At 70.2% G+C, this 56,526-nt stretch carries 54 protein-coding genes (2 of these 54 cut by a window edge); 35 read left to right on the forward strand and 19 right to left on the reverse strand.

The features are described from left to right. The 6 genes in view from ACIBVQ_RS26170 to ACIBVQ_RS26195 are tightly spaced (at most 10 nt apart) and all read left to right on the forward strand, a layout consistent with a single transcriptional unit that may run on beyond the window. Positions 1-413, forward strand: the 3' portion of a protein-coding gene (locus ACIBVQ_RS26170) for an ABC transporter substrate-binding protein (RefSeq protein WP_399180604.1). It extends 1,282 nt beyond the left edge of the window; the window shows 413 of its 1,695 coding nt (coding positions 1,283-1,695); the start codon falls outside the window, past its left edge; its stop codon occupies positions 411-413. Continuing rightward, positions 400-1,329 (forward strand): ABC transporter permease, encoded by a 930-nt coding sequence (locus ACIBVQ_RS26175; RefSeq protein WP_399180606.1) that lies wholly within the window; start codon positions 400-402, stop codon positions 1,327-1,329. The genes ACIBVQ_RS26170 and ACIBVQ_RS26175 overlap by 14 nt, the downstream gene beginning before the upstream one ends. Then, complete coding sequence (locus tag ACIBVQ_RS26180) at positions 1,326-2,312, forward strand: ABC transporter permease (RefSeq protein WP_362917408.1); 987 nt, start codon at positions 1,326-1,328, stop codon at positions 2,310-2,312. The genes ACIBVQ_RS26175 and ACIBVQ_RS26180 overlap by 4 nt, the downstream gene beginning before the upstream one ends. Next, complete coding sequence (locus ACIBVQ_RS26185; RefSeq protein WP_362917410.1) at positions 2,305-3,339, forward strand: ABC transporter ATP-binding protein; 1,035 nt, start codon at positions 2,305-2,307, stop codon at positions 3,337-3,339. Before ACIBVQ_RS26180 ends, ACIBVQ_RS26185 begins: the two co-directional genes overlap by 8 nt. Beyond that, complete coding sequence (locus tag ACIBVQ_RS26190) at positions 3,336-4,235, forward strand: ATP-binding cassette domain-containing protein (RefSeq protein ID WP_399180609.1); 900 nt, start codon at positions 3,336-3,338, stop codon at positions 4,233-4,235. Before ACIBVQ_RS26185 ends, ACIBVQ_RS26190 begins: the two co-directional genes overlap by 4 nt. Before the next feature lie 10 nt (positions 4,236-4,245). Then, entirely contained in the window at positions 4,246-5,094 is an 849-nt protein-coding gene (locus ACIBVQ_RS26195; protein ID WP_352012888.1) for an alpha/beta fold hydrolase, read from the forward strand. Here ACIBVQ_RS26195 and ACIBVQ_RS26200 read toward each other — a convergent pair. Together ACIBVQ_RS26200 and ACIBVQ_RS26205 are read right to left on the reverse strand one after the other, a co-directional pair. Further along, a complete protein-coding gene (locus tag ACIBVQ_RS26200; RefSeq protein WP_362782421.1) occupies positions 5,081-6,043 on the reverse strand; it encodes a LysR substrate-binding domain-containing protein in 963 nt (320 codons plus the stop codon). The genes ACIBVQ_RS26195 and ACIBVQ_RS26200 overlap by 14 nt on opposite strands. Positions 6,044-6,290: 247 nt before the next feature. Further along, positions 6,291-7,025, reverse strand: a complete 735-nt coding sequence (locus ACIBVQ_RS26205; protein WP_399180611.1) for a LysR family substrate-binding domain-containing protein — start codon at positions 7,023-7,025, stop codon at positions 6,291-6,293. Positions 7,026-7,080: 55 nt separating this feature from the next. Between ACIBVQ_RS26205 and ACIBVQ_RS26210 the strand changes: the two genes are divergently transcribed. Further along, positions 7,081-7,455 (forward strand): DUF5997 family protein, encoded by a 375-nt coding sequence (locus ACIBVQ_RS26210; protein ID WP_352012891.1) that lies wholly within the window; start codon positions 7,081-7,083, stop codon positions 7,453-7,455. Between the two features lie 21 nt (positions 7,456-7,476). On the opposite strand, the gene ACIBVQ_RS26215 is transcribed toward ACIBVQ_RS26210, so the two are convergent. The 3 genes from ACIBVQ_RS26215 to ACIBVQ_RS26225 all read right to left on the reverse strand — a co-directional run bounded on the left by ACIBVQ_RS26215 (position 7,477) and on the right by ACIBVQ_RS26225 (position 9,974). Next, complete coding sequence (locus ACIBVQ_RS26215; RefSeq protein WP_399180613.1) at positions 7,477-7,932, reverse strand: hypothetical protein; 456 nt, start codon at positions 7,930-7,932, stop codon at positions 7,477-7,479. A gap of 219 nt (positions 7,933-8,151) precedes the next feature. Continuing rightward, entirely contained in the window at positions 8,152-9,228 is a 1,077-nt protein-coding gene (locus tag ACIBVQ_RS26220; RefSeq protein WP_352012893.1) for a ParB/Srx family N-terminal domain-containing protein, read from the reverse strand. A 182-nt stretch (positions 9,229-9,410) separates the two neighbouring features. Further along, positions 9,411-9,974: a hypothetical protein gene (locus ACIBVQ_RS26225; protein ID WP_362917417.1), complete on the reverse strand. Its 564-nt coding sequence runs from the start codon at positions 9,972-9,974 to the stop codon at positions 9,411-9,413. A gap of 223 nt (positions 9,975-10,197) precedes the next feature. On the opposite strand from ACIBVQ_RS26225, the gene ACIBVQ_RS26230 reads away from it, so the two are divergent. Further along, positions 10,198-10,890 (forward strand): DUF6461 domain-containing protein, encoded by a 693-nt coding sequence (locus ACIBVQ_RS26230; protein WP_399180615.1) that lies wholly within the window; start codon positions 10,198-10,200, stop codon positions 10,888-10,890. 312 nt (positions 10,891-11,202) lie between these two features. Continuing rightward, on the forward strand, positions 11,203-12,819 hold the full coding sequence (locus ACIBVQ_RS26235; RefSeq protein ID WP_352012896.1) for an RICIN domain-containing protein: 1,617 nt from the start codon (positions 11,203-11,205) through the stop codon (positions 12,817-12,819). Positions 12,820-12,966: 147 nt separating this feature from the next. Here the strand turns inward: ACIBVQ_RS26235 and ACIBVQ_RS26240 are convergent, their stop codons facing one another. The 5 genes from ACIBVQ_RS26240 to lgt form a co-directional block, all read right to left on the reverse strand. Next, the gene (locus ACIBVQ_RS26240) at positions 12,967-13,404 is read right to left on the reverse strand and encodes a nuclear transport factor 2 family protein (RefSeq protein WP_399180617.1); all 438 of its coding nucleotides are present in this window, start codon (positions 13,402-13,404) and stop codon (positions 12,967-12,969) included. 307 nt (positions 13,405-13,711) lie between these two features. Then, positions 13,712-14,440: a dienelactone hydrolase family protein gene (locus ACIBVQ_RS26245; RefSeq protein WP_399180619.1), complete on the reverse strand. Its 729-nt coding sequence runs from the start codon at positions 14,438-14,440 to the stop codon at positions 13,712-13,714. A gap of 145 nt (positions 14,441-14,585) precedes the next feature. Then, positions 14,586-17,435, reverse strand: a complete 2,850-nt coding sequence (locus ACIBVQ_RS26250) for an ABC transporter permease (protein WP_399180621.1) — start codon at positions 17,433-17,435, stop codon at positions 14,586-14,588. Then, complete coding sequence (locus tag ACIBVQ_RS26255; protein WP_399180623.1) at positions 17,432-18,193, reverse strand: ABC transporter ATP-binding protein; 762 nt, start codon at positions 18,191-18,193, stop codon at positions 17,432-17,434. The genes ACIBVQ_RS26250 and ACIBVQ_RS26255 overlap by 4 nt, the downstream gene beginning before the upstream one ends. 545 nt (positions 18,194-18,738) lie before the next feature. Then, on the reverse strand, positions 18,739-19,740 hold the full coding sequence (gene lgt / locus ACIBVQ_RS26260; RefSeq protein WP_399180625.1) for a prolipoprotein diacylglyceryl transferase: 1,002 nt from the start codon (positions 19,738-19,740) through the stop codon (positions 18,739-18,741). Between the two features lie 228 nt (positions 19,741-19,968). Here lgt and ACIBVQ_RS26265 point away from each other — a divergent pair, with 228 nt between their 5' ends. From ACIBVQ_RS26265 to ACIBVQ_RS26275, 3 genes are all read left to right on the forward strand, one after another. Continuing rightward, positions 19,969-21,318 (forward strand): hypothetical protein, encoded by a 1,350-nt coding sequence (locus ACIBVQ_RS26265; protein ID WP_399180627.1) that lies wholly within the window; start codon positions 19,969-19,971, stop codon positions 21,316-21,318. 62 nt (positions 21,319-21,380) lie between these two features. Further along, positions 21,381-22,619, forward strand: coding sequence for an AAA family ATPase (locus ACIBVQ_RS26270; RefSeq protein WP_399180629.1), 1,239 nt, complete (start codon positions 21,381-21,383; stop codon positions 22,617-22,619). After that, on the forward strand, positions 22,616-23,857 hold the full coding sequence (locus ACIBVQ_RS26275; protein WP_399180631.1) for a VWA-like domain-containing protein: 1,242 nt from the start codon (positions 22,616-22,618) through the stop codon (positions 23,855-23,857). Before ACIBVQ_RS26270 ends, ACIBVQ_RS26275 begins: the two co-directional genes overlap by 4 nt. An 88-nt stretch (positions 23,858-23,945) precedes the next feature. On the opposite strand, the gene ACIBVQ_RS26280 is transcribed toward ACIBVQ_RS26275, so the two are convergent. The 3 genes from ACIBVQ_RS26280 to ACIBVQ_RS26290 form a co-directional block, all read right to left on the reverse strand. Further along, on the reverse strand, positions 23,946-25,175 hold the full coding sequence (locus tag ACIBVQ_RS26280; protein WP_399180633.1) for a cytochrome P450: 1,230 nt from the start codon (positions 25,173-25,175) through the stop codon (positions 23,946-23,948). Positions 25,176-25,358: 183 nt separating this feature from the next. Continuing rightward, entirely contained in the window at positions 25,359-25,940 is a 582-nt protein-coding gene (locus ACIBVQ_RS26285) for a signal protein (RefSeq protein ID WP_362917440.1), read from the reverse strand. A 130-nt stretch (positions 25,941-26,070) separates the two neighbouring features. After that, positions 26,071-26,835 carry an IclR family transcriptional regulator gene (locus tag ACIBVQ_RS26290; protein WP_352012907.1) on the reverse strand — a complete coding sequence of 255 codons (765 nt, stop codon included), beginning with the start codon at positions 26,833-26,835 and terminating at the stop codon, positions 26,071-26,073. A gap of 280 nt (positions 26,836-27,115) precedes the next feature. On the opposite strand from ACIBVQ_RS26290, the gene ACIBVQ_RS26295 reads away from it, so the two are divergent. The 13 genes from ACIBVQ_RS26295 to ACIBVQ_RS26355 all read left to right on the forward strand — a co-directional run bounded on the left by ACIBVQ_RS26295 (position 27,116) and on the right by ACIBVQ_RS26355 (position 43,343). Continuing rightward, positions 27,116-28,267 (forward strand): ABC transporter ATP-binding protein, encoded by a 1,152-nt coding sequence (locus ACIBVQ_RS26295; RefSeq protein ID WP_399180636.1) that lies wholly within the window; start codon positions 27,116-27,118, stop codon positions 28,265-28,267. 50 nt (positions 28,268-28,317) lie between these two features. Further along, positions 28,318-29,427 (forward strand): extracellular solute-binding protein, encoded by a 1,110-nt coding sequence (locus tag ACIBVQ_RS26300; RefSeq protein ID WP_352012909.1) that lies wholly within the window; start codon positions 28,318-28,320, stop codon positions 29,425-29,427. Between the two features lie 45 nt (positions 29,428-29,472). Continuing rightward, positions 29,473-31,266 carry an ABC transporter permease subunit gene (locus tag ACIBVQ_RS26305; RefSeq protein WP_352012910.1) on the forward strand — a complete coding sequence of 598 codons (1,794 nt, stop codon included), beginning with the start codon at positions 29,473-29,475 and terminating at the stop codon, positions 31,264-31,266. After that, complete coding sequence (locus ACIBVQ_RS26310) at positions 31,263-32,279, forward strand: hypothetical protein (protein WP_352012911.1); 1,017 nt, start codon at positions 31,263-31,265, stop codon at positions 32,277-32,279. The genes ACIBVQ_RS26305 and ACIBVQ_RS26310 overlap by 4 nt, the downstream gene beginning before the upstream one ends. Then, positions 32,276-33,349, forward strand: coding sequence for an alcohol dehydrogenase catalytic domain-containing protein (locus ACIBVQ_RS26315; protein ID WP_399180638.1), 1,074 nt, complete (start codon positions 32,276-32,278; stop codon positions 33,347-33,349). The genes ACIBVQ_RS26310 and ACIBVQ_RS26315 overlap by 4 nt, the downstream gene beginning before the upstream one ends. Beyond that, positions 33,346-34,224, forward strand: a complete 879-nt coding sequence (locus ACIBVQ_RS26320) for a sugar phosphate isomerase/epimerase family protein (protein ID WP_352012913.1) — start codon at positions 33,346-33,348, stop codon at positions 34,222-34,224. The genes ACIBVQ_RS26315 and ACIBVQ_RS26320 overlap by 4 nt, the downstream gene beginning before the upstream one ends. Then, positions 34,221-35,243 carry a Gfo/Idh/MocA family oxidoreductase gene (locus ACIBVQ_RS26325; protein WP_362782472.1) on the forward strand — a complete coding sequence of 341 codons (1,023 nt, stop codon included), beginning with the start codon at positions 34,221-34,223 and terminating at the stop codon, positions 35,241-35,243. Before ACIBVQ_RS26320 ends, ACIBVQ_RS26325 begins: the two co-directional genes overlap by 4 nt. A gap of 39 nt (positions 35,244-35,282) precedes the next feature. Next, entirely contained in the window at positions 35,283-36,161 is an 879-nt protein-coding gene (locus ACIBVQ_RS26330) for a 3-keto-5-aminohexanoate cleavage protein (protein WP_399180641.1), read from the forward strand. A gap of 8 nt (positions 36,162-36,169) precedes the next feature. Continuing rightward, on the forward strand, positions 36,170-37,126 hold the full coding sequence (locus tag ACIBVQ_RS26335) for a fumarylacetoacetate hydrolase family protein (protein ID WP_399180643.1): 957 nt from the start codon (positions 36,170-36,172) through the stop codon (positions 37,124-37,126). Positions 37,127-37,424: 298 nt separating this feature from the next. Continuing rightward, entirely contained in the window at positions 37,425-38,696 is a 1,272-nt protein-coding gene (locus ACIBVQ_RS26340) for a glycerate kinase (protein ID WP_399180645.1), read from the forward strand. A gap of 670 nt (positions 38,697-39,366) precedes the next feature. After that, positions 39,367-40,824, forward strand: a complete 1,458-nt coding sequence (locus ACIBVQ_RS26345) for an MDR family MFS transporter (protein WP_352012918.1) — start codon at positions 39,367-39,369, stop codon at positions 40,822-40,824. A 350-nt stretch (positions 40,825-41,174) separates the two neighbouring features. Beyond that, positions 41,175-41,366, forward strand: coding sequence for a hypothetical protein (locus ACIBVQ_RS26350; RefSeq protein ID WP_399180647.1), 192 nt, complete (start codon positions 41,175-41,177; stop codon positions 41,364-41,366). Positions 41,367-41,639: 273 nt separating this feature from the next. Further along, positions 41,640-43,343, forward strand: a complete 1,704-nt coding sequence (locus ACIBVQ_RS26355; protein WP_399180649.1) for a tetratricopeptide repeat protein — start codon at positions 41,640-41,642, stop codon at positions 43,341-43,343. A gap of 247 nt (positions 43,344-43,590) precedes the next feature. On the opposite strand, the gene ACIBVQ_RS26360 is transcribed toward ACIBVQ_RS26355, so the two are convergent. The 3 genes from ACIBVQ_RS26360 to ACIBVQ_RS26370 form a co-directional block, all read right to left on the reverse strand. Continuing rightward, positions 43,591-44,940: a hypothetical protein gene (locus ACIBVQ_RS26360; RefSeq protein ID WP_399180651.1), complete on the reverse strand. Its 1,350-nt coding sequence runs from the start codon at positions 44,938-44,940 to the stop codon at positions 43,591-43,593. A gap of 58 nt (positions 44,941-44,998) precedes the next feature. Continuing rightward, entirely contained in the window at positions 44,999-46,396 is a 1,398-nt protein-coding gene (locus tag ACIBVQ_RS26365; protein WP_399180653.1) for an RNA-guided endonuclease InsQ/TnpB family protein, read from the reverse strand. A 212-nt stretch (positions 46,397-46,608) separates the two neighbouring features. Then, positions 46,609-46,800 (reverse strand): hypothetical protein, encoded by a 192-nt coding sequence (locus ACIBVQ_RS26370; RefSeq protein ID WP_399180655.1) that lies wholly within the window; start codon positions 46,798-46,800, stop codon positions 46,609-46,611. A gap of 84 nt (positions 46,801-46,884) precedes the next feature. Between ACIBVQ_RS26370 and ACIBVQ_RS26375 the strand changes: the two genes are divergently transcribed. Beyond that, a complete protein-coding gene (locus ACIBVQ_RS26375; RefSeq protein WP_399180657.1) occupies positions 46,885-47,319 on the forward strand; it encodes a hypothetical protein in 435 nt (144 codons plus the stop codon). A gap of 190 nt (positions 47,320-47,509) precedes the next feature. Here the strand turns inward: ACIBVQ_RS26375 and ACIBVQ_RS26380 are convergent, their stop codons facing one another. Further along, entirely contained in the window at positions 47,510-47,905 is a 396-nt protein-coding gene (locus ACIBVQ_RS26380; protein WP_352012927.1) for a ChaB family protein, read from the reverse strand. A gap of 136 nt (positions 47,906-48,041) precedes the next feature. Between ACIBVQ_RS26380 and ACIBVQ_RS26385 the strand changes: the two genes are divergently transcribed. Further along, a complete protein-coding gene (locus ACIBVQ_RS26385) occupies positions 48,042-48,905 on the forward strand; it encodes an SDR family oxidoreductase (RefSeq protein ID WP_399180659.1) in 864 nt (287 codons plus the stop codon). A gap of 10 nt (positions 48,906-48,915) precedes the next feature. Here the strand turns inward: ACIBVQ_RS26385 and ACIBVQ_RS26390 are convergent, their stop codons facing one another. Then, positions 48,916-49,824, reverse strand: a complete 909-nt coding sequence (locus tag ACIBVQ_RS26390) for a hypothetical protein (protein WP_399180661.1) — start codon at positions 49,822-49,824, stop codon at positions 48,916-48,918. An 82-nt stretch (positions 49,825-49,906) separates the two neighbouring features. Here ACIBVQ_RS26390 and ACIBVQ_RS26395 point away from each other — a divergent pair, with 82 nt between their 5' ends. From ACIBVQ_RS26395 to ACIBVQ_RS26415, 5 genes are all read left to right on the forward strand, one after another. Next, positions 49,907-51,388: a sensor histidine kinase gene (locus tag ACIBVQ_RS26395; protein WP_399180663.1), complete on the forward strand. Its 1,482-nt coding sequence runs from the start codon at positions 49,907-49,909 to the stop codon at positions 51,386-51,388. Next, positions 51,378-52,040, forward strand: coding sequence for a response regulator transcription factor (locus ACIBVQ_RS26400; protein WP_352012931.1), 663 nt, complete (start codon positions 51,378-51,380; stop codon positions 52,038-52,040). Before ACIBVQ_RS26395 ends, ACIBVQ_RS26400 begins: the two co-directional genes overlap by 11 nt. A 121-nt stretch (positions 52,041-52,161) precedes the next feature. Further along, positions 52,162-52,869 carry an ABC transporter ATP-binding protein gene (locus ACIBVQ_RS26405; protein WP_399180665.1) on the forward strand — a complete coding sequence of 236 codons (708 nt, stop codon included), beginning with the start codon at positions 52,162-52,164 and terminating at the stop codon, positions 52,867-52,869. Then, a complete protein-coding gene (locus ACIBVQ_RS26410; RefSeq protein ID WP_352012933.1) occupies positions 52,866-53,666 on the forward strand; it encodes an ABC transporter permease in 801 nt (266 codons plus the stop codon). The genes ACIBVQ_RS26405 and ACIBVQ_RS26410 overlap by 4 nt, the downstream gene beginning before the upstream one ends. A gap of 139 nt (positions 53,667-53,805) precedes the next feature. Further along, on the forward strand, positions 53,806-54,531 hold the full coding sequence (locus tag ACIBVQ_RS26415) for an ABC transporter permease (RefSeq protein ID WP_399180668.1): 726 nt from the start codon (positions 53,806-53,808) through the stop codon (positions 54,529-54,531). A 6-nt stretch (positions 54,532-54,537) separates the two neighbouring features. Here ACIBVQ_RS26415 and ACIBVQ_RS26420 read toward each other — a convergent pair whose 3' ends face one another. After that, positions 54,538-55,215 (reverse strand): hypothetical protein, encoded by a 678-nt coding sequence (locus ACIBVQ_RS26420; protein ID WP_352012935.1) that lies wholly within the window; start codon positions 55,213-55,215, stop codon positions 54,538-54,540. Positions 55,216-55,244: 29 nt separating this feature from the next. On the opposite strand from ACIBVQ_RS26420, the gene ACIBVQ_RS26425 reads away from it, so the two are divergent. From ACIBVQ_RS26425 to ACIBVQ_RS26435, 3 genes are all read left to right on the forward strand, one after another. Continuing rightward, positions 55,245-55,394 carry a hypothetical protein gene (locus ACIBVQ_RS26425; RefSeq protein ID WP_386191038.1) on the forward strand — a complete coding sequence of 50 codons (150 nt, stop codon included), beginning with the start codon at positions 55,245-55,247 and terminating at the stop codon, positions 55,392-55,394. 445 nt (positions 55,395-55,839) lie between these two features. Then, the gene (locus ACIBVQ_RS26430) at positions 55,840-55,971 is read left to right on the forward strand and encodes a lasso RiPP family leader peptide-containing protein (RefSeq protein WP_352012936.1); all 132 of its coding nucleotides are present in this window, start codon (positions 55,840-55,842) and stop codon (positions 55,969-55,971) included. Between the two features lie 160 nt (positions 55,972-56,131). Continuing rightward, positions 56,132-56,526, forward strand: the 5' portion of a protein-coding gene (locus ACIBVQ_RS26435) for an asparagine synthase-related protein (protein WP_399180671.1). 1,369 nt of this gene lie beyond the right edge of the window; only the first 395 of its 1,764 coding nucleotides appear in the window; its start codon is at positions 56,132-56,134; the stop codon falls past the right edge of the window.

Raw genomic sequence — 56,526 nt, forward strand, 5'->3', positions numbered from 1 at the left:
GCGTCAAGGTCGAGCTCAAGGGCCTCGACGGAGACACCTGGTTCGAGCTCATCTCTTCCGACGACGGCGACTACGACATGACGACGAACGGCTGGGGAGCGGACTTCCCGAGCGGCATGAGCACCATCCAGCCGCTGTTCGCGTCGAGTGAGATCGGCGACGGCGGCGGCAACGCCTCCAAGTACTCCAACCCCAAGGTGGACGCCGCGATCGACGCCGCCGTCGCGGAGCCGGACCTCGGCAAGGCCGCCACGATGTGGGCCGCGATCGACAAGCAGATCATGGAGGACGCCCCGATCGTGCCGATCCTCGTGCAGCGCACGCAGGCCCTGGCCGGTTCGAAGATCATGAACTACTTCATCCCCGCCTACCCACCGTTCGCGAACGAGTTGGTCGTCGGTGTCGGTGGCTGAGATCCGGCAGGCGGAGGGCCGGGGCACGCCGGCCCTCCGCCGCTTCCTCAGGAAGCGGTCCGGCGTCGCCGGCCTGGTCATGCTGGTCGTGCCGCTCGTCGCGGGACTCTGCGCCCCGCTGCTCGTGTGGATCGAGGGACAGGACCCGAGCACCCTGCACACCGACCTGCTCGACCCGGACGGCGGCCGTCCGCTGGGCGCCTTCGGCGGCGTCAGCGCCGACCACTGGTTCGGCGTCGTCCCGGTGACGGGTGTCGACCTGTTCGCCCAGATCGTCTACGGCATCCGCTCGTCGCTGTTCATCGCGTTCGGGGCGAGCATCCTGTCGATCGCCTTCGCCGCCGTCCTCGGTACGGCGATCGGCTACTTCGGCGGCTGGTTCGGCGCCGTCGCCGGGCGGCTGATCGACTTCATGTTCGGCTTCCCCGGCCTGATGTTCGTCATCGCGATCATGGCGATCGTGCCCGAGGAGATGCCTCGGGGCCTGGTCCTCGTGCTGGTGCTGGCCTTCTTCGGCTGGACCGTCCCGGCCCGGATCATCGGCGCCCAGGCCGGAGCCGTCAACGCCCGCGCCTTCGTCGAGGCGGCGCGCGCGACCGGGGCCCCGCCCTGGCAGATCATCCGCCGCGAGATGCTGCCGCACCTCTTCGGCCTGGTCGTCGTCCTGTTCGCGATGTCGCTGCCCGGCAACGTCAGCGTCGTCGCGGGGCTGTCGTTCCTCGGCGTCGGTCTGCGTGGTGACGTCCCCGACCTGGGCAAACTGCTCTCGGACTCGCTGCCGTGGATCTACAGCGGCGCGGACGTCTGGTACATGCTCTTCCCGGGAGCCGTGGTGTTCCTGATCGTGTTCGGCGCCACGCTCGCCGGTGACGCGCTCCGCGACGTCCTCGATGTGCGCACGGAGGATGCCGCATGATCGTCTACATAGCCCGCCGCATGGTCACCGCGGTGTTCATGCTCCTCTCGATCGCCTTCGTGACGATCTGTCTCTTCTTCGGGGCCTCGAAGGACCCGGCCCGCTCCATGTGCGGCAAGCCGTGCCCGCCCGAGACCCGGGCCAAGGTCAGCGCCTACATGCAGACCGACCAGAGCGTGCTGTGGCAGTACACCGAGTTCGTGAAGGGCCTCTTCGCCGGCCGTACGTACGGCCAGGGCGCCCAGCAGGTGCACTGTCCAGCGCCCTGCTTCGGCTACTCGTTCCCGAACCGCAGCGACGTCACGACGCTCATCGCCGAGCGGCTGCCCGTCACGTTGTCGCTCGCGCTCGGCGCGGCCGTCCTGTGCCTCGTCGTGGGCATCGGCCTCGGCGCGTTGTCGGCGATACGCAAGGGCGGGGTCGTCGACCGGTTCTCGACCGGTTTCGCGATGTTCGGGCTGTCGGTGCCGACCTTCCTCGTCGGTCTGCTCGTCCTCCAGGTCTTCGGTTTCATGCTCAACGCGCTGCCGTACTCCGGCTTCGTGTCGTTCTCGGAGTCGCCGGCGGACTGGGCCTGGCACCTGATCGGCCCGTGGATGGTGCTGTCGTTCATCCTCGCCGCCGGATACATCCGGGTCACCCGTACCCAGCTCCTCAACGAGCTCTCGGCCGACCACCTCGTCGCGATGACCGCGCGCGGCGCGTCGAACCGGCAGGTGAACCGGCACGCCGTCCGCGGTGTGATGGTGCCGGTCGCGGCGATGTTCGCGCTCGACGTCACCGCGCTGCTGGGCGGCTCGGTGATCGCGGAGAAGGTGTTCAGCCTGCACGGGCTCGGCGACCTGCTGTTGTCCGGCGTGAACGAGTCCGACCTGAGCATCGTCGTCGGGGTGACGCTCTTCTCCGCCTTCCTCATCATCGTCGGCAACCTGATCGCCGATCTGCTGATGCCGCTTCTCGATCCGAGGATCCGCCGTGTCTGACCCCGTACTCCAGATCGAGGACCTGTGTGTCTCGTTCACCAGCGGCGGCGTCACCGCCGACGTGGTCCGGGATCTCTCCGTGAGCCTGGACGGCGGACGCACCCTCGCCGTGGTCGGCGAGTCGGGTTCGGGCAAGACGATCACCGGCCGGGCGATCATGCGGCTGCTGCCGCGCGGGGCGAGCGCCAGGGGCCGGATCGTCGTCGCGGGCCGGGAGATGCTCTCCGCCGACGAGCGCGAACTGCGCCGGGCCCGGGGCCGCGAGGTCGCCATGGTGTTCCAGGACTCTATGTCCGCGCTCAGCCCGTACCTCGACATCGGCGCGCACATCGCCCAGGCGCTCCGCCTGCACGACGCGTCGGTCACCCGCCGCGCCGCGCGGGCCCGTGCGGTCGAGATGCTCGACCGGGTCGGCATCCCCGAGCCCGCGGACGCCGTACGCCGCTTCCCGCACGAGTTCTCCGGCGGCATGCGGCAGCGCGCGGTGATCGCGATGGCCCTGGTGAACCGGCCCGCGCTCCTCATCGCCGACGAACCGACCACCGCGCTCGACGTGACGGTGCAGGCGCAGATCCTGGCCCTGCTCCGCGAACTCCAGCAGGAGTACGGCATGGCGATGCTCCTGATCAGCCACGACTTCGGGGTGGTGGGGAGCGCGGCGGACGAGGTCCTGGTGCTCTACGCAGGCCGCCAGGCCGAGTACGGCAGCCTCCGCGACATCTTCCACCGGCCCGCCCACCCGTACACCGCCGGTCTCCGCGCGGCCACGCCGCGACTGGACGCCCGGCTCGAAACCGGAGGGCGGCGGACCCGGCTGCGCGCCATCCCCGGCGCGCCCACGTCGCTGCGCGACGCCGGACCGGGTTGCGCCTTCGCGCCGCGCTGCGGCCTCGCCGACCAGGTCGGCGAACGCTGCCTCGTCGAGGCGCCGCTGCCCACCGCCCGCCCGACCAGCGAGGTCGGCGGGCTGCACCTCGCGGCCTGCCACCTCGATCGTCTCCCCGCACCGCAGGAGGTCGCCCGGTGAGCGAGCCGATCCTGGAGATGACCGACGTCAGCAAGCGCTACCGCACATTCGGTGGCTTCGGCCGCGGGCGCGGGGGTTTCCTCGCCGTCGACGGCGTCTCGCTCCACGTCGAGCGAGGCGAGGCGCTCGGCCTGGTCGGCGAGTCCGGCTCGGGCAAGTCCACACTGGCGCGGATGGCCAACGGCCTGGTGGTGCCGACGTCCGGCACCGTCCGTACGGGCGGGCAGGACCTCGCCCGCCTCGGCAGGCGAGGACTACGGCGGCTGCGGCGCAACGTCGCCATGGTCTTCCAGGACCCGTTGGCGTCGCTGAACCCGCGGCAGACCGTACGGCAGACGCTGGAGAACGTCTTCCACGCGCACGGCGAGACGACGTCGACCGCCGAGCTGGTCACACTGCTGGAGTCGGTCGGCCTCGGCGCCGACTACCTGGGGCGTTTCCCGCACGAGGCGTCCGGCGGGCAGCTCCAGCGCGTCGCCGTGGCCCGCGCGCTGGCCCTCAAACCGGATCTGATCATCGCGGACGAGCCGACCTCGGCGCTCGACGTGTCGGTGCGCGCCCAGATCCTCAACCTGCTGGCCGACCTGCAGCGCGACCAGGGGATCTCGTTCCTCCACGTCAGCCACGACCTGGCGGTGATCCGGCTCTACAGCGACCGCGTCGCCGTCATGCAGCGTGGCCGTATCGTCGAGACCGGTCCTTCCGACGAGATCTTCCGCTCCCCGCGGCACCCCTGCACGCGCGCGCTGGTCGAGGCGACACCGGAGGCGGAGCCGCCCCCCTGGCCTGCGGGAGCGTTGCGCGACGCCGACGAGGCGTGCCACGATCACGACCATGTCTCACCAAACGATCACCCTGTTGTGAGCCGGCCGGAGGCCGGCGCCACAGAGCACTGAATGAGGACACGTGGGAACCGACCTGTTCGTCCGAGAGTACGGGCGGGACGCAGCAGATGCGCCCGCCATTCTCATCCTGCACGGCGCCGTGGAGTCCGGCGCCTGTTACGGTGACGCCGTCGACCGCTGGGGAGGCGACTACCACATCGTGGCGCCTGACGCCCGGGGCCACGGGAAGTCACCCGGCCGCCTGCCCGAACACGAGGGTGTTCCGTCGACCGACGTGATGGTGCAGGACGCGATCGACATCCTCAAGGACATGCTCGACGAGACCGGGCGCAGGACGCTCGTCGTCGGGCACTCCATGGGTGCGCGGATCGCCGCCTTCGTCGCCGCCGACGCCCCGCACCTCGTGGCCGGCGTCGTGCTTGAGGACCCGCCGTGGTGGGTGCCCGAGGCAGGTCCCAACCCGTGGCTCAGCGTCGAGCAGACCATCAAGGACCCCTTCGACTACGCCGACACGGCGTCGGTCGAGGAACTCGTGGAGATACAGCGCGAGCTCTATCCCCACTGGGCGGAGCAGGAGCTGCGTCCGCTCGCCGAGGCGATGAAGGCCGTCGACACCGACTACATGGAGCAGCGGCTCCACGAGAAGCGCCGGATCTGGACGCCGACCGCGCGGCAGATCACGGTCGGTCCGGCGGGCGTGCCCGCGCTGCTCGTCACCGGTACCGGCGACGTCATCGTCGACAAGCACTCCCGTGAGCGTCTCACGGCCGTCGCGCCCGGCTTCGACGTCGTCGTGATCGAGGGAGCCCACCACTGTGTGCGCCGCGACAAGCCGGACGAGTACCACCGGCACGTCGACGCCTTCCTCCGCGAGAACGCGCCACCGGCCGGAGCCGTCACTCGACACTGAAGGTGTCGGACCGCGCGAGCGGGCCGTAGATCTCCGCGTCCGGCGAGGCGACGGCGGCTCGCATCGCCTCAAGCCCCGCGCGTACGACGGGATGACCCTGGTTGTCGCGTCGCGTCGTCATGATCACCTTGCGCAGCGGCGCGACGCCGCGCGTCGGCAGGATCGCCACCCAGTCGGCGTCGCGGGCGGAGAGCGCGGACTCCGGCGCCAGGCAGATTCCCGCCTCGGCGGCGACCAGCGCCAGCGCGGCGCGGTAGTCGTCCGAGACATGGGTGATCGACGGGTGGAAGCCGAGTTCGGCGCACGCCTGCAACACCATCGTGCGGCACGGGTTACCGGGTGACGGCATGATCCAGTTCTCCTCGGCGAGCTGGGTGAGCCCGACGCCCTCCTCCCCGGCCAGCGGGTGCGTGTGGGGGAGAACGACCTTGAACCGCTCGATGTAGAGCGGGAACTTCACGATGTCGGGGGAGTCGCGCTCGGGGCTGGACTCGTACTCCATGGTCACGGTCACGTCGATGTCGCCGCGCATCAGCATCCGGTGGCTCATGTGGGCCTCCGCGTCGACGACCGTGACGTCGACGCCCGGTGCCTGACGGCGCAGTTCGACGATGGCGGGCGCAACCAACCAGCTGATCGCCGTGGGGAAGGCGCCGATCCTGAGCTGCCCCAGGACACCGCCCGCGTGCGCGGCCAGGTCGGCCTCGGCGATCTTCAGCCGGGAGCTGATCTCCTCGGCGTGCTCGGCGAGGATGCGCCCGGCCGGGGTGAGCGCCAGCTTGCGCCCCGCGCGTACGACGAGCACGTGACCGACCTCGCGTTCGAGCGCCGCGAGCTGCTGCGACACCGCGGACGGCGTCAGGTGCAGCGCCGCCGCGGTCGCGGTGACCGAGTCGGACAGCACGAAGGCGCGGAGGATGAGGAGACGGCGGGGATCGATCGTGGGCACGCGGGCTCCGTCGCGAGTCGGCCGGGCGTCCGTCGCGGTAGGAGCGTCCGCGAGGCGGGACCGGGGAACCCCGATGCTAGCGGGCGCCTCAGGACGTGAAACGTCCCGGCCTGGGCTTTTCGCCGCCCACAAGGGCCCGGTCCTTGATCGCTGACCCTGCCGGGGCGCTCCTCTCGCGTCGGCGTGGGCGACCACGACGGGCACGGTCGGGAGGCGCCGCCGGGACCGATCGACGCACCGGGCTCCGTTACCGGCGGTGGCCCTTCTTCTTACGACCGGCCGGTACGGCCCGGCGGCCGGAGCCGTTCTGCGCGGGTTTCTGCGCCTGCCGCTGTGCCGGTTTCTTCGCCGAGGAGGCAGGGGCTTCGGGGGTACGGCCTCGCGAACTGTTCACCGTACGGCCGCGGACGATGCCGATGAAGTCCTCCACCAGGTCGGTGGTCGCGTCCGTGGGCCAGCTCAGCGCGACCTGGGACTGCGGCGCGTCCGACACCGGCCGGTAGGTGAGGTCCTTGCGGTGGTGGAGGCGCGCCAGCGACAGCGGTACGGGGAGAATCCCGGTGCCGCTCGCCACCAGCTCGACCGCCTCCGCCGTCGTGGCAGGGCGGGTGAAAGCGGGCTGCCCGGGTCGGACCGCCCACTCGATGGTGTCGTCAAGAGGGTGGAACACCTCGTCGTCGGCGAGATCGGCGACGGTCACCTCGTCGGCGGCGGTCACCACGTGCCCCTTGGGCACCATGACCACCGTGTCCTCCACATAGATAGGAATCACGCTGAGCCCGTCCCGGTCGATCGGCAGCCGGACGAACCCGGCGTCGGCGCCGCCGCTCCGCAGGAGTTCCACCACCTCGGCGGCGGGAACCGCGACCAGAGTGAGCGGCACCCCGGGCATTCTCTCGTTCCAGATGTTGACCCATTTCGCGGGTGTCACCCCGGGCACGTACGCCAGTCGGAACACCCTGCCGGTCTCTCCATCGGTCACTTCCCCAGGGTATCGATGTCAGGAGAACCCGTTCCGGCTGGCTACTCTTGACGCCATGACCTCGCCCAAACCGAAGACCACCCAGACGATGAAGCCTTCGACGGCGGCCAAGAAGCTGGGTGTCCCCCTCTCGGCCACTCCCGCCGAGTTCCAGGCGAGTGTCGTCTCCAGGGACGAGCTGAACGAGCTGCAGTCGACGCCTCCCGCCTGGCTCGTCGACCTGCGCCGCAACGGCCCGCACACCAAGCAGGTCATCGCCGCGAAGCTCAAGGTCTCCGTCGCCGGTCTGCTCAGGAACGGGATCACCGAACCGCTCACCACCGCCGAGATCGACGCGCTGAAGGCGGAGAACCCGGAGTGGCTGGAGCGCGAGCAGGCCCTCCAGGTCAAGGTTCGCAAAGAGGCGCTCCGCCTCAAGCAACAGGGCTAGACAGCTGAGATCCGGGGACGGTCAGGTGTCGTATGAACCGTCCCAGGGTTCGTAGAAGCCGAGGGTGTCCGGGTAGAGCTCGGCGTGTTCCGTGCCTTCGAAGGTCTCGATGACAAGGCCGAACAGCACGTCGTCGACCTCGTGCCGGAAGGGCCGGATGGCGATGTCGCCGTAACGGTGGCCGGGGAGGGCGTCGAGCCACCGCGTCAGCAGGTTCTTGGCGGTTTCGACGGCTGTCCGGTGGTTCTCGTCGGTGCCGGTGCGTTCGACGCGGGAGCCGAGGTGGTGGCCTGAGGCGTCGAAGGTGTGCAGGACGGCGTGCCAACGCTTGTGGGCGGGCCAGTCGTCGGTGACGGTGTAGCCGTTCGGGAAGGCGGCGACGACGGAGCCGAGGAACTGCCCACCGTCCCAGTGGCCGATCGTGTCGGTGTGATAGCCGGGTTCGTGGGCGATGGGGATGACCTCGGGGACCGTCATGCGCCGAAGAGTAGCCGCCGGGTACGACAACACGGCGCCCGCCCGATCCGGCCACGGCGCGGGGATCTCCGGGACGCCGCGGTGACGAGCGAACGGATCGCCGCGCCCCACCTGGCCGTTCGCGTCCTGCGAGCGGGTGAGAACCGACCCCTGGCCGAGACACCGGCCGGGCCGTCGAGCACGGTCGCCCGGCGGCCCGGCCGTACGGTCCCGGAGGTCTCAGCCCAGGCCGTGCGCGCGCTTGTACTCCAGGGTGTAGGCCAGCTTTCCTGGCTTGGCGTCGGAGTACGGCTTGCTCAGCTTGTCGAACTCGCCCTTGTTGGCGGCCTTGCCGTTGTTCCACTGGGCCAGCGCGCCCAGCTGGGCGGCGGTGAGGCCGTTGTCGACGACGGTGCCCTTGGGCAGCGCGGTGATCGCCTCGGTCAGCGCCTTGACGGTGGCCAGGTAGCTGCCGTGGTCGTTCTGGTTCCAGCCGGCCAGGTCGATCGGCTTGGCGTCGCGGACCCAGCTGCCCCAGTAGAACTCCTGGAACGGCAGCCCGTTCTGCTCGTAGCCGATGTCACGGCCGAAGTAGAGCAGGCTGCGGTACTTGTCGTCGGTGAAGTTGGCCAGGCCCACGCCGGTCGGCAGCTTGTTCACGGTGACCGGCTTGCCGTTGGGGCCGCGCAGCCACACCCACTTCCGCGCCTGCATCTCGTTCCAGAACCTCTGCCGGGTGAAGGTGCTCAGGTTGGCCTGCACCCGCAGCCGTACGTGCAGGTCGGCGCCGCCGTCAGGGGTCTCGAAGAAGGAGGTGAGCGTGTGGTGCCCGTCGGTGAGGAACGGCTCGCCATGGGGGCCGATGACGACGGTCTTCATGGCGGCGACGCTGTCCGGCGTCTCCGCGCCGACCGGGATCTGACACGTGAACGAGGACGGGTCGTCCAGGCGCGCGCCGGGCGAAACGGACGCCGCCTCCTCCCGGCCGTCGGCCTCGCACCAGTCGTCGAACTTCTTGTTGATCGCGTCCTTGCCGAGGGTGTAGCGGCCGAGCTTGTAGTACACCTCGTCGTAACCGAGCGACGGCTGGGTCGGGTGCACATCGCCGATGCGGACGTCGAGCAGGTCACCGGGCTTGGCGCACAGGTACTTCGCGAACGGCGTGTCGCGGTTGTCGTGCTCGCAGAAGGACGGCCGGGTGCCCGGCGCACCGGGTGCGGCCAGAGCGGATGGCGCCAGGGCGGCGCCGGAGCCGACGGTGACGGCGACGGCTGCCCCAAGTGCCGAGGCCAGGCGGTACGGAGAACTGAAGCGCATAACACGTGCTCCTCGTCGGCATTGCGTCTATCGACGGTGAGGGTGCCGGTAACCAACCAACGTACGAGTGCATGTTCATGACATCCAGGGGAACCGGCGGCGAACTTCGTGTTCTTCTTCGGGGAACGAAGGAGGTGCGGACTTTCACCGGCCGACGTCGACGGCTCCCGGACGGCCGGATCTCAGAAGGCGCTCACCGGGTGGTCCGGCTTGAGCGGCCGCCCGGTCCCGGGGTCCAGGACGATCACCTGCCCGCCCCAGGGCGCCCGGTCGTCACCCGGCCTGTCGTCCAGGCGCACGTGTGAGGGATCGACCCAGGTCACAGTGGGCAGGCCGTCGGAGTGTTCGGAGCTGAAGCGCTCGACCAGGGGCCACTCACGCGTCAGCAGGCCGTCGTTCCTGCGAACCACGAGCGCCCAGTCGGGGATGATCCAGTCGTCGTACAGGACACGCACCTCCAGCCCGCTGCCGGTCGGGCCGGGGATCCGGGCGTACACCTGCCAGCTGTTCACGTAGGTGACCAGCCCCACCGTCGCCCAGATCATCCCGAGCGCGACGGCGGGGCCGCGGGGCCCTCCGCCGAAAACGAGCGCTCCGGCGAGGACGACCAGGCTCACGGCCAGGGTCCCCAGCAGGACCGGCCGGTCGAGAACCGTGTAGTGCCCGAGGGCACCGACCAGGGCGCCCACCACCGCGAGGACCGCCAGAACGAAGAAAGCACCGGCGACCCGTGTGCGTAGACTCATGGCGGCACGCTATGGAGCGGGACTTGTGATCCACTGGAAAGCGAGCCCGAGCGCGACCCGGACGGCGGTGTGGACGACCGGGTGACGAATCCCGTTGTGGTGCCCGCTCCCACGGTGACTGTCGGGGATGTCTGATTGGGTCGCCTCAGGAACGAGTGCCGAACGGGCGGGAACGGGAATGCGGCGATCAGAGCGTCTTTGGCATCTTGTCCGGTCCTACCGCATGGGCGAATGGTTCATGGCGGCCTGGGTCGAGGGGCTGGAGGTGTGGGAGGCGGCACGACGCCTGGGGGTTTCGGTCGCCGACGTGGATGACGCGGTTGAGTGCGTCTGGGCGGACGCCGTACGCGGGAGGCCCGCCGACGGTGACGCGGGGGTTGTCTGGGCCGGTCGGCTGACGGCGGACTGGACGCAGATCATCCAGGTGCGGGGGTTCGACTGCGATCGGGCGCTACGGGAGCTTTCGTACGGCGGGCGGGCGCTGCGGATGAGCTGGAACATCAACGGGCCACGTGATCTCGATTACGCGGTCAACGGTGACCACGTGACGGGCTTCGGCGTCACCGTTCCCGGAGAGCGGTGGGGACGCGATCCGCAGGCGCTCGACTCCTACGCGCGGGGACTGCAGTTCGACCTGAACGACACCGGCTGGACGAGCGATCCGGAGCTGCCGGCGGGGTGGCTGGAGTACTGCGCGTGGGAGGAGGCCCGCCTGGAGAGCGGGCAGGAGGACTACGAGGACGACATTCCCGACGGGTGGCAGGACTTCATCTCGCTCGCTCTCAACGGGTACAGCCCGCCCATGGCCACCTGCCTCACATCAGCTCTGGCGCTCGTCGGCAGGGTGACGGGCCGGGAGATCGACCGGGAGTGGATGGACGGGGCCCACACCCGCTACGTGATCCGCGAGCGGTGAGACCGCCGAGGGGAACGATCCGGCTCGGTGGAGGCAGCCGCGGCCGGTCGGCGGTACCGGGTCACCGGGTGCGGCTGTTGGGGGCGGTGGGCGTCACCGCACGACGATCGGGCGCACGGCGGGGACGCCAAAACTCCGGATATCCGAAGCAAAGATCCGAGCTCCGCCGGCCTTCACCACCGCGGCACGCGCCGACAGCCGACACCCAGCCCTGAATGATCATTTCAAGTCGTGTTCCTGAGCCGTTCAGTCCGGCGCCTCCCTGGACTTCTAGCCTGCGCGAGCACGTTGAATACTCTGATCAGGAGCGTCATGCACGTCCTCCCCCGGCTTCGCGCCGGTGCCGTCATGCTCGCGGCGGCCACCGCCGTCTTCGGCACGATGGTCATCTCACCTTCACCCGCCGCCGCGGCCAGATCCCCCGAGCAGATCGCTCGCGACTGCCTCAACGTCACCTACCGGCAGGCGGGTGACCTCGTGTACGAGGTGCCCGAGTGCAGGCTCACCTACAAGAGTTCCCAGCAGGTGCTCGGTGAGGCGGAGATCCCCGACGCGATCGGCGACTCCAACAAGCCTCGTCCGGTCGCCCGTTCCTGCGGGGCCGCGGGCGGCAGCGTCGGGGTCGCGGGAATGAAGAGCTCGTCGACCTCCTTCTCCTTCGGGCTCGACATCGGCGGGAAGAAGAAGTTCGGCGACTGGGAGGCGTCCGTCGGGCCGAAGCTCGGCTGGTCATGGAGCTGGAGCACCAGCGACACCTACACCAACACCGCGAACGTGCCCGGCTGGGGCGTCGCGTGGATCACCGTACGCCGGCCGCTCATCAAGGCCGTCGTGGACATCGCCGCCGACTACGACGACGGCAACGGCATGCAGTACGGCAAGAACCTCACCGTGTACGTGCCCGACAAGAGCCGCTCCTACGACTGGGCGCTGAACTCGCGGCCGATGAGCGACTGGGAGATCTCCAAGTACTGCGGCAGCGGCGGGGGCGGGGACAGCGGCTACACCGAGTCGACCTCGTTTGAGTCGTCCTATGGGGACTTCCGTCTGTGGCTGCCGAGCCAGTACCGGCTGTTCAACGCGCACAGCGGCAAGTGCATGGTGGTCAAGGACGACAGCAAGACGGCGGGGGCGAGGATCGTGCAGCGCGACTGCCCGACCGGGACGTCCTCGGCGTTGCGCTGGACCCGGGTCAAGCAGGCCGACGGGTCGTTCCTGCAGAAGAACGACGCCTCCGGCAAGTGCGCGGACGTCACCGGCGATGAGATGGCCGACTGGCTCAGCCTCGACCAGCAGAACTGCACGCCGTCGGCGCCGCAGCAGAACTGGGCGGTGATGCGGGTGACGGTGAAGATTCCGCCGCACTACGACGCGCAGCCTGCGTTCTATCTCTACAACCGCAAGAGCGGTAAGTGCATGGCGCTCGACCACAACAACCTGCTGAGCAACGACGCGCCGCTGCAGCAGTACGACTGCGGCAGCCTGCCCAAGCCGAAGCCCACCGGGGCGTACGACCTGTGGTCGGTGAACACGACCGCCTACAAGAACGTGCTGAGCGGCAAGTGCCTCGACCGCGGTTCGACGATTTCCGGCGGCGGCATGGTCGTGCAGCGCTCGTGCAACGGCAAGTCGTCGCAGAAGTGGACCGCCGCCCCGCGCAACGGCGGATGGTTCAACATCAAGAACGCCAACGGCTACTGCCTGACCGCGCCGTACAACAACGGCACCCCGCCCGGGGAGAACACGCAGCTCATGTGGTGGGGCTGCGAGACCCGCTGGGACTCGGCCAACCAGTACTGGTCGGTCAACCCGATGCCGGGCGGGCGCTACACCTTCTCCAACCAGTGGACGAAGCTCTGCCTGGCCCCGCATTCCAGCGATGTGACCAAGGACGGTGGCCGGGTGGCCCTGCGCCGCTGCGTCTCCTGATCCGATGACCGGCTGGTGCGCCTGTCCGCGCTCGATCGTCGACCCCTGAAAGGGGGGACGGAGAAGGCGAGGGCGCACCAGCAGGGTCCGGCGGAGCCACCCGGCGCGCCCACCGGCATGCCGCCGGATGCCGAAAGGGGAGGCGGATCACGCCCTCGGCAGATCCCGGGCAGGCAAGACCACCGAGCTGTTGGCGTGGTCGTGACGCTCTGGAGGCGGGTTCCAAGGCGCGTAAAGAGGGGTGAGGTCGACGAATATTCGGTAGTCGGAGATGAGGCCGTTGTCGTGGGTGCGCCAGATCGACACGGCCACGACGCTCGCCTCCCTGCCGTCGAGGCGTTGGTAGGTCACCTCGGTCTCGGCGATGACGTCGGCGTCGACCTGCCAGCTTCTGACGATCCGGTGTCGCAGGCCGCCGATGGTGGAGAAGAACGCCCGCAGCCCGGCGACGATGGCCGTACGGCCCACCAGCGGTTCGGCGTTGCCGAACACGAACCTGGCGTCCTCGGTCAGCAGCCGCACGAACTCCTCGGGGTCGAAGGAGTCCACCGCCTGGAAAACGCGTCGCACCACGTCGTCGGTCATACCCTCCCTTTCCCACACGGCTGTGATCACTGGTGAGGACGATACGGGGCGAGGAAGGACGCACAACTATCCACAGGGTGGGGATCATGTCGCCGATGGACGCGCCGAAACGGGCGCCCCGGCTCACCGGAACGGGCGCCCTGACTAACCCGAACGGACACCCCTCCCCGCCCGAACGGGTGTCCTCGCTCTGTCGGAGCAGGGACGTGCCGGGTGTCCCGGCCTGGCCGTACCGGACGCGCACGTGGTTCGGCGTACCGGTGCGCGCCGGCCGGAAGCGAGGGTCCGGCCGGCGCGTCCTGGCAGGTCAGGTCAGATGCCGGGCGAGGAACCTCAGGGCGCTGTCCACCTCGAACGACGGCACGTCCCCGTGCGCGCCGGGGTTGACGTGCAGTGTCTTCTGGGGGGAGGCCAGTGCGTCGAACAGGGCCAGGCCCTGGTCACGCGGCACCAGCCGGTCGTCCCACTGCATCAGGAACCGCACCGGTACGGTGACCCGCGCGGCCTCTTCGGCCAGGCCGTACACGCCGAGCAGGCCCAGCACCGCGGCGCGGATCCTGGGCTCCGCGGCGACGAGGGGGATGCCGAGCCCGCAGCCCATCGACACGCCGCAGTAGCCCACCGGGCCGGCGCCGACCCGGTCGAGACGCTGGACCTCGGTGAGGACCGCCCGCCAGTCCGCGACGGACCGACCGGCCAGGTGGCCGTGCATGCCGGCGACCGCGACGCCCGGGTTCTCGCCGGAGGCCATACCGGCCCGCATCTCGGCCACGACGCGGCCGAACTCCTCGTCCTTGGGGCGGTCGCCGTGGTTGGGCGCGTCGATCGCGACGACCGCGAAGCCCTCGGCGGCGTAGCGGCGAGCCTGGGACACGATGGCGGGAGCCGTTTTGTGCTGCCCGCCGCCGTGGCCCAGCAGGATCAGCGGCCGCGTGCCGGGGGTGTCATCCGGCGTCCACAGCACGCCGGGGATCTCGTCGAGGGTGAAGAACTGCTCGGTGACGCCGTCCGACGACGTCTGGGAGGTGAAGCGCATCAGCGTTTCGGACCTTTCGGGATGCCTTGTGCGGGCGCTCCCTAGGCCATGCGAAGGAGGGAGCCCCGGCCTGTCACAGCGTTGATCGGACTCACCTCCTCGAATTCGCAATAATGCACGGCGCCGCCGAAGGTATCACAGTGGTTCAGATGAGAAGGCCGGAGTGGGACGGCCGGAGCGCTTCGGCGGAGACGGCGCGTCCCGCCCGGACGGCGAGCAGGGCCGCGGCCAGGGCTGACAGCGCCAGCACCACGAGGAAGGCGACCGGCACCGTGAGGTCCGTGAGGTCCGTGAAGCCGAGGCCGCGAGCCGTGGCGGTCCGCGGCGCCAGGACCTGCCACACGCTCAGCACGCCCAGCCCGGCGCCCAGCACGGTGCCCTGGACGCCGACGAACGACACCTCGACGAGGAGGGCGTTCCTGAGCGCGCCGGGCCTGAACCCGATGGTCCGCAGCATCGCGAACTGCCCACGTCGTTCGCGGACGCCGCGGACCAGCACGACGGCCAGCCCGGCCATGCCGACCAGCAGCCCCAGACCGATGGAACCCCGCAGGGTCTGAACGAACGCCCCCGTCTTCGCCGACTCGGCGGCGACGTCCGCGGCGAAGGAGTGGGCGTCGGCCCCGGCGGTCACGTAGTCGGTGTTCAGCGCCTCGACGAGGGCGTCCGCCGTCGTTCCGGGCGCGGCCGCGACGTACTGACGGCGCAGGGGCGGCACCTCGGTCAGGAGCGATCCGGCCTGTTTCTCCGAGACGTACAGCCCGGCCCCGACGAGCCGGTTCCAGTCGCTGAGGCCGACGACCTTCAGCTCGGTCGGACGGTTCGACCGGTCGACGAGCCGCACGCTGTCGCCGACTTCGAGGCCGACGTACTTCGGAACGATGACCGCGGAGGCGTCGGCGGCGACGTGGGCCCAGACCTCGGCGTCGGAGCCGAACTCCTGCGAACGCTCCGCCAGCCTCGGGGGGCGGTTGCCCGCGAGTTCGGGCGTGACGAGGGTGACGGTCCTGCGCAGCGGCCGGGGCGTGCCGGAGTCCCAGGCGTGCCGGTGGCCCTGCGCGGCCTCGTACCTGTCCAGGGCGGCTGAGGTGATCATGGCGTAGCCGTCGGTCAGCCTGATCGCCGACGCGACGTCGCTCCGCGCTCTCAACTGCTTCGTCGTCACCGGGGACAGACGGCTGCTGAACAGGACGACGTCGTAGCCCCCGCCCGCGCGGGCGACGTCGTTCGGCTCCTCCTGCCTGAGGACCGTGTTGAGGATCGCGGTGAAGGTCAGCGCGAAGGCGACGAGCGCGTACAAGGAGGTGAGCAACGCGGTCCTGACCGGTCGCGCCAGTACGGTCGTCAGACCGAGACGGGGCGCGACGAACCTCCGGGTGACCGCCAGGATCGGGGCGACCAGCCATCCGTCGAACACCGCGACGACGACCGACGACAACCCCACCAGGACGACGCCCCGCACGATGAGCAGCTTGAGGTCGACCTCCTCGAAGGTGCCGGTCAGGATGCCGAAGACGGTGCTCGCCCAGACGAGGGCCAGCCCGCAGCAGAGGGTCACGGCGACCTTGCGGCCCATCCTGTCGATCAGCAGCGGGAGGAAGCCGAGCACGAACACGATCGGCGCGGCGAACGCCGTGAACTGACGGTCCGACGTCAGCAGCCAGCCTGCCGCCGCCACGCAGGACAGCGACAGGCCGAGGACGATCCAGCGCCTTGACCCGCCGGAACCGTGTGGCGCGGCGTCCTGCATCGCGGCCATGATGTCGGCTCCGGTGGTCCTCAGGGTCGCGGCCAGCACGGTGAGCTGCGAGACGGCCAGCCCGATGAGCGCCCCCGACAGCAGGGCGGCGGGCTGGACGTCCAGGTGGAGCCGGAGGTTCTCGTCCACCCCGAACGAGCCGTGGCTCACGCGGACGACCAGGGCCGCGACGCACACCCCGGCCCCGAGTCCCAGGAGGGTGGCGGGCAGGCCGAGGACCAGCCCCTTCACGGCGAAGATCCTGCGGATGTGTCCCCTCCGCAGGCCGATGGCGCGCAGGGTCCCCAGCTCGGCCCTCCGCTCCGTCACGAACATGACGAAGAGGCTGATGACGAGGAGCACGGCCGCGGCGAAGGGAAAGCCACCGGCCATGCCGAACCGGTTCTTCGCCTCGTCGCCGATCCGGTTCGCCCGGTCCAGGGCAGGCGACTTCACGGAGACGACGGGGGTCCGGTCGCCGAGCGCCGCGACGATCCAGAGTTCCGCCTCGACGGTCCTGTCCGCCCCGCCGTACGTGCCGCCGACGTTCGAGACGGCGATCATGTCCCGGACGACGCCGGGCCGGTGGGGCAGCGCGTCGCTCAGTGTGCCCTTCGTGACGATGATCGGTGCGTATCCGGCGATTCCCCGCTCGCGGAGCACTCTGGCGACGCGCAGTTTGACGGTGGTCGGACCGGCGGTCAGTTCGAGGTCGTCTCCGGGGGTGAGGTCCAGGCTCCGGGCCAGACGTGTGTTGATCGCCACCTCGTCGCGTCCGAGCCTGGCGGGCAGCCGCGTCAGGCCTGAGGCGTCGAGGTCGTCGCCGAACGCGCGTGCCTCGGCGGGCTCCAGCTCCCAGAACCTTGTGCGGGGACGCGTCCTTCCGTGGCCGTCTGTGGCGGTGATCTCTCCTTCGCGCACCGCCATGACCGACTCGATCGGGCTGCGGTCCACCAGGCGCGACGCGTCCAGGGTACGGAGGTCGTCCTTGACGTTCTCGGACGTGACGAGCAGGTCCAGCGGCCCCAGGTGGGTCTCCGCCCGGACGCGGTAGGAGGTCCCGAAGGAGTCACCGACGACGAACGACCCGGTGATGAGGGCCGTCGCGAGCATCGAGCCGAAGACGACCAGGGCCGCCGCTCTCGGACGCCGCAGGACCTCACGCAGCCCGATCCTTCGGATGGCCGGGCGGAACACGAGGTCGAAGACGATCGGCGGGACGAGCAGCGCCAGGACGGCGACGGCGGCGTACGTCACGACTGCCTCCAGTCACCCCAGGTGACCGGGACCGTGGCGACACGGCCGTCGATCAGCTCGATCGTCCGGTTGGCGCACGTGGCGACCGTGTCGTCGTGGGTGACGATGACGATCGTCTGCCCGCCCTCGTTCAGTTCGGCGAACAGTTCGACGACGGCCGCGGCGGTCGAGGAGTCGAGGTTCCCGGTCGGCTCGTCGGCCCAGATCACGGCGGGGCCGCCGACCAGGGCGCGGGCGATGGCCACGCGCTGCCGCTGGCCTCCGGAGAGCTGGCCGGGCCGGTGTCTCGCCCGGTCGGTCAGGCCGACCCTCGCCAGCATGGCGTGGGCGCGTTCGCGTGCCTCGGCCGGTCTGACCGACGCCGCCAGGAGGGGGAGTTCGACGTTCTCCACCGCGTTGAGGACCGGGATCAGGTTGAAGCCCTGGAACACGAACCCCATGCGCCTGGCCCGGTGCTCCGTACGTCTCCGGTCGGAGAGCGCGTGGAGGTCGAGGCCGTCGACGATCACCGTGCCGGAGTCGACGGTGTCGATTCCGGACAGGCAGTTCATCAGCGTCGACTTCCCGGTGCCCGAAGGGCCGACGATGGCCACGAACTCACCGGCCTGGATTTCGAGGCTCACGCCCCTGAGCGCGGGCACCGACATCTCGCCGGACCGATACGTCTTGACGATGCCGTTCGCGCGGATCAGCGTCCGGCCGGTCTCGTCGGGCCGCGGGCCGGTGCCGTTCGCGCCGCCCCTGATCGTCGACCACACCTTGGACGCCGCGGGCCACCTTCGCCGATCACGTCTCGGAACCTGCGCGGAGCCCCTGCCGAGGGAGGCGGCATTCCTCGTCGCCGGTGATTTCGTGCGGTTATCGGTGGCCATTGATTCCTGTTTTCTTTGACTCGTGACTTTTCTGTGAATCCAGACCCCGCCGATGTACGGCGTGGCGTTGTCGGCGGCCCGGGGGCCATGGCGACAACAAGAGCACAAGCACCGGAGGTGAAGGCCTTTTTCATCGGTCCGTCGACGGGTTGGTGAGTGGAGCGTCCGCCGATGGGGGATGACGCGTGACTGATCGCGTCAGGCTGCTTGGCTTACGGGCGAGTATAAGGACGGCCCTGACGTCCGACAAGTGGAATAATGTATGTCACTTGATGTGGTGAATGGAATGTGAGAGGCATGTTCGATGGCTTGTCCACATTCGCAGGAATGAGAGGAAAGATTCCTGGACGGCGACCGTTCTCTTCGGTCTGTTCAGGAAATCGACACAATCGTTCCGGTCATGAATTGACTTTGAAAGAGTAAAGGAGTCGTCAGTTCTTGGCCTGTGCCCCGTCCGGCTCGTCCGCGGGGACGGAATCGCCGGTGCCGGTCCGGGGTCCGGCCGCCCTGTGGGCGAGGAACTCCGCCTCGGTGACGGTCAGGAAGCCCTCGCCGCCGGGAGCGGGAACGAGATGGTCCCTCGGCCCCCTGCGCAGTACGAAGTAGGCCAGGGCGGACAGGAACACCACGATCGCGACCCAGAAGTTGAGACGCTGGCCGAAGAGGATCAGGGCCTCGTCCGTCCTCAGGGTCTCGATCCAGGCCCGGCCCGCGGTGTAGGCCATCACGTAGAGCGCGAACGCGCGGCCCTTGCCGAACCTGTGTCTACGGTCGAGCCAGTAGACGAACCCGGCCACGCCGAGGTCCCACACCATCTCGTAGAGGAACGCGGGGTGGTAGAGGCCCTCCAGCAGGACCGGCCTGCCCTCGGCGTCGACCGCCGCGCTGCCGATCGGCGGTTCTCCCGGGCCGCCGCCGGACATCCTGTGCACCTCAAGGCCCCACGGCAGGTCGGTCCTGCCGCCGTAGAGCTCGTTGTTGAACCAGTTGCCCAGCCGGGCGATCACCTGGCCGATCGGGAGGCCGACGGCGATGCAGTCGGCGAGGAGCGTGAAGCTCAACCGCGTTTTCCTGCAGGCGATCCAGGCGCCGAGCGCGCCTCCGGCGACGGCGCCCCAGATGCCGATGCCGCCCTCCCACACCCTGAGGGTGCCCATGACGCCCTCGCCACCGGCGCCCCAGTATTTCTCCGGGGTGGTGACGACGTGGTAGAGGCGGGCGCCGACGATGCCGAAGGGCACCGCCCACACGGCGATGTCGAGGGCGGCGGTCGCGGGCGCGCCACGGCTGCGCATGCGTCTGTTCGTGATGAGGCTCGCGGCGACGACACCGGCGACCATGCACAACGTGTAGGCCCGGATCGGAATCTCGAAGAACCCGAGGTTCACGTACCAGACCGCTGTCGCCGGGCTGGGAATGCTCGCGAGTATCACGGTGGAGAACACTACAGGCGCGCCACCGGGGCGTACAGGAACGACCAATCTGTCCACAGGGCCGGTTTATGGTCGCGCGGAAAACGGAAATCCCTCCGGAAAATCGTCCCCCTTCCGGTGGGGCCGGTATTTCGTGCATGGCGGATCCGGTGGGGAAGGCTCTATGCTGGCCGGGATGAATACCTACTCCTGTGGATTGGGGGTCTCGTTCCGGCAAGGTGAGTGCTGATGCGCCCCTTGACCGTGACCGAGGATTCCCGGCTCTCCCTCTGGCTGCACGTGCGCGAGTTCGCCGTGCCGCCCTCCATGATCGAGACAGCGACCGCCCGCCGTACCGTCGGAGACTGGGCGGGGGCGTGCGCGGCGGCGCACGTCGACATCGATCTGAACCTGCGCTCCACGGCTCGCACCCACGGCCGGGAGCTCATGGCCCGAGTCCGGGACGACCTTCGTCACCTGGCTCCTGACCTGCTGCGCTGGCACATGCCGCGGATCGTCCCCGACGGTCTGCTGCGGCCGGGCCTGACCGTCTCCCTGGCCCGATACCATCCTGCGTCGTACGGCGGCGGCGCCACGGTGCACCTCGTGGCCCGGACCCCACCCGCCTGGGCGGGTGCCGGGCAGCGGATCAGCCTGGCGCTGTGGGACGGGTCCGGGGCCGGACGGCATCCGCACCCCCGGCCGAACCGACGTTTCCGCCTCGACCTGCACCGCCACCTGTGGGACGCCCGCAGGGCCGGTGAGCTGCGGGTCCGCGCCGGGGCCGGCGACCCTCCCTCTCAGGATCCGGGGGTGCCGCTGGAGCCCGGCTGCGCCGTGGACCGGTGGGCGGCCGAGGCGTGGACCCTTCTCCAGGAGGAGAAAGGGGACGCGGTCGCCGTACGGCTCGGGAGGCGGCGCCTGCTGGTGCTGGACCTGACGGCGTTCCCTGAGGTACGGATCACGACGGCTCCCACACGGGGCGGCCGGTCGGCGCTGCCCGTGCTGCCGGACGCGGCGACGTGGGTGCCGCCCGACCTGATGCTGCTCCGCGCCGGACTGATCGAGGCCGACCGGCTGCACCCGCTCGTCGCGTCGGCGCTCGCACCGGACCACTCCCCGTCCCGCCCACCGCGAACCGGTGGCCGGGAGGCGTGGCGGCTGGTCGAGTGCCGTGGGGCCCGGCACCGGATCGGGCTCGTCGACGGCGTGCTCGTGCCGCTCGACCACGACCCCGCCGAGATACACCGCGAGAGGTTGCTGTCCGCGCTGACCGGTACCCCGCTGCCCTGCCTGCGGGTGATCGAGGAGGCGCACCGCGCCCCGGAGGGCCTCCCCGGCATCCGCGCGCGGCTGGAACACGGCGACGTCGCCGGTGCCCTGGCCGCCGTCGAGGACCTCCTCGGCCCCGGCGCCGCACTGCCCGAGGGCGCCCTGCGGGACGAGCTTGAGGCGGCGGCACGGCGACGGGTCGCGCACGGGCTGTTCCGGACCGGACTGACCGGGCCAGGCAAGGAATCGGTCATCTGGCCTGGTCAGGTGCCTCAGACAGGCGCCAAGGCCGACCACGCGCGTTCGCGCCGCACGACGTCTCGCTGAACGTCCCCACCGAACGTCAGCGGACATCCCGCTGAACCCTTCTCAGACCCAGAGGTGATTCGATGCTCGAATTCTCATCCCGTACCGCTCACGCCGGCGATCTGGAGGTCGCCGCCGACCTGATCGCCATGCTCGGCGACACGACCACGGAGCCGCGTGCCGACCCGCAACTTGAGGCGCTGACCCTGGCCGTGGCGGCCGACCTGCCGGTGCTGCTGTGGGGGGAGCCGGGGATCGGCAAGACCGCGGCCCTCCAGCAGCTCGCCGACGCCCTCGACCTACCGCTGACCACGGTCATCGCCAGCGTGCACGAACCGTCCGACTTCTCCGGCCTGCCGGTGGTCGGCGACGACCCCGCGACCCAGGGCGTCCCGATGGCCCCACCGGACTGGGCCGTACGGCTGGCCGCTGCGGGCAGGGGGCTGCTCTTCCTGGACGAGCTGTCCACGGCACCGCCCGCGGTGCAGGCCGCTCTGCTCCGTCTCGTGCTCGAACGCCGGGTCGGCGCCCTGCGGCTTCCGCCCGGGGTGCGGATCGTGGCGGCGGCCAACCCGCGTTCCTCGGCGGCCGACGGCTGGGAGCTGAGTGCGCCCCTGGCCAACCGGTTCGTCCACCTGCGGTGGGCTCATGACCACGACGTGGTGGTGCGCGGTCTCGGCGGGACCTGGCCGAGGGCGACGCTGCCCCGGCTCGACCCGGAGCTGTTGCCGCAGGCCGTGACGTTCGCCAGGCGCGCGGTGTGCGGGCTCCTCGCCGCCCGTCCCACCCTCGTGCACCGGCTGCCGAGCGAGGAGACCCGCAGGGGCGGGCCGTGGCCCTCGCCCCGCAGCTGGGAGATGGCGCTGCGGCTCACGGCCTTCGCCACCGCGGCGAACACCTCAAGGGAGGTGCTGTCCACGCTGGTCAGGGGCACGGTCGGGGACGGTCCCGGGCTGGAGCTGCTGGCCTGGACGGACAGGATGGACCTGCCCGACCCGGAGACGCTGCTGGCCGACCCGGCGGCGGCCGTCCTGCCGGAACGGGGTGACCTGCGCCAGGCCGTACTCGACGGGGTGGTCGAGGCGGTCAGGAGGCGGCCTGAACGGGCCAGGTGGGAGGCGGCGTGGGCACTGCTGGCCAGGGCGCTGGAGACCGGGGCCCCTGACCTGGTGGTCGTGCCCGCGTCCACGCTCGCCGCGTTGCGTCACGCCGACTGGGAGGTCCCGGCGTCGATCGAGAGGCTCGCCGGGGTGGTGTCGCTGAGCGGGCAGGCCGACAGGGCGGCGGCACGGATCACCGCCGTCGCGGGGCGGGGCCGATGACGTCCGGCGCGACGGGGACGCTGGACCTGGAGAAGCTCTTCGCGGCCCGGCTGCTCGCCGTCCGGGCCCGGCCCTACCTGGCGACGGCGCTGTTCGCGCTGCACCCGGTCGAGTCACGGCGGGTGCCGACGATGGCCGTCGACAGGTACTGGCGCTGCTACGTCTCGCCGCCGTTCGTCGCCGCGACCTCCGTGGAGGAGCTGGCGGGCGTGTGGGTGCACGAGGTCTCCCACCTGCTGCGCGACCACCACGGACGCAGCGACCGGGTCGCCGTGGAACGGGGCCTGACCGGGCCGGGGGAGCGGCTGCGGATGAACATCGCCGCGGACTGCGAGATCAACGACGACGTGTACGGGGACGGGCTGGTCAGGCCCGAGGACGCCGTCTATCCGAAGGCCCTCGGGCTGCCCGAGGGCAAGCTGATGGAGGACTACCTGCGCCGGTTCACGCTGGGGCCGTACACGCAGGGGCTGGTCTGGCTGGACTGCGGCAGCGGGGCCGACGGGCTGGAACGGGAGTGGGAGCTCGGGCCGGACGGCGCGTACGGGCTCAGCCCGCAGGAGCGGGACGCGGTGCGTTTCCGGGTGGCGGAGGGCATCGTCGGCCGTCCCGGTGACGCCCCGCAGGGATGGCGCAGGTGGGCCGAGAAGGCGTTCCACCCGCCGCAGCCGTGGCGCGAACTGCTCGGCGCCGCGGTCCGCTCCGCGCTCTCCGGCCCTGGCGCGGGTGAGGACTACGTGTACGGCAGGCCGTCGCGGCGCTCGACGAGCCTGCCCGGCGTCGTGCTGCCGAGCCTGCGGCGCAGACCGCCCAGGGTGTCCGTGGTCGTCGACACCTCGGGGTCGGTCAGCGACGCCGAACTGGGCGGCGCGCTCGTCGAGATCGCCGCGATCGTCCGGGCCGTGGGCGGCAGGCGTGACCTGGTCGGCGTGCTGTCGTGCGACGCGGCGGTCCAGGCGGTGCACGGGCTGTGCCGCGCGGAGGGGATTCCGCTGGTCGGCGGTGGCGGGACGGATCTGCGTACGGGCTTCGCCGGAGCGCTGCGGACGAGGCCCGCGCCGGACGTCGTCGTGGTCCTGACCGACGGGCAGACCCGCTGGCCGGAGGTACGGCCACTGTGCCGGACGGTGATCGGGCTGTTCTCCAGGAGGGGGCGGCTTCGCTCGTGGGAGGAGGACGACTCCTTCTACGTGCCGGATCGGCCACCCGAGTGGGCACGGGTGGTGACCATCGGCTGACCCGGTCGTCGCCGGCCGGGCCTGCGCGGGGCGACCGGCCACCCGCACGGGTAGCCGGTCCAGAGGTCCTCCGGGATCGTACGGCGGGCTACTCGGCGGCGCTCAAACGCACGGGGAGTTCCTGGTGGCCGTTGCTGATGAGGCTGGGGACCGGCCGCAACGTGTCGGCGGGCGCCGCGAGCGACATGGCGGGGAAACGCGAGAAGAGCTGCCGCAGGGCTTCGGCGACCTCAAGGCGGGCAAGGGGGGCGCCGAGGCAGAAGTGCACGCCGTAGCCGAACGTCAGGTGGTCCTTCGTCGCCCGGGTGACGTCGAAGGCGTCGGCGTCCTGCCCGTGCCAGCCGGGGTGGCGGTTGGCGGCGCCGTACGCGGCGAGGATGGGGTCTCCCGCGGCGATGACCTGCCCGCCGGGCAGTTCGATGTCGGTCACGGCGAAGCGCAGCGGCAGGTATTTGACGGCGGGTTCGGCGCGGAGGGTCTCCTCGACGACGTCCTCCCAGGTGGCCCGGCCCTCGTGGACGAGGTGGAGCTGGTCGGGGGAGGTCAGCATCGCGAAGACGGCCTGGTCGATGACGTTGACGGTCGTCTCGTACCCGGCGCTGATCATCAGGATCATGGTGTCGCGCAGTTCGGCGCCGGTGAGGCCGGTGCCGTCCGACTCCTCGTCGCGTGCCGCGATGAGGAGGGAGGTCATGTCGTCGCCGGGGTTGTCGCGTTTGTCGGCGATCAGCCGTTCGATGGTCTCGAAGAGCAGCGCGGTGTTGGCCTGGGCCTGCTCGGGGGTGAGGGTGCTGTCGAAGATGTTGTCGACGAGCTGCCGGAAGTCGTTGCGCCGTTCCTCGGGGACGCCCATCAGGTGGCCGATCACGGCGATGGGCAACGGGTAGGCCAGCCGCTCGCGCAGGTCGACCACCTGTCCCGGGGGAACCGTGGCGAGGTCGTCGACCAGCCCGGTGACCATGGCCTGGACGGTCGGCCTCAGCTCGGCGATGCGACGCGCGCTGAAGGCGGGGGCGATCATGCGGCGTAACCTGCGGTGGTCGGCGCCGTAGGCGGTGAACATGTTCTGAACCCCGATCCACAGGGCGAGCGGCCAGGTCTCCATCGTCCGCTGGAAGGCCGGGTAGTGAAGGCGGCCGTCCTTGGAGACGTCGGGGCTGGTGAGCAGGGTCCTGAGCAGGGCGGGGTCGGTGACCGCCCAGACGCGCAGGCCGAGGACGTCGACCGGGGTGGCCGGGCCTCGGTCCCGCAGGGCCCGGTACTCGGTGTACCGGTCGGCACCGGCGGGGTCGATGACGAACGGGAGGGGGTGGGACACGTGCCTTCTCCTAACGGTCGCGACGGCGAAGCACACTGAAGATCGATTCTCCGCGCACAGTTGACAGGGCAGCCCGGCCATCTGTGACAGAGGACCGCTCAGTACATCCCCCGACCGGCGGGAAAGGCCACCGTTCCCCTCCAGGACGATCTTCACCGTGGCGAGGGCCCCCGGAACAGGTCCTCAGGCCTGGGGACCGGGGGGATCGACGATGAGCGTGTAGTCGACGCCCGTGCGGAAGTCGTCGGAGGAGCCGCGGATGGTCAGGGTGTGGCGGCCGGGCTTCAACGGTCGCAGCCGTACCCAGATGCCGCACGCGGGGGAGAGCATCCTCCCCTTCCGGCCGGTCAGCGGGTTGCCCGCGACGCCGGTTATGGCGACGCGACCCTCGGTCAGCCGTTCGGACGCGACCGGCGCGCCGTCGAGGACGGCCTCACCCTTGGCGGCGGCCATGAACCTCCGGCACTCGGCCCTGGTGGCGGTCCGGTTCACCAGGGGGAACACGATCGGCCGTCCCTCGGGAACCTCGCATGTCCGCCGGGCCGTACCGCCGAAGGTGCCGGCGAGGAACCACACGTCCTGCGGCTGGTTCCGGTGGCAGAACCGTCCGCTCGGGTCCGTGACCGGATTCGTGTTCTCGGGCTCCGAGGACGCCCAGGTCCACCAGCGTCCCTGGATCGACGTCTCCGCCCCGGCTCCGCGAAGCCCGCAACCGGCGACGAGCCCAAGGACCAGCAGAAGGAACGGAACGGATCTGAGGGGCATCCCGGAATCATAGGACTCCGGATCTCGGGCCGGCGGTGTCGTCCGTGACGTTGGTTTCTCCGGGAAGAGCGCGGTGCCCGCTGGGTGACGTTCGGCGAGGGCCGTCCCCGATGTGGGCGCTCGCCGAAGGTCAGAACGTGTTCGCGATCTCGCCGACCAGGAAGGAGCCGAGCTCGACGAGGCGGTCCTTGGGCATGCGGGAGGTCGGTCCGGACAGGGCGATCGAACCGATGCACCTGCCGTTGTTGTTCAGGGGGGCCGCGACGCAGGACGCGCCGACGAGGGTCTCGTCGATGTCGAGGGCGTAGCCGAGAAGCCGGGACTCCTCGACCCGTTGGCGCAGGTCGAGCGGGCCCTTGGCGGCGCGGTCCGTGCCGCCCGAGTAGCTCAGGGTGCCGAGGACCTCGTCGAGGGCGACGTCGTCGAACGTCGACAGGTAGGCCCTGCCGACCGCCGAACAGTGGATGGGCCGTACGGTGCCGAGCCGTTCGCGCAGGGTGAGCACCTCGGACGAGGGCTGGTACTGCACGTAGACCATGTTTCCGCTGGCCGGGGCGGCGAAGAGGGAGGCCTCGCCGGTCCCGCCGGTCAGCCGCTTGAGCAGCGGGCCGACCTTCTCTATCAGCTGTTCGTGCGCGGGATGGTTGACGATCAGCCCGTAGAACCGCTCCGGGCGGATGGTGAACTCCTTGGTGGCGTCGTCGCGGGCGACGTAGCCGGCGTCCACGAGATCGCCAAGTATGCGCAGCGCACTGCTGCGGTTCACGTTGACCAACCGCCCTACCTCGGCCGCCGTCGCAGACTTGGTGGCCAGTTGCTCAAGAACCATGAGACCGCGCCTGATGTGCGACATGCTCCCGAGGTCGCTGTTGTCCCGTGATGGATTGTCTGGCATAGAGAAATTCTCTCCTTACCAAGATCCTGGACTGACCGTCTTCTCGGAATCTTCTCAGTGTGGGCAGGGGTGCGCCGCGCACTGAGGTGTGTTGCGCTGCCGACAACATAGCACGCTCAAGTTGGGCCAAGGAAGCGCCCGATTTCGCAGCTGGACCGGTCCAAGGTGCCGGATCTGTGCTGTTTCACCCCTGGTTGACCCCTTGACACGCCTTGCGGGGCTGCCTAAGTTCGTCAGCCATACGCGTTGCATTGATTGCAACTTTACCGAGGAGTTGAGGATGTCCGAGGTGTCGGAGGGCGTCCAGGTCGTCGACCAGGTCGCGACGGGCGGTGAGGTTGAGCTGGACGGCCTGTCGAAGAAGTACGGGACCGTCGAGGCGGTGCGCGGTGTCTCGCTGAACATCCGACGCGGTGAGTTCCTGGCGATCCTGGGTCCCTCCGGTGCGGGAAAGACGACGCTGCTCAACATGCTCACCGGCTTCGAGGAGCCGACGAGCGGTGCGATCCGCATCAACGGCCGGGACGTCGCGCGGCTGACGCCGCACAGACGCGAGATCGGCGTCGTGTTCCAGCACTACGCCCTGTTCAAGCACATGACCGTCGCCCAGAACGTGGGCTTCCCGCTGCGGATGCGGCGGATGCCGCTCCGGGAACAGCGCGGCCACATCCAGCACGCCCTTGAGCTGGTCAAACTTGAGGACTACGCGACCCGCTTCCCCGACCAGCTCTCCGGCGGTCAGCAGCAACGGGTCGCGCTCGCCCGCGCGATCGTGTTCCGGCCCGCGCTGCTCCTCATGGACGAGCCGCTCGGCGCGCTCGACAAGCGGCTGCGCGAGCACATGCGCGTCGAGATCAAACGCCTCCAGCGCAACCTCGGCGCGACCGTCATCTACGTGACCCACGACCAGGGCGAGGCCCTCACCATGGCCGACCGCGTCGCGGTGATGAACGACGGCGCCGTCGAACAACTCGGCACGCCGACCGACCTGTACGAGAGACCCGCGAGCGCCTTCGTGGCCGACTTCGTCGGGGAGACCAACTTCTTCACAGGCCGTTCCGTCCTCGACGCCGACGGCCAGGTCCGGGTCGTCCTCGACGGCGACTCGTCGCAACACCGCCGTGAGGTGGCCAACGCGGCCTCGCTCAGGCCCGACCGGGGCGTCGAGGTCGGGGTCCGCCCGGAACAGGTCTCGCTGCTGCCCCCCGACGGCGCCGACGGCACAGGCGCGCAGGCCGTACCGGGTGTGGTGAGCGAGGTGCTGTACGAGGGCGCGACGGCGCTGCACGTCGTCGAGACCGCGATCGGGAACCTCAACGCGCGCCTGTCGTTCAGGAACCTCACCGAGACCAGATGGGCCGTCGGCGACCGGGTCGCCGTCCACTGGGACCCCTACGCCGCACGCGGCTACCACGCGGACGGCCGGCGGTAAGCCGCGGGCCAGGACGCGTCAGAGATGTGCAAGACAGAAAGGTTCGGCTGATGAAGTTCTCCCGGAAGACCGTGCTGGGGGCGGCGGTGACGGCCGGAGCCCTGCTCACGACCACCGCCTGTGGAAGCGGCGACGACACCGGCGGTGCCCCCTCCGCCGGTACGGTCGTCGTCCCCGACCCCGGTGGTGACCTGGGCAAGGCGATGAAGAAGGCCTTCTTCGACCCGTTCGAGAAGAAGACGGGGATCGACGTCGTGCTCAGCCCCGGCGAGTTCGACGCCGCCGTGGTGCTCACGGGCGTCAAGGCCGGTGCCCCCGCCTTCGACCTGGTGAACATCAACGGCGCCGTACTCCAGCGGTTCCGCGACGGCGCCGCCCTCGAACCGGTCGACTACACGCTGTGGAAGGCCGGGGACCGCGAAAAGATCTCCCCGGTGAAGGCCGCCGACGACGCGGTGCCCGCCTACTACATCTCCGTCGTCCCGGCCTGGAGCACCGCCAAGCTCGGCGACCAGGCGCTGACCTCGTGGGCGGACTTCTGGGACGTCGCGAAGTTCCCCGGGAAGCGGACCCTCGCGCCGGGCGCCTGGGGCGCGGGCGGTGCGACGTTCGAGATCGCGGCACTGGCCGACGGCGTCGCGCCGAAGGACCTCTACCCCATCGACTACGACCGGGTGTTCGCGAGCCTGGACAAGCTCAAGCCGAACCTCGTCAAGTACTGGGAGACCGGCGCCGAGCCCATCCAGCTGCTCACCGGCGGCCAGGTCACGGTCGCCAGCGCGTGGAACGGCCGGGTCGCGGGCGCCAAGGAGAAGGGCGTACCGGTCGCGAGCACGTGGAACCAGTCGATCCTGCAGTACGACAACTGGGCGATCCTCAAGGGCGCCAAGAACGCCAAGAACGCGCAGAAGCTCCTGGCCTTCATGATGGAGCCGCAGGCCCAGGCGGACTTCGCGAACGCGATCACCTACTCGCCGGCGAACTCGGCGGCCTTCGACCTGCTCCCCGAGGACCGCGCCGCCCTGCTGCCGACGTCGCCGAAGAACGTCGCCTCCGCCGTGACCCAGGACTACGACTGGTGGACCTCCACCGCCCCCGGGTCGACCAAGTCCAATGAGGAAGTCGCCATCGAGCGCTGGCAGGCGTGGGTCTCCAAGTAGCCCACGGCCCGTCCGCGATCGAGACGACCTCGACCTAGGAGATCCATGTCGGTCGACAGCTCCCCGGAGCGGTTCACCGGTGATCCGGCCGCCCCCCCACGGCACAGGCCGGATCGCCGGTGGCTCACCCTGGTTCCGCTCCTGGCGGTCCTGATCCTGCTGTTCGTCGTCCCGCTGTGCTCACTGCTGGTCGACAGTTTCCGCGGCGGGCAGGGACTCACCCTGGAGAACTACCACGAGCAGGTGACCTCGCCGGTCTTCTGGCGGGCGATGCGCCGCACCCTGGTCATCGCCGCGCTCTCGACCGGCATCTGCGTCGCCCTCGGGTACTGCATGGCCTACGCGCTCACCCGGATGCCCAAACGGCTGCGCGGCGCGCTGATGGTCGTGGTGCTCGTGCCGTACTTCACGAGCATCCTGATCCGTTCCTACGCGTGGATCGCGATCCTCGCCCCCAGCGGGCTCGTCGCCAAAACGCTCGCGCTTGTCGGCATCGACAACCCTCCTGACCTGGTGTTCAACCAGACCGGCATGCTGATCGGCACCGTGCAGATCCTGCTGCCGCTGGCGCTGCTGCCGATCTACAGCGTGATGAGCGGCATCGACCGCGCCGCCGTACGGGCCGCGCAGAGCCTGGGGGCCTCACCGGCGGTCGCGCACTGGCATGTGTACCGGCCCGCGACCTCCTCGGCGGTCCTGGCCGCCGCCGCCCTGGTCTTCATCAGCACCCTCGGCTTCTACGTGACGCCCGCGCTGCTCGGCGGTCCCGGCGACACGCTCATCGCCCAGTCCATCCTCGTCCAGTTCTCCAACCTCGTCGATCCCGCCGGGGCCGCGGCGCAGGCCGTACTGCTCCTGCTGGTCGTCCTGGTGCTGTTCGTCGTCCTCTTCCGCTATCTCGCGCCCTCGCTCTCCATCGGGAGCACCGCCGCGAGCCCCCGCCGGGAGTCCGCGAAACAGGACGAACGGTATGAGCGGCTGCGTGACCTGCGTGCCCGGGTGCTCGACACCGTCCTCGGCGTCGTCGGACGGCTGCGCCTGCCCATCCTGGTCGGCGGCTGGCTCGTGGGCGCCGCCCTGCTGGTCACGCCGCTGGTCGTGGTGGCCATCTGGTCCTTCAGCGACGCGACCTACCTGATCTTCCCGCCGGAGGAGTACTCCACCCGGTGGTTCGCCGACTACCTCGCCGACGAGTCGTGGATCGGCTCGACCTTCCTCAGCCTGGGCATCGCCTCGCTCTCCGCGGCGATCGGCGTGGTCATCGGCGGTCTCGGCGCCTTCGGTCTCGTACGGGGTCCACGGCGCTCACGGGTGCCGGTGGCGGTCCTGGTCGCGATGCCGATGATCGTCCCTCCGATGATCTACAGCCTCGGGTTCTTCGTGCTCGTGGCGCCGCACGGCCTCGTCGGCACCCCGCTGGGCCTGGTCCTGCCGTACGTGGTGCTGGGGCTGCCCTTCGCGGTGTCGATCACGGCGGCGGCGCTGCGCAACCTCGACGTGCGGCTGGAGAACGCCGCGCGCAGCCTCGGCGCCGGACCCCTGTCGGTGCTCAGACACGTCCTGCTGCCCGCGCTGCGCCCGGCGCTGGTCAGCGGCTTCGTGTTCGCCTTCCTCGCCGCGTTCGACGACGTCGTCGTCGCGACCTTCATGTCCGGGCCGACCGCGGTGACGCTGCCGCTGCGGATGTTCCAGGACATCAAACTCGAAGTGAGCCCGAGGACAGCCGTCGTCGCCGTCGTCCTGCTCGGAGCAGGGGCGGCCGCGGTCCTCCTCCGGTTCGTCATGGCCTGGCTCGTGCGCGCCGTACGGGTGGCGCTGAGCCGGATGGGAGCCTCATGAACACCCCCTCGGTCGTCGCGGAGATGACCTCCCCCTATGTCGAGAACCAGGAGTTTCCCGGCATCGTCTACCCGACCTCGGTCACGGCGACGCTGGCGGCCTTCCGCCGGTCGTTCCCCGACGCCGAACGGCTCGCGCCCGAGGAGGACGGCGGCGCCGCGGCGCTGACCGTGCACAGCCCCGAATACGTCGACTTCGTCAAGGAGGGCAGCGGACGGCAGGAGGGGTCCACGAAGTTCCCGCTGAACGTCATCGCGGTCCCCGCCCTGAAGGTCTCCGAGCCGCGCACCTTCGTGGGACGGCACATCCAGTACTTCTTCGACGAGATCACCCAGGCCACCCCCTCGGTCTGCCAGGGGGCGCTGCACAGCGCGGCGGCCGCCCAGCAGGGCGCCCGCAGGCTCGCGCGGGCCGACCGGTCCTCCCCGGGGCTGGTGCTCGTGCCGTCCCGCCCCCCGGGCCACCACGCCCTGCCCACCGTGGGCGGCGGACTGTGCGTGTTCGCCAACGCCGCCATCGCGGCCCGCGAACTCTCCCGAAGCGGCCGGGTCGCCGTGCTCGACATCGACCAGGACCACGGCAACGGCACCCAGGCCGTGTTCTACGACGACCCGTCGGTCCTGACCGTCTCGATCCACGCCGAGGGCTGGCCGCACGTCGCCGGGTTCGCCGAGGAGACCGGTGGCCCCGGCGCCCCCGGCGGCAACCTCAACCTGCCGTTGCCGACCGGTTCGGGCTTCGACGCCTACCTGCCCGCGTTCGAGACGGCGCTTGAGGCGATCACCCGTTTCGAACCCGACCACCTCGTCCTGGCCCTGGGCTACGACGCCCACCGGGAGCAGGGGTTCGGGCTGCTGCGCCTGGACGTCGCGGACTTCGGCGTCCTCGGCCGCCGCATCGCCGGGCTGCGCCTGCCGACGCTGGTGACCACCGAGGGGTGCTACGGCTACTACGACTCGACCGCCGAGGCCGCCGACGCCTTCTTCGCGGGGTGGGCCGAGGGATGGCGGTGAGCGCCACCATGCGCGCCGCGCTCCTGACCCGCGTCGGCGGGCCGCTGGAGATCCGCGAGGTTCCCGTCCCCGAGATCGGGCCGGACGAGGTCCTGGTACGGACTCTGTCCAGCGGCGTGTGCCGTACCGACCTGCACATCCAGGACGGCCTGGCCTACGTGCCCGGACTGCCGCACATCATGGGCCACGAACCCGCGGGCGTCGTGGTCGAACGCGGCCGGGACGTCTCCGGGGTCGAGATCGGCGAGGTGGTCGTGCCCCACCTGTTCGTCGCCGAGCGGGAGTGCCGCTTCACCCGGGCAGGGGCCGACGCGCAGGCGCTGCACCTGCGGGGGATCATCGGCGTGACGCTGCCGGGAGGCTTCGCGGAGTACTTCGCGGCCCCCGCGAGGAACCTGCTGAGGGTTCCCGAAGGCCTCGACCCCAGGATCGCCGGGCTGTCGAGCTGCGCGGTCGTCACGGCGGTGCACGCCTACCGGCGCGGCACCGTGACGCCGGTGCGGACCGCGGTCGTGATCGGCGTGGGCGGCATCGGGCAGATCGTCCTCCAGCTCCTGGCCGGTGCCGGGATCTCCGCCGCGGCCGTCGACGTGCGGCAGGAGAACCTGGCGCTCGCCGTACACAACGGGGCCGAGTACGTCGTGCCCGCGTCGTCGGCGGACCGGGTGTCCGCCCTGTGCGCCTGGGCCGGGTCCCGGGCCGGTGACAAGGGCCCCGCCGACGGCGCCGACCTGGTGATCGACCTGGTCGGAACGTCGGAGTCCATGGCCGACGCCGCGCGGTACGTACGCCGCAGGGGCCGGATCGTCGTGGTCGGCGAGGAGCCCGACCTCCCCGGCGTCAGCTCGACGGTCCTCGCCCAGCGCGAGCTGGAGATCGTCGGCTCGCGCAACGGCGACAGGAAGGACCAGCACGACGCGCTGCGGCTGCTCGCCGAGGGCGCCATCACCCCGGCACTGGACGAGGAGTACCCCCTCGACCACGCCAACGAGGCACTCGCCCGGCTGCGAAGCGGCCAGGCACGGGGCCGGGTCCTCATCACGCACAACGACCAGCGAGGAACGAGATGAAGATCGCGACCGACACGTGGATGCTGCGTCCACACCCCATCGACACGGTGTTCTCGACCGTACGGCAGGCGGGCTTCGAACACCTGGAGCTCTCGCCCCGGCCCGACGTGATGCCGAGCTACGGCGGCAGGCGCGCGTCCAAGGCGAAGATCGCCGAGATCGCGACGGCGTCGAAGACCCACGGCGTCGGGATCGCGTCCATCTTCATCGAGCAGGCCTGGGGAAGCTCGGAGGAGGACATCCGCCAGGCGGCGGTCGGTTACTGGAAGCAGACCGTCCAGCTGGCCGTCGACCTGGGCTGCGACCGCATCAACTCCGAGTTCACCGGACGGCCGAGCGCCCCGCAGGCCGGTGAGGCCGCGATGCGCCGCTCCCTGGAGGAGGTGCTGCCGCTGGCGGAGTCCGAGGGCATCACGATCGCGCTCGAACCGCATCCCGGCGACTGGCTTGAGTCCGGCATCGGGGCCGTCGACTTCATCAGGGGCCTGCAGAGCGATCACGTCACCTACCTGCACTGCGTGCCGCACACCTTCTACCTCACCGGTGTCGAGGACGAACGCGGCCACCTCAAGAACGTCAACCGCGACATCATCACCTACGCCGGCGAGACCATGGACCACGTCCACCTGGCCGACACCCTGCTGCCCGGCCGTACCTTCCTCAACCCGGGAAGCCCTGGGGTGCGCAACCACCAGCACCTCGACATCGGGCACGGCGACATCGACTGGGACGAGGTGTTCGACGCCCTGCGTGAGGTCGCCTTCGACGGCGTCCTGTCGGTGGCCGTCTTCCGGCACGAGTCACGGGTGATGGATTCCCTCACCCACAACCTTCGCATCATTCGCGAACGTCTCGAAGGGAGCGTTGCCCAGTGACCGGATCGATACGCTTCGGCGTCGTCGGCCTCGGAGAGATCTACCAGCTCGCCCACCACCTCGCCTACCAGCGGGCCGACGGCCTGGAGGCCGCGGTCGTCTGCGACCTGGACCCGGCCGTCGCCGAGCGGACGGCGCGGTCGCTCGGGGCGCGGGCGTCCACCGACTACCGCGAACTGCTCGACGACGACCGGATCGACGCCGTCGACCTCGTGCTTCCGCACAACGTGCACTACGAGATCGCACGGGAGTTCCTCGAAGCGGGCAAACACGTCCTGATCGAGAAGCCCATGACCGTGGACGCCGGGCACGCGCGTGAACTCGTCGCCCTCGCCGCGAGCAAGGGCCTCAAGTTCACCGTCAACGAGAACACCCGGTTCATCCCCGCCTACCAGGCCGCCCTCGACGCCATCAACGGCGACGAGATCGGGGACGTGACCCTCGTCCGCACCCTGATCAGCGGCAACGAGTTCGAACGGCTCGGCAACCCGAAGCTGTGGAAGGGCCGCCAGGACGGCTCGGGCGGCGGCACCATCATCGACGCCGGTGCCCACTCCTTCTACCTGCTGAAGTGGATGTTCGGCGAGGTCGCCTCCCTGCGGGCCATGTCCGACCGGCTCGTGGACGTCAGCCAGGTCGAGGACTGGTCGCTGGTGTGCGGCCGGACGCGCTCCGGCGCGCTGTTCTCCGTCGAGTCCACCTTCACCTCGGGAGGACCGTGGAACGAGCGCCTCGAAGTGCACGGCACCAAGGGCCTCATCGTCGTCGACCAGCACCAGAACCCCCCGGCCATGATCTTCCACGGCAAGCGCGACCACGAGGGGTCGCCCCTGCCCGGTACGGCCTACGAGCCCACCACCTGGAAGTACAACTCGATCGCGGCCGGGATCGAGAGCTTCGCCCGTTCGATCGCGAAGGACGAGCCGACCGCCGTCGCCCCCGAGGACGGCGCCTACGCGGTGCGGATCATCGAACTCGCCTACGAGTCGGTGGCCACCGGCCGTCCCGTCTCGCTCTGAGATTTGTCACCCCGTTCCACAGAAAGAGGAGAAACCCCCATGGACCCGCTCGTCATCACCGTCACGGTCGACAGCACGATGTCCTATCCCGGCTACAAGGGCATGCCGGCCATCGAGGACACCGACAAGGTCGGCCAGGAGTACATCGACTCGGTGAACGCGGGCGCGACACTGTGCCACCACCACGGTGTCCACTACCTGGAGGACGCCATCCAGGAAGACGGCAAGAAGCTTTCCAAGATCGACTTCGACGGTTGGCGGGATCTCACCGAGAAGATCCGGACCGTGGGCACCGATCCGATCATGCAGTTCGGCATCGCCAGCGCCCGGCTGCCCGAGAAGGTGGAACTCATGTCGCTCAAGCCCGACATGATGTCCTACGCGTTCAACGTGCACGACGAGTACTTCCAGCCCGACCCGGCCTACCCCGCCAACGAGATGTACTCCCTGCACCCGAGGGACGAACTCGTCGAGTTCGTCACCGCGGCCGAGGCCAACGGTGTGAAGCCGGAGATCGAGTGCTTCTACACCGGCGCGTTCTGGAACCTGGAGTACGTCCGGCGGCAGGGCCTGCTGAAGGAGAAGGCCTGGGCGACCCTGTTCTTCGGCTGGCAGGGTGGCGCGTGGACGCCGCCGACCCCGGACGCGCTCATGTACATGGTCAACCACCTCCCCTCGAACACGAACTGGAACATCAGCGTCATGGACCCGGTCGCGCAGTGGCAGCTGCTGCCGCTGGCCATCGCGCTCGGCGGTCACGTCCGCGTCGGCTGGGAGGACAACCCCTACCTGCCCAACGGTGAGGCCTCGCGCAGCAACGCCGAACTGGTCGAGGTCGCGGTCACCATGGCCCAGCAGATCGGCCGCCCGATCGCGAACGTCGAAGAGGCCAGGCGCATCGCCGGGGTGAGCAGGTGACCGGCCTGATGAGTGGCGGTACCGCACAGGACCCGGTGCAAAGCGGTACGGCACAGGACCCGGTGCAAAGCGGCACGGCACAGGACCCGGTGCGCGGTGGTACCGCACCGGAGCCGGTGCGTGCCGTACGGGGTCTGGCGCGTGCCCGGCTCGGCGACGGCCGGGTCGTGCTCGTCAGGATCGAGTCGGAGAAGGCGACGGTCCTCGCGACCGAGTCCGACCACCCGGCGGCCGACGTGCTGAGGGAGGCGCTGCACACCGGCGCGTGGCGCGCCGACGGTGAGCCGGTCGCGGTCGGTGACCTCGAACTCCTCGCCCCGGTCGTGAACCCCTCGAAGATCGTGTGCGTCGGGCTCAACTACCGTGACCACGCGGAGGAGTCGGGCGTCGAGCCTCCAGCCAGGCCGCTGCTGTTCGCGAAGTTCCCCAACGCGCTGCGGGCCTCCGGCGCCGTCGTCGAGGTGCCGGAGGACCTGTCCGGCCAACTCGACTACGAGGGCGAACTGGGCGTCGTGATCGGGCGCCGGGCCAGGGACGTCGCCCTGGACGAGGCGCTCGACCACGTCCTCGGCTACGTCGCGGCCAACGACCTGTCGGCCAGGGACGCCCAGTTCTCCGACGGCCAGTGGCTGCGCGGCAAGTCCGCCGACGGGTTCTGCCCGGTCGGACCGGTCGTGACGCTCGCCGAGGACGTCGAGGACCCCCAGGCGCTGCGCATCGTCACCCGGCTCAACGACCAGGTCGTCCAGGACGGCTCGACGGAGAAGATGATCTTCTCCGTCGCGGAGATCGTCTCCTACGTCTCCCGCTACCTGACGCTCGAACCGGGGGACCTGATCCTGACGGGTACCCCGCCGGGTGTGGGTTTCGCGCGCACGCCCCCGCTGGTGGTCGGGGACGGCGACGTGGTGACGGTGACCGTGGAGGGCGTCGGCGAGGTCGCCAACCAAGTACGCGTCATATGAGATGACCGACCGGCCGCCCTCCAGGGAAGTCCTCCAGGAAGGGCGGCCGGCCTGTCACCGGTTCGCCGAAGTCGGGCTGGTCGGTCCGTCATCGGTTTGCCGGAGTCGGAGCGGCCGACCTTGACCGGTTCACCGGAGTCGGCTGGTCGACCCGTCGGTTAGCCGAAGTCGGGACGGCCGGTCCATCGCCGGTGCGCCGGAACCGGGCCGGTCGGTTCGCCATCGGTCCGTCGTCGGCTCGCTGGAGTCTGGCCGGCCTGGACGGAGTATCGGGAGGTACATCGGGGAGGGACACGGCATGACAGGGCTCACAGCGGGACTCACGGCGGGACGGATCATCGTCGCGCCGGACAAGTTCCGTGGGTCGCTGACCTCTCCCGAGGTGGCCGCCCACGTGGCCGCCGGACTGCGCGCCGCCGCTCAGGGGCGGGTGGCCGTGGTCCGGCTCCCGGTCGCCGACGGTGGTGACGGCACCGTGGAGGCGGTGGTCGCGAGCGGGTTCACCCGGGTCGAGACGGAGGTGACCGGACCGGTCGGCGCGCGGATCCCGGCGGCCTACGCCGTACGCGACGAACGGGACGGCCGGGTCGCGGTCGTCGAGCTGGCCGAGGCCTCCGGCCTGCGGAAACTGCCCGGTGACCCGGCGCCGCTGACCGCCACGAGCCGGGGCGCCGGCGAACTCATCGCCCACGCCGTACGGCACGGCGCGCGGCGGATCGTGCTCGGCCTTGGCGGCAGCGCCTGCACCGACGGCGGCGCGGGCATGCTCCAGGCGCTCGGCGTGCGGCTGCTGGACGCGGCAGGGAACGACCTGCCGCCGGGCGGCGCCGCGCTGCGCGACCTGCGCACGATCGACACCTCGGGCAGACTGCGCGGCTTCGAGGTCGTCGTGGCGAGCGACGTGGACAACCCACTGCTCGGACCGTACGGCGCCGCGACCGTGTACGGCCCGCAGAAGGGCGCCACCCCCGAGGACGTGGCCGTCCTTGAGGCCGGCCTGACCAGGCTGGTAGCCGTCACCGAGTCCGGCGGCGTCGCGTCCGTGCCGGACACGGCTAGCCCCGGCAGCGCCGTACACGCGCCGGACATGGCCATCCCCGGCGGCGCCGTACATGCGACGGGTGTGGCTGTTCCCGGCGGGGCCGTACGCGTGACGGGTGTGGCGAGCAGGCCTGGGGCGGGGGCGGCGGGTGGGGTGGGGTTCGGCGCGCTGGCCTTCCTCGACGCGGAGATCCGGCCCGGCATCGGCTACCTGCTTGACCTGGTGGACTTCGACCGGCACGTGAGGGGCGCCCGGCTGGTGATCACCGGTGAGGGCTCGATCGACGAGCAGACCCTGCGCGGCAAGGCCCCCGTGGGCGTCGCGGCGGCGGCCGCCAGGCACGGCGTGCCGGTCGTGGCGGTCTGCGGCCGGCGTTCGGTGAGCGAAGCGGAGCTGCGGGCGGCCGGTATCGAGGCCGCCTACGCGCTGACCGACATCGAACCCGACGTACGACGATGCATGACCGAGGCGGGCCCCCTCCTCGAACGCCTCACCACCCGGATCGCCACCAGGTTCGTCACCCCCTGAGACGGTCACCGGACGATCTCCCCGTCCGTCGTCGTTGACGCCGAGGGACGAACCGGTATCGGAAGGTGACCCTGAAAGGGCCGCGGCGGCGTGACCCGGCCGGACCGGGCGCCGTGGCCTCCGGTTCCCGCCGTGGAGCCGGTCACGGACACGCGGGAACACGTCGGGTACACGGGGGCACGCGGGGCCGTCGTCACCGCCTTTCACGAGTTCGGCCACGTCGGGGCACGCGGAGACACGTGGGGGCCTCGGTCCCACCGCCTCCACGAGTTCGGCCATGCCGGGGCACGTGGGGGCCTCTGTCGAAGGGCCTCCGGCTTCGCCGTACCGGGGTGGCGTGTCCTGACACCTGACGGCCACTCGGGGGAGGCGCCGTTTGGGGAAGTGTCATTCGGGGGATAGAAGGATGTTCCGGCCTGTGATGTCCGAACTTGGTCACTGAGTGGCATTCGCCCAGCTCGTAGGTGGTTTCGGGGGGCTGTGCAGGGCTCTGGGAGCCCCCATCGGTGGTGAAAATCGGGTGACATTTCGCGTCAGATGGCGGAATGTTGAGCGTGAGCGATGAGTTTTGTCGGTGGCACCCGTCAGTCTTTGTACGAACACACTTTCGTGTGTCTCACGGCTGGAACGCCAGCAACGACGTCCTGTCCGACAACCCGATTGAGGTTCCGTGCCCAGCACACAGCTCGACTCACCAGTCAAGCCCGTGACCGTCACCAAGGTGCGCACCCCTGCCGTGATCCGGCTGTTGGTGCTCGCCACGTTCGTGGTCATCCTCAACGAGACGATCATGATCAACGCGATCCCGCGGCTGATGAGCGCGATGAACATCACCGCGCAGACCGCGCAGTGGCTCTCGACGGCCTTCATGTTGACCATGGCCGCCGTCATCCCGATCACCGGCTGGTTCCTGCAGCGGGTGTCCACCCGCACGGCCTACACCGCCGCGATGGGCCTGTTCCTGATCGGTACGGCCCTGGCCACCGTCGCACCGACCTTCGAGGTGCTGCTGGGTGCCCGCATCATCCAGGCCTCCGGGACGGCGGTGATGATGCCGCTGCTGATGACCACGCTGATGCAGGTCGTGCCCGAAGGCAACCGGGGCCGGGTGATGGGCAACGTCACCCTGGCCATCTCGGTCGCGCCCGCGATGGGTCCCACGGTCTCGGGGGTGATCCTCCAGTTCGGCTCCTGGCGGCTGCTGTTCGCCGTGGTGTTCCCCATCGCCGCACTGATCATGTGGGGTGGGCTGAGGCAGCTCCAGAACGTCGGCGAGCCCAAGTTCAGCACCGTCGACTGGCTGAGCGTGCTGACCGCCGCGGCGGGCTTCGGCAGCCTGGTCTACGGGCTCAGCGGGTTCGAGAGCGGCGACACCCGTACCGCCGTCGGGTTCGTGGTGGCCGGCCTGGTGGCCATCTCCGTCTTCGTCTGGCGCCAGCTGCGCCTGCAGAAGCGCGGCACGCCGCTGATGGACCTGCGCACCCTGCGCCACCGCACCTACACGATCGCGTTGATCATGATGGCGGTGGCCTTCCTGGCGATGATCGGCTCGATGATCCTGCTCCCGCTGTACCTGCAGAACGTCCGTGGGCTCACCGCCCTGCAGACCGGGCTTCTCGTGATGCCGGGTGGTCTGGCGATGGGGCTGCTCGGCCCGACCGTGGGTCGGCTGTTCGACCGCTTCGGCGCCCGGGTGCTGATCGTCCCCGGTGCGATCGGCATCGCGGTCGCGCTCGTCGGGTTCACCCAGGTCACGATGACCATGCCGTTCTGGCTGCTGCTCGGCCTGCACGCGCTGCTGATGGTGAGCCTGGCCGCGACCTTCACCCCGGTGTTCACCCTCGGGCTCGGGTCGGTTCCGGCCTCGCTCTACTCCCACGGCAGCTCGATCCTGAGCACGCTGCAGCAGGTCTCGGCCGCCATCGGCACCGCGCTCGTGGTCACCCTGATGAGCGTGCGGGCCGAGGCCCTGAAGGCGACGGGCGCCAGCGACGCGCTCGCCAACCTCGGTGGCATGCGCACGGCCTTCATCGTCAGCGCGGCGCTTTCCGTGATCGTGGTCATCACCGCCCTGATGCTGCCGGCCAGGGCCGCCACCACGACGGAGCACCAGGCGGCCCACGTCTAAGAAAACCGCCTGGGAAGACCGTCTAAGAAGACCGTCGCCGTGGCTCTTCGGGGGTTCGCCGTCATCGAGCGGCGAACCCCGGAGCCGTTGGCGTCTGCCTCCCGATCCGCTGATACCGGCGGGTCGCCGGGGGACGAAGACGACAAGGATCGCGACCGACCACAACAGGACGGCCGCGACCGGATGCTGTAGGGGCCAGGCGTCCTGCGGTACGGAGGCTCCCGGATCGCCGAACAGGTTGCGACAGGCGGCGACGAGCGCGCTGACCGGGTTCCACTCCGCGACGAGCCGCAGCCACCCGGGCATGCCGTCGGTGGGCACGAAACCGTTGGACAGCGAAGATCATCGGGATGAACGCGTCCGCGGTCTCCGGACGGATCGACAGGCCGGACGGTCACATGGATTTGCCTTCGCCATCGGCGATCTGGGCACGCGTCTCGGAGCCGCAGCGTGCCCGTGAGCACCTTCTCGACTACGAGATCATCACCAGGGCCTCGGTCGTCATCGCCGACCTCGACGGCCTCGCCCTCAGTCTGCGGTAGCGCCAATTGTCATATAACGCCCAGATCTGACGATAAGCGACCAATCATGAGGGGTCCACATATTTCGGTTGGGTCGGATTATGCTCTGGGCAGTTCGAAGTGGATCTCCGGAGGTGTCCATGAGGAAGATGACCGTCCGTCGCAAGGGCGCGCTGCGCCTGCTGTCCGGCGCTCGCCGTCTCTGGTTCGAGTGGTGCTGGTAGTTGCCGGTACGGCGGGCGCCCCCGGGTGCCCGCCCCTGCGGCGACCGGCCCGGTTGTGACCGGCCCGACTGTGACCGGCCCCTCTGAGACCCACGAGGACGGCTACGACTGCCACCGCGACGGCGGGCCGTACGCCGGGGTCGCCTCCTTCCTCACCCAGGTCGCCGCGGAACGGCCCCGCCTGGCGGCCCGCCACCGGGTCGAGCTGCACGCGATCGCCCCCTGGCTCGACCGTACGGCGCGTCCCGCCGCCGAGGAGGAGCCGATCCGCTTCCACCCCGCCCGGCGCACCGCCTGCCTGGCCTACGGCGCGGCGGAGTTCGTCACGGCCTGGGCGGACACGCTCAAGAACCCGGTCACCGTACGGTTCGACCACGTCGGCGACGCCGACGAGACCACCCGCGAACTGCTGGACGCGCTGGTCCGCGCGGAGCCGTCCACGCTGCGCCTGGACCTGCGGGACGGCGGCGCCCCCCGGCGGGCGGCGGCTGAGCCGACCCCCGAGGAGACGCGCAGGGCCCTCGGCGACAGCCTGGCCCGCGGTTTCTACCACCACGCGGCCAGGACCGCCCGGCGCGGGCGCGCGACGGTTACCCCGGACGGCGACCTGCGGCACTGGTGGGCGTTCACCACCGGCCTGGCCACCGCCCTGGCCGCACTTGAGCAGGCCGAGGAGGCACTCGACCTCTACCACGAGGCGCGTGCCGTCACCGACGACCCGAAGATCACCACGTCGGCCGCCTACTCCACCGCCATGCTGTACGCCAGGCACCTGCCCACGGCCGAGCAGGACCCGGGGCGGGCCAGACACTGGCTGGAACGGGCACTCGACCTCGCCACCAAGCTGGACGACCCACGTCAGCGGACACTGTCCACCGTCTTCTACGAGCAGGGACTCGCCCTGCTGGACGCCAGGGACGGCGAGCACGCCCGCGCGCTGCGGCTGATCGACAACGGTCTGGCCCGGCTGGCGGCGGTGCTCGGGCCGGGAGAGCGTCCACAGGACCTGGCCAGGCTGCGCCACAACCGGGCCCAGGTGCACCTGGCCATGGGAGACCGGGACCGGGCCCTGGTCGACCTCGACACCGTGATCGCCCACGACCCGGACAACTGCGAGTACTACGTGGACCGGGCCGCCCTGTACCGCGCGGCGGGACGGTCCAGGGCCGCGATCGAGGACTACGGCACCGCGATCCGCCTGGGGCCGCACCTGCCCGAGGCGTACTACAACCGGGCCGTGCTCCAGCAGGAGCGGGGCCGTACGGCACGGGCCCGCGCCGACCTGGAACGCGTGCTCGCCATCGAGCCGGGACACCTGGACGCCAGGATCGCCCTGGTCAACCTGCTGGTGGAGCGCGGCGCGCTCGACGAGGCCGAGGCCGAGGCGCAGGCCGGGCTCGAACCGGCCCCGGAGGACCCCGCGCTGCTGTGCACCCTCGGGCTGATCCGCGCGGAGCGCGGCGACCTCACCGAGGCGGACGACCTCCTCACCCGGGCCCTGGCCGGGGACTCCGAACTCGTCGAGGCGTGGACGAACCGGGCCGCCGTACGGTTCGAACGCGGTGACGTGGCCGCCGCGGTGACCGACCTGGACCGGGCGGTCGCGCTGTCGGCGGCACCGGTGCCCCGCTACAACCGAGGGAAGGCGCTGGTACGGCTCGGCAGACTTGAGGAGGCCGCGCGGGACTTCGCCGACGCCCTCACCCAGCCGGGCCTCGACCGGGCGCTGCGCCGTGACCTGCGCGCGGAACTGGCCCGCTGCCGTCGCGCATGACGGGATGGCCCCGAGGCCTCGTTCAACCGTCGCCGGCGGTGTGCGGCGCGTCTACGCCGACCTGATCGTGGACGGCGACGTCGTCCACGAGGTCTGGTGCACCCGCAACGGCTGCAGCCGCAACTGGTAGGACAGGGCGGTTCGGGTACGGCCGCGCGGCGCGAGGAGAAGGCGCGTCGCGCGGCACCCAGCGGTGGTACGCGGTACCCGGCGGTGGTGTGCGGAACCCAGTGGTGGTGCGCGGTGTTCAGCGGTAGTGGAGCGCCGGGAAGCACTCGGGGAACGGCCGCCGCCAGCGGTGCCCGTCCGGCGGCACGTGCGCCTCAAGATGCTCGCGCACCGGCGGCACCATGGCCTTGAAGAAGCGCCGTGGCGTGGCGCGCGGGTTGGTCTCGGCGAGATGGCACAGGGCGTCGGCCCCGGTCAGCAGCGTGTAACGACCCTGGCCCCGGCCGTAGAAGACGTAGGTCGGGGTGCTCCAGCGCCAGGCCGACCTGCCGGTGTTGCGGTTGCGGACGGCGGTGGCGATCAGCCGTCCCCCGGTCCGCCAGGCGGGCAGCGACGGCCTCCCGGTCCGTTCGCCGATCGGCCAGGCGTCGAGCCAAACACGGTGCCCGTCGAAGATCCAGCGCACGTCCCAGCCGTGTTCCCGCAGGATGCCGGCGTGGTCGTCGAACACGGTCGGGTGGGGAGGCCGGTGCGCGGGGCGGTGGTTGCGCGGGTCCTGCCGCGCCTGCTGGACGAGTTCGGCGTACTGGACGGGATACCGCTCGACGAGGTGGCGGTGGACCGGTGCCTCGGCCCGGCGGCTTCGCCGGTCCTGCTCGACCAGCGCGGCCCGGACATGGGTGAGGAAGGTGAGCTTGGACGCCCACTTCTCGCGGGACGCGTCGTGACGGGCCTGGATGAGGTGCGGGTCCGGGACGGCGAAGAGGTTGCGCACCCGCACGGGCGTCACCTCAAGGCCGATCTCGGTGAACGCCATCGTGCCGATCGCCACCAGGGCCTCGTACCAGCGGGACAGCAGCGCCGGATGGCGGAGCGGGTGGCACACCCCGCTGTCCTTGATGTCGTTGCCGACCAGCTCACGGAAGGCGGTCGTGCCCATCGCCAGCATCCTGGCCACCTCCGGAGGCAGGCCGTCGCCGGCCCCGCCCGGACGGAGCAGCGAGTCGGCCTCCTCCCGATGGGCCGCGACGAGCGCCGCGACCGCCGACGCCGCCGCCCGGTCGGTCGTCAGCCCGGCGTGCGCCTCGACGGTGAGACGCGCCTCGACGCCGCGCTGGCGGATGCGGGCCAGCCGCCGTTCCGCGCGCCGCGTGGCCGGGTCGTCGAAACCGGACCCGATCACGCTGTTCCACCACGACAGTTGGTGGAGCCCCTCCTGCCGGATCAGCACGTCCTCCCAGACGTCGCAGGTCTCGGCGGAGGACAGCCAACGGCTCAACCCGGCGGGAACCCGGTTGAGGGTGGCCTCGGCCACCGCCAGGAGGCTGATGGTGTCGGGGTCGTCGCCGTACCGCTCCCGTAACCCCTCGGGAGTGATGTCGGGGTCGAGCTGCGCGACGTCGGCCAGTCGCATTCGCGTGCCGTTCACCTGATCTCCTCGCCGTAACGGTAGTGGTACGCGCATGTGGATTGGCTTCCTCCCGGCCCTAAAGGACCGGGATTCCCCGTGCCGCTGACGTGGCATGCCGCCGCGCTCGTGGCCGGGGCGGTTGACGCTTCACAGACCGCCTGATGGCGAGGTCTCCACGTCCTGAGACCGCCTGCCCGGCGGCCTTGATGTTCTTGGCGGCGTTCATGTCGGCATGCTCGACATGACCGCAGGAGGTGCAGGCGAACCGCGCTTGGCTCTCACGCGATGCCGCATCCACCACCCCGCAAGCCGAGCACGTTTGAGACGTGTACGCCGCCGGGACCTTGATCACCTTGCTGCCGGTGTGCCGGACCGCGTTGTTAACCGCGAATTCCAGCCCGTACCAGCCCTTATCCAAGATCGCCTTGTTGAGGCCGGACTTCTGAGCGACCCGCGAACCGGGTCGTTCGACGGTGCCCTTCGCGCTGGCCGTCATGTTCCTCGTGTTGAGGTCTTCCAGCACGAGGGTGCCGTACCGGACGGTGAGCGTCGCGGCGAGCTGGGCGTTGAAGTCCGCGTGGCGGGACCGGACCCGCCGCATGACCGCGCCCAGTTCGGCCACCACGCGCTTACGCCGATTACCGCCCTTACGGGTGCGGGCGAGCTGCTGCTGGAGGCGGCGGTACCGTTGCGTCTCGCCGCTGGTGATGAACGGCCGGTCGTGGAACGTCCCGTCGCTCGTGGTCGCGGCGACCACCACTCCCCGATCGATCCCCACAGCCGGGCCGGGATGCGTCTCAGGGGTGGTCTTGCCGTCCTCGACGAGGAACGACACGAACCAGTTCCCGCCGTCGCGGGTGATCGTGGCGGAGCGCAGGACACCGCCGAGTGGACGCGACCAGCGGAATCGGACCCAGCCGAACTTCGGCAGTTTCACCCGGCCCCACCGGCGGCCGATCCGTTCCACGACGATCTGCTTGGCGTCGGGGAACCGGAAGGACGGTGACCACCTGCGGTGCGACCGCCACCGGACCTTCCAGGCCCCGTGGGTTTTGACCGCCTGGTCCAGATCCTTGAGCGTCTGCTGGAGCACGTGGGACGGCGCATCCGACATCCAGCCGAAATCCCGTTTGGCGTCGGCGAGTTGCCTGCACTGCTCGGCGTACCCGATGAACGCGCCGCGCCGCCGATACTCCCGGCGCTGCTGTAGACCGGTGTTCCACACCGACCGGCAGATACCGCCGATCTGTTCGGCGAACGCGGTCTGTGCCGGGGTGAACTCGATCCGATACCTGCGGCCGGACAGCATGAAACACCTTCCTCCGCGGAACATCCAAGCCATCCAATGACACTCTGCGAGATCATGATTGAGCGTATGAACGTTCGGGAACTCCGAGACGACCTCGGCCATCGCGTCGGAGCGGCGCACCTGGCCGGGGAGCACACCATCGTGGAGAAGTACGGCGAAATCCAAGCCGTCCTCGTCCCCTACACGTGATGGGCCGAACGGCAGGACGAGCGGGGCGGTTCCGGGCTTACCCCGCCCTGAAGGACAGGGCTTGCGCCCTTCAACGAGAGCGGTCAGCAGGACGGTACACCGGTGACGGCCGATCACATCGGCGATTAGCGCACACCGCCTCCTTTCGGATCGATCAGGTAATCCATATATCCAGAAATATCGGTGTATCAGCGGGCACTGGGCAGCACCTGGGCCTCGGCCTCCTCAAGCCAGCGGAGATACCAGCGGGCGAACCCGAGGGGCGCGCCGTCGTCGAACAACGGCTGGAACCCCTCGTCGCTCATGATGCTGTTGGCCCACATCCGGCCCCGCGCCGGACCCGTGACCAACAGGCCCTCCAGATGGGAGCAGCCGGTCATACCCGGCACCTTAAAGGACGGACACGTGAGAAATCGGGCCTGCGATCATGGTCGTCCGGCTCGGTACGGCGGAAGGCGGACGCGGTGTCCATGCGGTTGACGCTGGTGAGGATCGACCCCGAGGTGCTGCGGGCCGTACGGGCGAGGCCCGATCTGGCGGGGGAGATCTTCTCGGGGCACTCCCGGGAGGAGGACGTGTTCACGGACGACTACCTGGCCCTCGGCGACATCGCGGAGGGCAGGGCCGAGGCCGAGCACAGGGACGCGCGATGGGGACGGCACTACCCCTGGCTCGCGGCGGCGACCGGCGCGGACGGTGAACACGACCTGCAAGGCCACACGTTCGGGTACGGCCCGCCGTTCGCCCTCGATCCGGAGCGGGTGGCGGAGGTCGCGCGAGGCCTGGCCGGTGAGGGATGGGGTTTCGCCGCCGCCGGGCAGAACGGGTTCGCGGGCCTCGGCCCGTTCTACACGGCGGCGGCACGGGAGGGCGGGGCGGTCGTGGGAGGGGTGAGCTGATCCTCACGGGTGCTGACCCTCACGGGAACCGACCCTCACGGGACTCGGTTCTCATGGGAGCCGGCCTTCGCGGGCGATCCGGGCTCTCCTGGAGCCGGTCGTCGCGGCGGCCGGATTCTCCCGGAGGCGCCCCTCGCGGTCGGGTCGTCCCTTGTGGGAAGGCTGGTCGCCCCTCCCGCCGCCCCGTGTGTCAGGAGCGCGCCTTGGCGGACGCCCTGCGGTTGGCCTTCTTGATCGCGTCGACGAGTTCGGTCTTGGTCATGGACGACCTTCCCGGCACGTCCAGCCGCCTGGCCACGTCGTACAGATGCTGCTTGGAGGAGTTGGCGTCGACGCCTTCGGCGGTCTTCCCGCGCTTGGGAGTGTGCCGGGCCGCCTGCCTGTCGGAGGGGCCTTTCCTGCTCTTGGGCTCCCAGTGGTCGCCGATCTTCTCGAAGGAGTGCTTGAGGGCGGCGTTGGCCGTCCGGTGGGCGCGTTCCCCCTCGCCGTACTCCTTGACCGCGGAGTCGTGGGCCTTGATCCACGTCTCCTGGGCCTTCTTGGGAGAGCGTTTGAGTGTCTCGGGTAGTTCCTGACGGACGGGCATGATCGTCACCTCTTCTCCGGGTCGGATGTTGGCCTCATCCGGGCCATACCCCTCAATCCATCCCGAAACATCATTCAATTGTGAAATCAACAGTTATGTCCTGTTAGCCGATCAGGGGGTGGGGCACGTGGGGGAAATGCCTGATGAACCACGCCAGACACCACCAGAACAGCAGCAGCCGTACCCGGGCAGCAGCGGCGACATGACCCCCGCTCCCCGGGACGAGATGCGCGACTACGAGGGCCGTGGCCTGCTCAGGGACCGGCGGACACTGATCACCGGGGGTGACTCGGGAATCGGCAGGGCCGTCGCCGTGGCGTTCGCGAAGGAGGGAGCGGACGTCGCGATCGCCTACCTGTCCGAGCACGAGGACGCCGAGCACACCCGCAAGCTGGTCGAGGAGGCCGGACGGCGGTGCGTACTGCTGCCGGGAGACCTCTCCCAGGCCGCCCACTGCGCCGACGTGGTGGACCGTACGGTGGGCGAACTCGGCGGGCTCGACGTGCTCGTCAACAACGTCGCCTACCAGCAACCGGTCGACTCGCTCGACGAGCTGGACGACGAACAGTGGGAGTACACCTTCGCCGTCAACATCCACAGCTACTTCCGGGTCACCAGGGCGGCGCTGCGGCACATGGGCGAGGGGTCGGCCATCGTCAACACCTCCTCGATCAACGGCCTGCGCGGCAACAAGACCCTGATCGACTACGCCGCGACCAAGGGCGCGATCAACGCCTTCACCTACTCGATGGCGCAGAACCTGCTCGAACGCCGCATCCGGGTCAACGCGGTGGCCCCGGGGCCGGTGTGGACACCGCTCATCCCGGCCACCATGCCACCGGAGAAGGTGGGCAAGTTCGGCGAGCAGGCGCCCATGGAACGGGCCGCCGACCCCGACGAGATCGCCCCGTCCTACGTCTTCTTCGCCTCCGACCGCCTGTCGTCCTACTACACGGGCGAAATCCTGGCCCCGATCGGCGGCGAGACCCTCCCCGGCTGATCCTTCGAGGTCATCGGGTCGGAACGTAGGAGGAGACGACCAGCCAGAGGGCGCAGAGGACGACCACGGCCGTCGCGGCGACGGTCCGCATCCTGGCGAGGGACCCGGGCCCGACCTCCAACCGGGCGGGCCGGGCGGTCCAGACGACGAGGAGGGCGGCGAACAGCAGGTGCGACCGTACGAGGAGGAGCTCGTCGAGCAGGAAGACGCCGAGGACCGGGAAGAGGAGAAGGACCGCCGCGACCGTGGCGCCGATCCATCGTGACAGGCCGGTGGCGTGCGCGACCGCGGCCAGGGCGACGAGGGTGACCGGCAGGCCGATCCTGTCGGCCTGGGTGAACCACTGGAGAGCGGCGCAGAGCCACTGGGGAACGTCTCTCGAAGACCCCGGCGCCAGGTCGAAGAAGACGGTGAACGAGCGTTCGTCGAACGCGGAGACGGGCCGGTCGCGCAACGCGCCCCACGCGGCGGGGAGGACGGCCGCCCACGGGGCGAAGCCGTACCGCCTGGTGGGCAGGGGATGCCGGGCCGCCAGGAGCAGGGCCCCGACGGCCAGCGGGTAACAGACGAGCAGAGGCCAAGGGGAGGCCGTACGGATCTGGCCGGTGCACGGGTCGGGGCCGGAGACGAGAAGGCCGAGAACGAGGACGGCGCCGGTCACGAGGGCGGCGGAGAGCACGGCCCTGCGCGAGCCGTACGAGACGAGGCCGGCGACGACGACCGGCAGTAGCAGGACCCCGAGGAACAGTGCCTCCGCGGGGACGCTCCCCAGCGCGTACGGACCCTCCGGCAGGTAGGGGCTCTCCGAGGAACAGAACCAGGGGAGGTCGCCTCCGCCGATGCCGAAGGCCGTCAGGACCACCGGCCCCGAGGCGGCCAGGACGGCGTAGAGGCGCGATGCCACCGCGAGTTCCGGCATCGGTACGTCCTCTCGGCGTCGACGGGATTAGTGATCTTCAGCGTAGTGGCCGTCCCGGGAGTCCGTCGCCTACGGTGCTGGGGTGCGGAGTTGGGGGCGGGGGGTTGGGGCGGACGTCGTCGCGGCGGTCGCCGTTGTCGGGATGTTCTGGGCGTTGCCGACGGCTCAGGCAGTCGCCTGGCCGTACGTCGCCGTGGGAGCGGTGCTGGCGGTGGTGACCGCGGGGGCGATGGTCCTGCGTGGGCGGCTGCCGTTCGCCGCTACGGTCACCGCGGGGGCCGCGACCGTCGTTGGCGGTGCCCTGGGGGTCTGCCAGGACCCGATGCTGGCCGCGGCCTGGTGCCTGTATCCGCTCGCGGTCGAGCGGGCGCGCCGTACGCGGGTGGCGGTCGTGATGCTGGCGGCCATGTTCGCGGCGCTGGCGCTGGTCGTCGCCGTTCCCGAGGGGGCCGCTCGCGGCCTCGGGGAACGGGTGGTCATCGCGGTGGCCGCGCTCAGCGCGTCGTGGCTGTTCGGCACGACCACCGGCAGGCAGATCGAGTCCGCGCGGGAGACGGAACGGATGCGCGTGCAGCTTGAGGTGGCGCGTGACGTCCACGACGTGGTCGGGCACGCGCTGGGGGTGACGCTGGCGCAGTCCGGGGTCGTCCTGAGCCTCCCCGACGTCGGGGAGGCCGAGCTGCGCGAGACCCTGGCGGAGGTGGAGACCCACACACGCCGGGCGCTTGAGGACGTGCAGGCCCTGGTGCGGACGCTCCGCGACCCGGACGGCGGCCCGGGGCCGGGCCTCGACGGCATCGCGGCGGTCATCACCGCGACCCGCGCCGCCGGAATCGACGTCGAGACACGGATCAGCCGGGAACTCGGCCTGGTGACCGGCACGGGGCCCAACCGGAGGCCCACCCGGGAGGGCGGTACGGAGACGGGCGGGAAACTTGACGCGGGGCCCAACCGGAAGGGCGGTACGGAGGGCGACGCGGGGCTCGGTCCGGGAATCGGTCCGGAGACGGCCGGGAAGGTCGGGGACGTGGTGGGGGCGGTGGCGTTCAGGGTTGTTCAGGAGGCGCTGGGCAACGTGGTACGGCATGCTCCAGGAGCGAAATGCGTCGTTGACCTGCACCGGGAGCGCGACGCCCTGGTGGTCAGGGTCGCCGACGGCGGGGCGCTCGCAGGCCGGGACGCGGCCCGGTCCGCCGGTGCGGGGGTCGGGCTGCGGGGTATGCGTGAACGGGTCCGCCTGGCCGGTGGGACGGTGACCTGGGGCACCCGGCCGGAGGGCGGATTCGCGGTCGAGGCCAGACTGCCCCTCAACGACCAGGGCCAGGCCACGACTCAGAGAAGAAACCAGGCCGGCGTTCAGGGACAAAGCCAGAACGGTGTTCAGGAGCGAGGCGAGGACGACGTTCAGGGCCAAGGCCGGACTGGTGCTCCGGGGCAAAGCCAGGTCACGGCTCAGGAACAAGACCGGGTCTCGGCCCAGGGGAGAAGTCAGGCCGGTGTTCAGAGGCAGGGCCAGGCCGGTGTTCAGGGGCGGGGTTTCGAGGGAGGTGATGATGTCCGCTGAGGTGGTGTCGGTCTTCCTGGCCGACGACGACGCGGGCATGCGTGGGGCCTACCGGAAGCTGTTCGAGCGTACGGCGGGCTTCCGGTTCGCCGGGGAGGCGGCCGACGGGCTTGAGGCGGCCAGACTGGTCACCGCGCTGCGACCGGATGTGGCGTTGCTCGACGTGCAGATGCCGGGAACCGACGGGATCGAGGCCGCGCGGCGCATCGTGGCCGACACGACCACCAGGGTCGTCATGCTGACCACCTTCGACCTGGACGAGTACGTGCACCGGGCCCTCACGGTCGGGGCCTCGGGCTTCCTGCTGAAGAACGCCTCCCCGGCGGAGATCCTGCGGGCCGTCCGTACGGTCCACGAGGGCAACGCCATGCTCGCCCCCGAGGTGACAGCGCGGTTGCTCGACCGGTTCGCGCCCGAGCGGCCCGTCGAACGGCACCCCTTCGCCGAGCACGTCCTGTCCGAACGGGAACTGCAGGTCATCCGGCTGGTCGCCAGGGGCCGTTCCAACCAGCAGATCGCCGACGAGCTGTTCCTGAGCCTGGAGACGGTCCGCACCTACCTTCGCCGGATGTTCGCCAAGCTGGGGGTCAACGACCGTACGCACCTGGCGGTGCTCGCCCACGAGGCGGGACTGCTGCGCGAACCCCGGTAACCGTCCGCTCTCGAACACCACGGGTCGGGGTGGTCGGTGGATGTCCACTTTCGGGTGACGCGGGGTCGGGGTGACGGGGAGCACGCTGGACGTCCGGATCCCAGGCGACGCGAGGCGGGCGATGATCGAGGTTTCACGGCTCAGCAAGCGCTACGGCGCGAAGACGGCGGTCGACGACGTCAGCTTCACCGTACGGCCGGGCACGGTGACCGGCTTCCTCGGCCCGAACGGCGCGGGCAAGTCCACCACGTTGCGGGTGCTGCTCGGTCTCGACCACCCGACGAGCGGCACCGCGCTGATCGACGGCAGGCCGTACCGCGACCTGAGCCATCCGTTGCGCAAGGTCGGGGCGCTGCTCGACGGGGCGGGGCCGGTGCCCGAGCGTCGCGCGATCGACCATCTCACGTGGATCGCGCAGAGCAACCGCATCCCCCGGAGCCGGGTACGGGAGGTGCTCGACCTGGTCGGCCTCGGCGACGCGGCCAAGCAGCGGGTCAAGAAGTACTCCCTCGGCATGGGGCAGCGCCTCGGCATCGCCGCGGCGTTGCTCGGTGACCCGGAGATCCTGGTGCTCGACGAACCGGTCAACGGGCTCGATCCGGACGGCATCCGCTGGGTGCGCACCTTCCTGCGGGAGTTCGCGGCCTCCGGCCGTACCGTGCTGTTGTCCAGCCACCTGATGGCGGAGATGGCCGAGACGGCGGACGAGGCGGTCGTCATCGCCCAGGGAAGGATCGTCGCGTGCGGCTCGATCGAGGAGATCACCAAGGGGCACGCGTCGCTGGAGACGGCCTTCTTCGCGCTCACCGGCGGCCAGGTGGGGTGGTGAGCGCCGTGTTCGCAGCGACCAGGGCCGAACTGACGAAGATCGTCACCCTGCGCACGGTGTGGATCGTCACCGGTGTGATCCTCGCCCTGCACCTGCTGGTCTCCTACGCGAACGTGGGGATCAACATCGAGGCGGTGCGCGCCATCACCCCGGACGGCATGATCGAGCTGTTCGCCGACGACCCGCAGCCCGCCAACCGGGCGATCGTCGACTTCCTGGTGGCGTCGTCGTTCCAGATGGGGCTGTTCCTGCCCGGCCTCGGGGCGGTCATCGCCGGACAGGAGTTCCGTACCCCGCAGCTCGGGCAGACGCTGCTCGCGGTGCCGCGCCGGGGGCGGCTGATTGTCGCCAAGACCGTCGCGGCCACCGTCTACCTGCTGTTCGTGGCCGTGGTCGTCGCCGGGGTCAGCACGGCGTTCATGTACGCCGCGGTCAGGGACTGGAATCCGGGCCTGCTGGTGAGCCCGGGAGCCTGGATCGGGCAGGGGAAGTTCGTCGCCTTCGCGGTGCTGACCGGCCTGATCAGCTTCGCGATCACGGTGATCGCCCGCAGCACCCTCACGGGTGTCGCGGTCACCGTCGGGCTGATCGCGGTCACCATGACGCAGCTCCTGGCCGTGTTCTCCCCGGCCCTCGACGCGCTGTTCCCGCTCAGCGCGGGCCGCAACCTGCTGCTCAACCCGGTGGAGAACACGCTCTCCGCGGGGCCGGGACACGCCATGGTGGTGCTGGTCGCCTGGCCTTTGGTGACCACGGTCGTGGCCGCCTTCCTGCTCGCCAGGAGGGACGCGCGATGACGAACCTGCCACGCGACGGGGAGCACACGCGACTCCCACGAGGCGAGGGGAACGGGCGGCCCCCACGAGGCGACGTCCCCGCGCGACTCCCGCGCACCGGAGAGGAAACGCGGCTCCCCCGTGACGAGGAGAACGCGCGATGACCGGCCTCTCCGAACGGCGGGAGGCGATCGGGCTGGCCGACCTGGTGCGCGCCGAGTTCACCAAGATCCGCACCCTGCCCGCGACCTGGATCGCGCTGGCCGTCACCCTGGTGGCCAACACGCTGCTGGGCCTGCTCGCGGCCTCCGACACCGTGCGCGTCGCCTCCCAGGGCGGACCGGTCGCCATCGCCCAGCTCGGCACCGTGATGCTGGCGCCGGTCTACGCCTTCGTCGCCGTCCCGGTCTTCGCCGCGGGCAGGGAGTACGGCGGGCAGTTGCGGGTCAGCCTCATCGCGACGCCCGACCGCAACCGGTTCTTCCTGGCCAAGCTCCTGGCCGGCGCGGGGACGGCCGTCGTGGCGGCGACGGCCGTGCTGCTCCCCGGTCTTCTCGTACGGCAGGCGGTGGACGGCCTGCCCGCCGAGGTGGCGGCCTATCTGCTGCTCGGCCTTCTCGGGTGTGGTTTCGCGGTTCTGGCCAGGACGGTCGTCACCCCGCTGGCCGTACTGTTCATCCTGCCGATCCTGGTCTCCCCGATGCTCGCGGGCCTGCTGCCCGGCCTCGTACGGCTGTTGCCGCACGAGGCGACGCTGAGCTTCCTCGGCACCCCCACGAGCCCGGTGCTGGCGCTCAGCCGCCCCGCCGGTTTCGGGGTGCTCCTGGCCTGGGCCGTGGTGTTCGTCGGCGCCGCCTGGGTGGTCACCGTACGGCGGGACAGCTGAGGGGTGTCACGACTGGTGCAGCAGGTTCGCCCGGATGACCACGGCGACGAGCGCGTCCCGGCCCGCTCCCTTGGGGAGCCGCAGCTTCTCGCTGACGTACTTGATGTGGGCGTCGACGGCACGCGGGCTGATGGACCGGTAGCGGGTGCGCAGCTTGTCGGCGATCTCCACGGAGGTGGGCAGGCTCGCGTCCATGGTGCCGTTCAGCCTGTCGCGACAGAGTTCGGACAGGACGGAGAAATAGGTTGAACGGCGGTCGAGCAGCGGACGCGGTGGCGGCGACTGGCACATCACCAGACGGTCCTGGGAGGTGTACTGCGGCTCGTAGCCGAAGACGGCCACCTTGGGGGCGTTGGGTGAGGGGGCCAGCTCGATCTGCGCCAGTTCGAACGGGACGGGCACGTCGCGGCGTCCGGGTTCGACCACAAGGTACTGGTACCAGTCGTCCATGTTCGTCACGGTCATCGGTGCCTCGCCGGACAGGTTGCTCAGCGACCAGAATCCGGTGTGGGCGGTGACGCGGCCGATCGCCGGTGGCAGTTCGTCGGTGTCGATGCGCAGGTCGACCCTGCAGTGCCCGCAGCGACAGGCTCCGATCGTGGCGGACTGCCCGGCGGTCAGGCTGATCTGGGTGGCCGTCTCACCGATCTCGGCGGGGCCCTGGATCGTGATCTTCTTGTTCATCGCTTCCCCGTTGTTCTTCATGGCTCCCCGTGCTGATCAAGAAACTCTGGGGTGTGGCCGTACGCCGCTCCTCGGATCGTCTCGTCGGTGTCCTCGGGCAGGCCTACGGAGGAGCCGACGCGGTGGCGACGCCGACCGGCCGGCTGCTGTGCGAAGCGAGAATCGTCACCTCCCGATGATGTCGTCCGGCCTGGACAGATCGCAGCGTCCTTTTTGTAGTTTTATGCCAGCCTGAAAACGGGCGAACGGCCGGAGAATTCACCATCAGGCAGCCGAAAATCACCCTTAATGTAAGACATGTGCGCTCATGGCTACAAGGGTGGCCGCAGGGGTGAAGCGGCTGATCGGGACGCACTGTTAATGGGTGTTCTCGGACGCGCCGGAAGCTGGGAGAACTCCATATCCGTTCGCATTGACTACGGAGAGTCATTGCGGTCACGTGTGACAGTGAACCAGATCACTAATCGGTCGGCACGCGCGCGTGTATCAATGATTTTCCCCAACGGCAACCGGACGACTTCTCGGATCGCCGAGATTACCCCGGGCGGACGGGCGGCTTAGCTTTCTGTGTGGGCACCGGCCGGTGCCGACGCACCAACGACCCACATGAGAGAGGAGTACACCGTGAGTGACTACACCGCGCCCACGCTGACCCGGATCGGATCGTTCGAGGACGTCACCAAGAGCCTCGGCAGCGCCCGTGAGCACGACATCCTCGGCTTCCGCGCGCTGATCGTGATCCACCCGCCGGCGTAACCCGCGAGGGACGGCTGAGCGCGGGCACGGAGCAGCAGACACCTGCTCCGTGCCCGTCCAACCCTACCCAATTCCCATCGACGCGGAACACGATGAAAAGGCCGGGAATTTCGCCATGCCCGTGGTAGTCCTGCCAGACATCCCTTTGCGTCCCGCACTCGTGAACGAGATCGTCGAGCACGCGGGAGAGATCCTGTTCCGACATCCATCGGGATTCCCGTGGATCATCGGCGGCGACGGCCGTGGGATCGTGCGGGCGGGAAACAGGGATATCGACGTCATTCTCCTGGGAAACAGCGGAGCGGCATTCACAGAAAGCGATCTTGCCCGGCTCGTCGGCGACAGGAAAACGGTCAGGGAACTCGATTCGGTCGCCGAGCGGCTCGTCGAGGGCGACCTCCTGCTCTTCGCCAGAGAGAACACGCGCATGCGCTCGCAGGGCCCGCTCCTGCTCACCCGCGCCCTGTGCTGGGCCATGGTCGACGGGGTGCCCCTGATCTCCGACGACCAGCACACGCTCAGGACCCTGGCCCGGCTGCGCCCCGACCCGGCCGT

The sequence above is a fragment of the Streptosporangium sp. NPDC049376 genome (assembly GCF_044466505.1).
Classification (GTDB): Bacteria; Actinomycetota; Actinomycetes; order Streptosporangiales; family Streptosporangiaceae; genus Streptosporangium.

Bases quoted from the DNA above. Each gene is read 5' to 3' on its own strand.
- ACIBVQ_RS26180 (WP_362917408.1), top strand. From the start codon at position 1,326: ATGATCGTCTACATAGCCCGCCGCATGGTCACCGCGGTGTTCATGCTC.
- ACIBVQ_RS26210 (WP_352012891.1), top strand. From the start codon at position 7,081: ATGACCTCGCCCAAACCGAAGACCACCCAGACGATGAAGCCTTCGACG.
- ACIBVQ_RS26215 (WP_399180613.1), bottom strand. From the start codon at position 7,932: ATGACGGTCCCCGAGGTCATCCCCATCGCCCACGAACCCGGCTATCAC.
- ACIBVQ_RS26220 (WP_352012893.1), bottom strand. From the start codon at position 9,228: ATGCGCTTCAGTTCTCCGTACCGCCTGGCCTCGGCACTTGGGGCAGCC.
- ACIBVQ_RS26225 (WP_362917417.1), bottom strand. From the start codon at position 9,974: ATGAGTCTACGCACACGGGTCGCCGGTGCTTTCTTCGTTCTGGCGGTC.
- ACIBVQ_RS26230 (WP_399180615.1), top strand. From the start codon at position 10,198: ATGGGCGAATGGTTCATGGCGGCCTGGGTCGAGGGGCTGGAGGTGTGG.
- ACIBVQ_RS26235 (WP_352012896.1), top strand. From the start codon at position 11,203: ATGCACGTCCTCCCCCGGCTTCGCGCCGGTGCCGTCATGCTCGCGGCG.
- ACIBVQ_RS26240 (WP_399180617.1), bottom strand. From the start codon at position 13,404: ATGACCGACGACGTGGTGCGACGCGTTTTCCAGGCGGTGGACTCCTTC.
- ACIBVQ_RS26245 (WP_399180619.1), bottom strand. From the start codon at position 14,440: ATGCGCTTCACCTCCCAGACGTCGTCGGACGGCGTCACCGAGCAGTTC.
- ACIBVQ_RS26265 (WP_399180627.1), top strand. From the start codon at position 19,969: ATGCGCCCCTTGACCGTGACCGAGGATTCCCGGCTCTCCCTCTGGCTG.
- ACIBVQ_RS26270 (WP_399180629.1), top strand. From the start codon at position 21,381: ATGCTCGAATTCTCATCCCGTACCGCTCACGCCGGCGATCTGGAGGTC.
- ACIBVQ_RS26275 (WP_399180631.1), top strand. From the start codon at position 22,616: ATGACGTCCGGCGCGACGGGGACGCTGGACCTGGAGAAGCTCTTCGCG.
- ACIBVQ_RS26285 (WP_362917440.1), bottom strand. From the start codon at position 25,940: ATGCCCCTCAGATCCGTTCCGTTCCTTCTGCTGGTCCTTGGGCTCGTC.
- ACIBVQ_RS26290 (WP_352012907.1), bottom strand. From the start codon at position 26,835: ATGCCAGACAATCCATCACGGGACAACAGCGACCTCGGGAGCATGTCG.
- ACIBVQ_RS26295 (WP_399180636.1), top strand. From the start codon at position 27,116: ATGTCCGAGGTGTCGGAGGGCGTCCAGGTCGTCGACCAGGTCGCGACG.
- ACIBVQ_RS26300 (WP_352012909.1), top strand. From the start codon at position 28,318: ATGAAGTTCTCCCGGAAGACCGTGCTGGGGGCGGCGGTGACGGCCGGA.
- ACIBVQ_RS26305 (WP_352012910.1), top strand. From the start codon at position 29,473: ATGTCGGTCGACAGCTCCCCGGAGCGGTTCACCGGTGATCCGGCCGCC.
- ACIBVQ_RS26310 (WP_352012911.1), top strand. From the start codon at position 31,263: ATGAACACCCCCTCGGTCGTCGCGGAGATGACCTCCCCCTATGTCGAG.
- ACIBVQ_RS26320 (WP_352012913.1), top strand. From the start codon at position 33,346: ATGAAGATCGCGACCGACACGTGGATGCTGCGTCCACACCCCATCGAC.
- ACIBVQ_RS26330 (WP_399180641.1), top strand. From the start codon at position 35,283: ATGGACCCGCTCGTCATCACCGTCACGGTCGACAGCACGATGTCCTAT.
- ACIBVQ_RS26335 (WP_399180643.1), top strand. From the start codon at position 36,170: ATGAGTGGCGGTACCGCACAGGACCCGGTGCAAAGCGGTACGGCACAG.
- ACIBVQ_RS26340 (WP_399180645.1), top strand. From the start codon at position 37,425: ATGACAGGGCTCACAGCGGGACTCACGGCGGGACGGATCATCGTCGCG.
- ACIBVQ_RS26350 (WP_399180647.1), top strand. From the start codon at position 41,175: ATGAACGCGTCCGCGGTCTCCGGACGGATCGACAGGCCGGACGGTCAC.
- ACIBVQ_RS26370 (WP_399180655.1), bottom strand. From the start codon at position 46,800: ATGACCGGCTGCTCCCATCTGGAGGGCCTGTTGGTCACGGGTCCGGCG.
- ACIBVQ_RS26380 (WP_352012927.1), bottom strand. From the start codon at position 47,905: ATGCCCGTCCGTCAGGAACTACCCGAGACACTCAAACGCTCTCCCAAG.
- ACIBVQ_RS26385 (WP_399180659.1), top strand. From the start codon at position 48,042: ATGCCTGATGAACCACGCCAGACACCACCAGAACAGCAGCAGCCGTAC.
- ACIBVQ_RS26390 (WP_399180661.1), bottom strand. From the start codon at position 49,824: ATGCCGGAACTCGCGGTGGCATCGCGCCTCTACGCCGTCCTGGCCGCC.
- ACIBVQ_RS26400 (WP_352012931.1), top strand. From the start codon at position 51,378: ATGTCCGCTGAGGTGGTGTCGGTCTTCCTGGCCGACGACGACGCGGGC.
- ACIBVQ_RS26405 (WP_399180665.1), top strand. From the start codon at position 52,162: ATGATCGAGGTTTCACGGCTCAGCAAGCGCTACGGCGCGAAGACGGCG.
- ACIBVQ_RS26415 (WP_399180668.1), top strand. From the start codon at position 53,806: ATGACCGGCCTCTCCGAACGGCGGGAGGCGATCGGGCTGGCCGACCTG.
- ACIBVQ_RS26420 (WP_352012935.1), bottom strand. From the start codon at position 55,215: ATGAACAAGAAGATCACGATCCAGGGCCCCGCCGAGATCGGTGAGACG.